This is a genomic window from Massiliimicrobium timonense (assembly GCF_002160865.1).
GTDB lineage: Bacteria > Bacillota_I > Bacilli_A > Erysipelotrichales > Coprobacillaceae > Allocoprobacillus.
Genome location: NZ_NFLJ01000023.1, coordinates 1 through 48,434 on the forward strand (window position 1 = coordinate 1; position 48,434 = coordinate 48,434).

General features: G+C 30.6%; 54 protein-coding genes and 1 pseudogene. 10 read left to right on the plus strand and 45 right to left on the minus strand.

The genetic code is table 11. The features are described from left to right. On the plus strand, window positions 1-392 hold a 392-nt coding region (locus B5E75_RS08515; protein WP_143746950.1), incomplete at its 5' end, for a DUF4351 domain-containing protein. Window positions 393-411: 19 nt separating this feature from the next. Here the strand turns inward: B5E75_RS08515 and B5E75_RS08520 are convergent. Beyond that, on the minus strand, window positions 412-1,212 hold the full coding sequence (locus tag B5E75_RS08520; RefSeq protein ID WP_087358370.1) for a MurR/RpiR family transcriptional regulator: 801 nt from the start codon (window positions 1,210-1,212) through the stop codon (window positions 412-414). A 123-nt stretch (window positions 1,213-1,335) separates the two neighbouring features. On the opposite strand from B5E75_RS08520, the gene B5E75_RS08525 reads away from it, so the two are divergent. Together B5E75_RS08525 and B5E75_RS08530 are read left to right on the plus strand one after the other, a co-directional pair. Then, on the plus strand, window positions 1,336-2,145 hold the full coding sequence (locus B5E75_RS08525) for a putative RNA methyltransferase (RefSeq protein ID WP_087358371.1): 810 nt from the start codon (window positions 1,336-1,338) through the stop codon (window positions 2,143-2,145). Then, a complete protein-coding gene (locus tag B5E75_RS08530) occupies window positions 2,142-3,050 on the plus strand; it encodes an RluA family pseudouridine synthase (protein WP_087358373.1) in 909 nt (302 codons plus the stop codon). The genes B5E75_RS08525 and B5E75_RS08530 overlap by 4 nt, the downstream gene beginning before the upstream one ends. Here the strand turns inward: B5E75_RS08530 and B5E75_RS08535 are convergent. After that, a complete protein-coding gene (locus tag B5E75_RS08535; RefSeq protein WP_087358375.1) occupies window positions 3,041-3,631 on the minus strand; it encodes a hypothetical protein in 591 nt (196 codons plus the stop codon). The genes B5E75_RS08530 and B5E75_RS08535 overlap by 10 nt on opposite strands. Before the next feature lie 81 nt (window positions 3,632-3,712). Here B5E75_RS08535 and B5E75_RS08540 point away from each other — a divergent pair, with 81 nt between their 5' ends. Further along, window positions 3,713-5,068 (plus strand): MATE family efflux transporter, encoded by a 1,356-nt coding sequence (locus B5E75_RS08540; protein WP_087358378.1) that lies wholly within the window; start codon window positions 3,713-3,715, stop codon window positions 5,066-5,068. 131 nt (window positions 5,069-5,199) lie between these two features. On the opposite strand, the gene B5E75_RS08545 is transcribed toward B5E75_RS08540, so the two are convergent. After that, a complete protein-coding gene (locus B5E75_RS08545) occupies window positions 5,200-5,931 on the minus strand; it encodes an acyl-[acyl-carrier-protein] thioesterase (protein ID WP_087358380.1) in 732 nt (243 codons plus the stop codon). 124 nt (window positions 5,932-6,055) lie between these two features. Here B5E75_RS08545 and B5E75_RS08550 point away from each other — a divergent pair, with 124 nt between their 5' ends. Next, window positions 6,056-6,544 carry a hypothetical protein gene (locus B5E75_RS08550; protein ID WP_087358382.1) on the plus strand — a complete coding sequence of 163 codons (489 nt, stop codon included), beginning with the start codon at window positions 6,056-6,058 and terminating at the stop codon, window positions 6,542-6,544. Window positions 6,545-6,567: 23 nt separating this feature from the next. Here B5E75_RS08550 and B5E75_RS08555 read toward each other — a convergent pair whose 3' ends face one another. Next, window positions 6,568-8,301: an ABC transporter ATP-binding protein gene (locus B5E75_RS08555; RefSeq protein WP_087358384.1), complete on the minus strand. Its 1,734-nt coding sequence runs from the start codon at window positions 8,299-8,301 to the stop codon at window positions 6,568-6,570. Further along, window positions 8,298-10,001, minus strand: a complete 1,704-nt coding sequence (locus B5E75_RS08560) for an ABC transporter ATP-binding protein (protein ID WP_087358385.1) — start codon at window positions 9,999-10,001, stop codon at window positions 8,298-8,300. The genes B5E75_RS08555 and B5E75_RS08560 overlap by 4 nt, the downstream gene beginning before the upstream one ends. A 97-nt stretch (window positions 10,002-10,098) precedes the next feature. On the opposite strand from B5E75_RS08560, the gene B5E75_RS08565 reads away from it, so the two are divergent. From B5E75_RS08565 to B5E75_RS08575, 3 genes are read left to right on the plus strand one after another with little or no spacing between them, the layout of a single operon-like run. Next, the gene (locus B5E75_RS08565; protein WP_087358387.1) at window positions 10,099-10,974 is read left to right on the plus strand and encodes a LysR family transcriptional regulator; all 876 of its coding nucleotides are present in this window, start codon (window positions 10,099-10,101) and stop codon (window positions 10,972-10,974) included. Continuing rightward, the gene (locus B5E75_RS08570) at window positions 10,953-11,258 is read left to right on the plus strand and encodes a hypothetical protein (RefSeq protein WP_087358390.1); all 306 of its coding nucleotides are present in this window, start codon (window positions 10,953-10,955) and stop codon (window positions 11,256-11,258) included. The genes B5E75_RS08565 and B5E75_RS08570 overlap by 22 nt, the downstream gene beginning before the upstream one ends. Next, entirely contained in the window at window positions 11,239-11,667 is a 429-nt protein-coding gene (locus tag B5E75_RS08575; protein ID WP_087358392.1) for a DUF6120 family protein, read from the plus strand. The genes B5E75_RS08570 and B5E75_RS08575 overlap by 20 nt, the downstream gene beginning before the upstream one ends. A 38-nt stretch (window positions 11,668-11,705) precedes the next feature. Here the strand turns inward: B5E75_RS08575 and B5E75_RS08580 are convergent, their stop codons facing one another. The 7 genes from B5E75_RS08580 to B5E75_RS08610 form a co-directional block, all read right to left on the minus strand. Then, window positions 11,706-12,266, minus strand: coding sequence for a GNAT family N-acetyltransferase (locus tag B5E75_RS08580; protein ID WP_087358394.1), 561 nt, complete (start codon window positions 12,264-12,266; stop codon window positions 11,706-11,708). 179 nt (window positions 12,267-12,445) lie between these two features. Then, on the minus strand, window positions 12,446-13,333 hold the full coding sequence (locus tag B5E75_RS08585) for a YitT family protein (RefSeq protein WP_087358396.1): 888 nt from the start codon (window positions 13,331-13,333) through the stop codon (window positions 12,446-12,448). After that, window positions 13,333-14,442, minus strand: a complete 1,110-nt coding sequence (gene prfB / locus B5E75_RS08590) for a peptide chain release factor 2 (RefSeq protein WP_087358398.1) — start codon at window positions 14,440-14,442, stop codon at window positions 13,333-13,335. The genes B5E75_RS08585 and prfB overlap by 1 nt, the downstream gene beginning before the upstream one ends. Beyond that, window positions 14,442-17,090, minus strand: coding sequence for a preprotein translocase subunit SecA (gene secA, locus B5E75_RS08595; RefSeq protein ID WP_087358400.1), 2,649 nt, complete (start codon window positions 17,088-17,090; stop codon window positions 14,442-14,444). The genes prfB and secA overlap by 1 nt, the downstream gene beginning before the upstream one ends. Window positions 17,091-17,219: 129 nt before the next feature. Further along, on the minus strand, window positions 17,220-17,417 hold the full coding sequence (locus B5E75_RS08600; protein ID WP_087244131.1) for a cold-shock protein: 198 nt from the start codon (window positions 17,415-17,417) through the stop codon (window positions 17,220-17,222). 169 nt (window positions 17,418-17,586) lie between these two features. Then, the gene (locus B5E75_RS08605; RefSeq protein WP_087358402.1) at window positions 17,587-18,228 is read right to left on the minus strand and encodes a ComF family protein; all 642 of its coding nucleotides are present in this window, start codon (window positions 18,226-18,228) and stop codon (window positions 17,587-17,589) included. Beyond that, window positions 18,186-19,313: a DEAD/DEAH box helicase family protein gene (locus tag B5E75_RS08610; protein ID WP_087358404.1), complete on the minus strand. Its 1,128-nt coding sequence runs from the start codon at window positions 19,311-19,313 to the stop codon at window positions 18,186-18,188. Before B5E75_RS08610 ends, B5E75_RS08605 begins: the two co-directional genes overlap by 43 nt. Before the next feature lie 114 nt (window positions 19,314-19,427). Between B5E75_RS08610 and asnB the strand changes: the two genes are divergently transcribed. Continuing rightward, complete coding sequence (gene asnB / locus B5E75_RS08615) at window positions 19,428-21,224, plus strand: asparagine synthase (glutamine-hydrolyzing) (protein ID WP_087358406.1); 1,797 nt, start codon at window positions 19,428-19,430, stop codon at window positions 21,222-21,224. A gap of 18 nt (window positions 21,225-21,242) precedes the next feature. Here the strand turns inward: asnB and B5E75_RS08620 are convergent, their stop codons facing one another. The 13 genes from B5E75_RS08620 to B5E75_RS08680 form a co-directional block, all read right to left on the minus strand. Further along, entirely contained in the window at window positions 21,243-23,081 is a 1,839-nt protein-coding gene (locus tag B5E75_RS08620; protein ID WP_241146649.1) for a glycerophosphodiester phosphodiesterase family protein, read from the minus strand. A 24-nt stretch (window positions 23,082-23,105) separates the two neighbouring features. Then, entirely contained in the window at window positions 23,106-23,519 is a 414-nt protein-coding gene (locus tag B5E75_RS08625; protein ID WP_087358410.1) for a hypothetical protein, read from the minus strand. Window positions 23,520-23,602: 83 nt separating this feature from the next. Further along, the gene (locus B5E75_RS08630; RefSeq protein ID WP_087244122.1) at window positions 23,603-24,247 is read right to left on the minus strand and encodes a V-type ATP synthase subunit D; all 645 of its coding nucleotides are present in this window, start codon (window positions 24,245-24,247) and stop codon (window positions 23,603-23,605) included. Continuing rightward, a complete protein-coding gene (locus B5E75_RS08635; protein WP_087358412.1) occupies window positions 24,240-25,688 on the minus strand; it encodes a V-type ATP synthase subunit B in 1,449 nt (482 codons plus the stop codon). Before B5E75_RS08635 ends, B5E75_RS08630 begins: the two co-directional genes overlap by 8 nt. A gap of 14 nt (window positions 25,689-25,702) precedes the next feature. Beyond that, window positions 25,703-27,454: a V-type ATP synthase subunit A gene (locus B5E75_RS08640; protein ID WP_087305219.1), complete on the minus strand. Its 1,752-nt coding sequence runs from the start codon at window positions 27,452-27,454 to the stop codon at window positions 25,703-25,705. A 17-nt stretch (window positions 27,455-27,471) separates the two neighbouring features. Beyond that, the gene (locus B5E75_RS08645; protein ID WP_087296816.1) at window positions 27,472-28,068 is read right to left on the minus strand and encodes a V-type ATP synthase subunit E; all 597 of its coding nucleotides are present in this window, start codon (window positions 28,066-28,068) and stop codon (window positions 27,472-27,474) included. A gap of 12 nt (window positions 28,069-28,080) precedes the next feature. Continuing rightward, window positions 28,081-28,389, minus strand: a complete 309-nt coding sequence (locus B5E75_RS08650; RefSeq protein ID WP_087358414.1) for a V-type ATP synthase subunit F — start codon at window positions 28,387-28,389, stop codon at window positions 28,081-28,083. Window positions 28,390-28,413: 24 nt separating this feature from the next. Beyond that, complete coding sequence (locus B5E75_RS08655) at window positions 28,414-28,839, minus strand: ATP synthase subunit C (protein ID WP_087358415.1); 426 nt, start codon at window positions 28,837-28,839, stop codon at window positions 28,414-28,416. A 26-nt stretch (window positions 28,840-28,865) separates the two neighbouring features. Further along, complete coding sequence (locus tag B5E75_RS08660; protein WP_087358417.1) at window positions 28,866-30,791, minus strand: V-type ATP synthase subunit I; 1,926 nt, start codon at window positions 30,789-30,791, stop codon at window positions 28,866-28,868. A 15-nt stretch (window positions 30,792-30,806) separates the two neighbouring features. After that, window positions 30,807-32,333: a V-type ATP synthase subunit I domain-containing protein gene (locus B5E75_RS08665; RefSeq protein ID WP_087358419.1), complete on the minus strand. Its 1,527-nt coding sequence runs from the start codon at window positions 32,331-32,333 to the stop codon at window positions 30,807-30,809. A gap of 11 nt (window positions 32,334-32,344) precedes the next feature. Further along, the gene (locus B5E75_RS08670; RefSeq protein ID WP_087358421.1) at window positions 32,345-33,382 is read right to left on the minus strand and encodes a V0D/AC39 family V-type ATPase subunit; all 1,038 of its coding nucleotides are present in this window, start codon (window positions 33,380-33,382) and stop codon (window positions 32,345-32,347) included. Window positions 33,383-33,396: 14 nt separating this feature from the next. Further along, window positions 33,397-33,708 carry a hypothetical protein gene (locus B5E75_RS08675; RefSeq protein ID WP_087358423.1) on the minus strand — a complete coding sequence of 104 codons (312 nt, stop codon included), beginning with the start codon at window positions 33,706-33,708 and terminating at the stop codon, window positions 33,397-33,399. 161 nt (window positions 33,709-33,869) lie between these two features. Beyond that, window positions 33,870-34,211, minus strand: a complete 342-nt coding sequence (locus B5E75_RS08680; protein WP_241146647.1) for a DUF2798 domain-containing protein — start codon at window positions 34,209-34,211, stop codon at window positions 33,870-33,872. Between the two features lie 253 nt (window positions 34,212-34,464). On the opposite strand from B5E75_RS08680, the gene B5E75_RS08685 reads away from it, so the two are divergent. Next, a complete protein-coding gene (locus tag B5E75_RS08685) occupies window positions 34,465-34,974 on the plus strand; it encodes a GNAT family N-acetyltransferase (protein ID WP_087358425.1) in 510 nt (169 codons plus the stop codon). On the opposite strand, the gene B5E75_RS08690 is transcribed toward B5E75_RS08685, so the two are convergent. The 20 genes and pseudogenes from B5E75_RS08690 to B5E75_RS08730 form a co-directional block, all read right to left on the minus strand. Next, entirely contained in the window at window positions 34,971-35,501 is a 531-nt protein-coding gene (locus B5E75_RS08690) for a hypothetical protein (protein WP_087358427.1), read from the minus strand. The genes B5E75_RS08685 and B5E75_RS08690 overlap by 4 nt on opposite strands. Continuing rightward, entirely contained in the window at window positions 35,498-37,642 is a 2,145-nt protein-coding gene (locus B5E75_RS08695; RefSeq protein ID WP_087358429.1) for a hypothetical protein, read from the minus strand. The genes B5E75_RS08690 and B5E75_RS08695 overlap by 4 nt, the downstream gene beginning before the upstream one ends. A gap of 137 nt (window positions 37,643-37,779) precedes the next feature. Then, entirely contained in the window at window positions 37,780-37,971 is a 192-nt protein-coding gene (locus B5E75_RS08700; protein ID WP_087358431.1) for a hypothetical protein, read from the minus strand. 14 nt (window positions 37,972-37,985) lie between these two features. Continuing rightward, window positions 37,986-38,129, minus strand: a complete 144-nt coding sequence (locus tag B5E75_RS14565) for a hypothetical protein (protein WP_162607657.1) — start codon at window positions 38,127-38,129, stop codon at window positions 37,986-37,988. 4 nt (window positions 38,130-38,133) lie between these two features. Beyond that, window positions 38,134-38,541, minus strand: a complete 408-nt coding sequence (locus tag B5E75_RS08705) for a hypothetical protein (protein ID WP_087358432.1) — start codon at window positions 38,539-38,541, stop codon at window positions 38,134-38,136. A 370-nt stretch (window positions 38,542-38,911) separates the two neighbouring features. Continuing rightward, the gene (locus B5E75_RS14570) at window positions 38,912-39,067 is read right to left on the minus strand and encodes a hypothetical protein (RefSeq protein WP_162607658.1); all 156 of its coding nucleotides are present in this window, start codon (window positions 39,065-39,067) and stop codon (window positions 38,912-38,914) included. 88 nt (window positions 39,068-39,155) lie between these two features. Next, window positions 39,156-39,311, minus strand: coding sequence for a hypothetical protein (locus tag B5E75_RS14575; protein ID WP_162607659.1), 156 nt, complete (start codon window positions 39,309-39,311; stop codon window positions 39,156-39,158). A 68-nt stretch (window positions 39,312-39,379) separates the two neighbouring features. Beyond that, the gene (locus tag B5E75_RS08710) at window positions 39,380-39,730 is read right to left on the minus strand and encodes a SpoVG family protein (RefSeq protein ID WP_087358434.1); all 351 of its coding nucleotides are present in this window, start codon (window positions 39,728-39,730) and stop codon (window positions 39,380-39,382) included. 12 nt (window positions 39,731-39,742) lie between these two features. Then, window positions 39,743-43,147 carry a CHAT domain-containing protein gene (locus tag B5E75_RS08715; RefSeq protein WP_087358436.1) on the minus strand — a complete coding sequence of 1,135 codons (3,405 nt, stop codon included), beginning with the start codon at window positions 43,145-43,147 and terminating at the stop codon, window positions 39,743-39,745. Between the two features lie 166 nt (window positions 43,148-43,313). Next, window positions 43,314-43,469 (minus strand): hypothetical protein, encoded by a 156-nt coding sequence (locus B5E75_RS14580; RefSeq protein WP_162607660.1) that lies wholly within the window; start codon window positions 43,467-43,469, stop codon window positions 43,314-43,316. Between the two features lie 53 nt (window positions 43,470-43,522). Continuing rightward, window positions 43,523-44,248, minus strand: a complete 726-nt coding sequence (locus B5E75_RS08720; RefSeq protein ID WP_087358438.1) for a hypothetical protein — start codon at window positions 44,246-44,248, stop codon at window positions 43,523-43,525. Window positions 44,249-44,458: 210 nt separating this feature from the next. Beyond that, complete coding sequence (locus B5E75_RS14585) at window positions 44,459-44,605, minus strand: hypothetical protein (protein ID WP_162607661.1); 147 nt, start codon at window positions 44,603-44,605, stop codon at window positions 44,459-44,461. Window positions 44,606-44,618: 13 nt separating this feature from the next. Then, a complete protein-coding gene (locus B5E75_RS14590; RefSeq protein ID WP_162607662.1) occupies window positions 44,619-44,771 on the minus strand; it encodes a hypothetical protein in 153 nt (50 codons plus the stop codon). Window positions 44,772-44,789: 18 nt separating this feature from the next. Beyond that, the gene (locus tag B5E75_RS14595; protein WP_162607663.1) at window positions 44,790-44,930 is read right to left on the minus strand and encodes a hypothetical protein; all 141 of its coding nucleotides are present in this window, start codon (window positions 44,928-44,930) and stop codon (window positions 44,790-44,792) included. 419 nt (window positions 44,931-45,349) lie between these two features. Further along, window positions 45,350-45,655 (minus strand): annotated as a pseudogene (locus tag B5E75_RS15005) (DUF4143 domain-containing protein); the annotation flags it as partial. Between the two features lie 33 nt (window positions 45,656-45,688). Beyond that, window positions 45,689-46,576: an AAA family ATPase gene (locus B5E75_RS08725; protein ID WP_338037068.1), complete on the minus strand. Its 888-nt coding sequence runs from the start codon at window positions 46,574-46,576 to the stop codon at window positions 45,689-45,691. A gap of 375 nt (window positions 46,577-46,951) precedes the next feature. Next, window positions 46,952-47,110, minus strand: coding sequence for a hypothetical protein (locus B5E75_RS14600; RefSeq protein WP_162607664.1), 159 nt, complete (start codon window positions 47,108-47,110; stop codon window positions 46,952-46,954). Between the two features lie 182 nt (window positions 47,111-47,292). Continuing rightward, entirely contained in the window at window positions 47,293-47,451 is a 159-nt protein-coding gene (locus B5E75_RS14605) for a hypothetical protein (RefSeq protein ID WP_162607665.1), read from the minus strand. Between the two features lie 131 nt (window positions 47,452-47,582). Further along, a complete protein-coding gene (locus B5E75_RS14610; RefSeq protein ID WP_162607666.1) occupies window positions 47,583-47,753 on the minus strand; it encodes a hypothetical protein in 171 nt (56 codons plus the stop codon). A 217-nt stretch (window positions 47,754-47,970) separates the two neighbouring features. After that, window positions 47,971-48,258 carry a hypothetical protein gene (locus B5E75_RS08730; RefSeq protein WP_087358440.1) on the minus strand — a complete coding sequence of 96 codons (288 nt, stop codon included), beginning with the start codon at window positions 48,256-48,258 and terminating at the stop codon, window positions 47,971-47,973. Between the last annotated feature and the right edge of the window lie 176 nt (window positions 48,259-48,434).

Consider the following 48,434-nt stretch of genomic DNA (forward strand, 5'->3'; position numbering starts at 1 on the left):
ATCTGATTACAGGACTGAAGGTTCTTTATGCAAAGAAGAAGGTACCAGAAAAGTTTATAGTCAGCCATGAAGTAGCATGTCTATTAGGGACATTGATTCATGATGAACGTATTTATCAGTTGATTGAAAAAAAGAAAGGGGCAACGAATATGAGTGACTATGTATTAGGAATTAGAAAAAAAGGACGAAATGAAGGAAAAAGAATTGGACGTAATGAAGGAATCATGACGACACTTATTAAACAATTGAATCAGAAGTTTGGAAATTTATCAAAAGATACTATTAAAGAAATCAAACGAAGCAACAAGAAACAACTTAATTCTTTAACATTACATATCTTTGATATAGAAAAAGAGGAAGATATTAAAGAAATTTTACATCAATCGTTTTAAAAGAAAATAGATATTGTGTCTATTTTCTTTTTTGATGTCTTTTATACAACAAAGAATAAAGTATACTCAAAACATATTGAAAAGATATTTGGGAGTAGAATGTCGCTATTTTTTCATTATTTTCTTTATGTGGTATCAATATATGATAACGGCTATATTGAAACAAGATATCATCAGCGTTAGATGTAATCGTAATGATGGGAACATGATTATATAATAATGTTCTTAATGAATCACGATAAACATCCTGTTTAGAATAAGTAATAAACAATGCCACATCTTGAGGAGTTGCTGCCATTGAAAAAGAAATTTCTTCTCTATTTTCAGTTGCAATATAAAAGAACTTCCCAATTTTAATCAGTTTATTTGTAAAACTCATAGCAGTAATTTTTGAATCACCAATCGCATAAATAAAAACTCTTTGCGCTTTGTCTAATAAATCAACAATCTGTTCTAACTCATCAATATGAAGCTCACTATTAATAAGATCAATACTTTCTTTATAGACATTAGCAATATTATTAATAATCTGCCATGTCGGTTCATCATTTTGAAATGGGAATGAAAAATCAATATCTTGTTTAACATACTTTAATGATTCTATATGTTTCATAAAATCTATCTTGAAATCTCTAAAACCATGATAACCTAACTTTCTACATGTTCTTATAATAGTAGCATTAGATGAGTATGTAGCCTGTGCCAGTTCACCAATTGTCATATGAATAATAGATTGTGGATTATTTTTAATATAGAGAATAATTTCTAATTCTGTTTTTGTATATAATGTTTCATTTTCTAATTGATCACTCAGTCCCATAGTATCCCTCCTATTCTATTATTATATCATCTCTTTTTCATTCATACATCCTCATATTCTCTTGTTGAAAGCTTTTTATTTCATCAAAAACATGTTATAATGCACAAAAAAAGGAGGAAGTCTATGCATTATCTTGCTTGTCCAAAATGTCATGAACCACTTACACTTGATGGGAAAAGTTATCGTTGTCACAATGGCCATTGTTATGACATAGCCAAACAAAAGTATATCAATCTTTTATTAAATCCAGATAAAGCAACGAATAATCCCGGTGATAATAAAGAAAGTCTACTTTGTCGTCAACAACATCTTAATAAGGGATATTATGATGGTATTTTAAACGAGGTGATTCGCTGCATTCAAAAATATACTCATTCCCCTCGTCAGCTTTTAGATTTAGGATGCGGTGAAGGATATTACACATATCGTATGAAAGAAATGCTTCATGATCATTCTACAATCTATGGTCTAGATATATCTAAAGTAGGAATACAAATGGCCACAAAATATACCAAAGATATCTATTGGATTGTTGGAAACTCAAAAAATATTCCTATCTTTGATCATTCATTAGATGTCATTACTGCATTATTTACGGTTGTCAACATTCAAGAATTAAAACGTTGTTTAAAAGAAAAGGGATATATTATTCATGTAACTGCCAATCCTTATCATTTAGTTGAATTTAAAAAACTTATTTATGATGAAATCAAAATCAAATCTGATCAATATATTCGATTACCCTTTTCAATTGTAGAAAGCTATGACTATCAACAAACAATTCATTTAAAAAATAGAGAAGATACTTTAAACCTTCTCCAAATGACCCCACATTACTATCATATCAAAAAAGAACGTCGTCATGTTTTAGAAACTTTAGGTGAATTTGATGCAACAATAGATATTCGTATTACAGTTTATCAAGTTTTATGAAATATCAAATTCGCCACTCTGATTTAACTCTGTTTATTGATTCACCTATATCTATTCTAGAATTATTTCAACAGTTCCATTTATCCAAAAAAACAATCCATCTAATGAAACAAAATAAATTATATCTTGTCAATAATCGCTATGTTGCCCCATCTACAGTTCTCATTAAAGGTGATCAGATAACTTTCTTAGAAGCTTTTTCAAAAGATGACGGCATGTATGCTCCCGTTTATCAAGATTTAGATATTATTTTTGAAGACGAATTTTTGTTGATTGTCAATAAACCTCCCTTTTTACAGGTTTTTCCTGCTCATCAAGAAGATATAAATTCTTTAGCACATCGTGTCAGTGGTTACTATCATCAACAAGGTTACAATCTTCCTGTCCGTTTCATTCATCGTCTTGATTATGAAACAAGTGGACTGATGATTTTTGTGAAATGTCATTTTATTCAGCCTTTATTAGATTATCAACTTTCAGTCAAGAAAATTAAACGTCATTATCTGGCAATCGTAGAAGGTCAATTTAAAGATTATCAATGGCATACGATTCATCAGGCCATTGGACGTGATCGTCATCATCAACAACGTATGATTGTTCATCCTCATGGTAAAGATGCTATAACTCATTATCGTGCTATAAGCTGTCAAAATCACCTTTCACTCGTTGAATGTGTTTTGGAAAGTGGAAGAAAGCATCAAATTAGAGTCCACATGGCTTCTATTGGGCATCCTATTTTAGGCGATCGACTCTATGGTCATCCTTCATCACTTATCAATCATCAGGCATTACATGCTTATCAAATAGAAATGATTCATCCTATAACACAAAAAAAACTTTTATTCACATGTCCTCCATGTTTGGATATCAAACAAATCATTCAAAAAATAGATCCTCAATTTTGAGGATCCTTTTTCATTGTAACCATTTTCAATACATTCACATCATTAATATCAAATAAAATATGAGCATCAATTTCACGTCTTTGACCACAATCAGAAAAAATAATCATTTCTTGATCATCATCTTCTTTATAACCTGTAATACAGACCCAATGCCAATTATCATCTTCTAATTCAGGAGCCTGATGAAATAAAATTAATAAACATACTGGATGATGATCATCAATACTCTTTTTTACAAAATTCATTGCCTGTTGATAGGATTGAGGTTTTTTTAAATATACAGGTTTTAAATCAATATGTTGCTTTTGCATCACTTGACAAAAAGTTCTCGCAAATTTATATAAAAATGGATATCCATGTCTTCCCGGTGTAAAATACAAATACATAGTATTCATGATTTTTAAAAATTCCTTTTTAGAAAGCCTATGCAAAGATAAGTAATAAGTATAAAGATGACTTGCTAAAACACTGGCACATCCTGCTTTTTGTGCCCATGAATCTTCAAACCATTCCTGATTGCCACCATATCCAATAAGCTGATTGTTTTCATAAATGTGAATCATTGAAAGTTCTTTTTCCATCATTTCTCCTCCCCATTCATTGTAACATAGCGATGAAATATTGTATAATAAAAATAGTTTTCAAAAGATGGGAGGAATTATATGTCAAAAAATTTTACTGAAGTCATAAAAAATCAAACAATTCTGACAAAGAAAGAAAAAATAAATATCATCATTCAATTAAGTATTCCTACCATTCTCTCACAAATATCATCTATTCTTATGCAATATATCGATGCTGCAATGGTCGGTCATCTGGGACCTAATGCTTCAGCTTCGATTGGCATTGTTTCCACAAGTAGCTGGTTGTTAAGTGGATTATGTTCTGCTATGGCAACAAGCTTTGCAGTGCAGGTTGCTCAACTCATTGGAGCTAATCAAAATCAAAAAGCACGCAGGACTTTTCGATTAGCAATTATAACGTCATTGATTTTTTCTTCTATTCTTTTAGGATTAGGAGTTCTAGTCAATCATAGCTTATTAAAATGGTTAGGATGTGATCCTATCATCTTTAATGATGCTTCAGCTTACTTTCTTGTTTTTACTTTAAGTCTGCCTATTCTCCAAATGAACAGTTTATGCTCATCCATGTTACAATGTAGTGGGAATATGAAAATACCAAGTTTTCTCAATGCTGCGATGTGTGGTTTAGATGTTATCTATAATTTGATTTTTATTCATTACTTCGGCGTCGTTGGAGCCGCTTTAGGAACAGCTTTTGCCCAACTCACCATTGCGATTATCAATTTCTGGTATACGACATCTCGCTCTCCTCTATTACAATTCAAGAAAAATGAACCTTTCTTTTTAGAAAAACACACCCTTCAAAATGCTTTTTCAATCGGCACACCTTTGGCTTTTGAACATATTGCTATTTGTGGAGCTATGATTATGTCTACAAAAATTATTGCCCCATTAGGAACAATTGCAATAGCTGCCCATTCATTCGCTGTCACTGCCGAAAGTCTTTGTTATATGCCCGGCTATGGTCTTGAGGCAGCCGCCACAACATTAGTTGGTCAATGCATGGGTGCGAAAAGAAAAGAACTCGCTAAATCCTTTTCTAATTTCACAATCGCATTTGGTGCCATCATTATGGGTATAATTGCGATTATTATGTTCTTTATTGCTCCTTTTGTTTTTCAAATCTTAACTCCTGATTTGCAGACCCAAACTTTAGCGACCAATGTCTTAAGAATTGAATTATTAGCTGAACCCCTTTATGGTGTATCCATTGTCGCTTCTGGAGCTTTACGTGGAGCTGGTGATACACTGATTCCAAGTTTACTCAATCTATTGAGTATCTGGGGCGTACGTTTAACCTTATCCGTTATTCTTGTGCAAACAATGGGGTTATATGGTGTCTGGTTAGCAATGTGTATTGAACTTTGTGTGAGAGGACTCTTATTACTTTATCGTCAACAACGTGGAAAATGGCTACATAAAGATTTATCGTAGAAAAAAAGTTGTCACAATGACAACTTTTCTTTTCTATTTGTATTCTTACGGGAAAACGAATACGATTATAGATATTTGGGACATGCTTATCATACCATAAATAAATGAAAAATGTTTTCATATTATGAAAATTATCTATCATAAAAATAAATTTCTATCGTAAAATAAACATCATCCTGTTCATTTCTACCTTCAATCAAATAACGATGATCATCTTCCCCCATAAAAAGTTTAACCATTTCACGAGGTCTAATTTCTTTACGATATTGGATATTGATATCACGGATATAACATTGGTGATGTTTATCAAAATCAATCAAATCCAATGCCCATTGAATATAACGTGTATTGTTCATATGTTGATTGATATCAACATCACTATATAAAACTTCACGATCTTTGATATATGTCATTTCCAGATTTTTTTGAATCATTGGTGGTAAATCTAATAATGGTTCTTTAGAAACTTCGGGAAAAATAATACCAATCTTTTGTGGTGATACCATTCTTCTTTTTTGAATGTCTAATAATGTCCAGACAGAAGAACATGTTCCTATCACTTTTTGATTCTTTTTTATATAATAATATCTTGGAAAAGATACAAATGATCCTTTTGAAATTGTTGTTGATAATTCAATTTCATCCTGATAGCGAATAGGTTCATCTAAATGTAAATATTGTTTGGCGACCACCCATCCATATTGGGACATCATCGCTTGATTCCAGACACCAATTTTCATTGCATTCACAGTCGCAATCTGAGAAAAAAGATTCAAAAGATGATGAAAAAAGTATTCTCCTATATCATCTACTTCATTGATTTCTATTGTTTTCTTTTCAGTACTTATTAAATTTTGATCCATAATTTCACTTCCTTAGTGTCTATTATAATAAAAATTCATAAAGATTTCACATATTTTCATTTTTTCCTAGTCGAAAAGCAAAATTATATGTATAATAGAGAGGTATGAAAGGAAGTTTGAATTTATGCTTGATGTTGTTTCATTAATCTTATCATTTATCTTAGGACTTGTTTTTTTATGGTTTACATATTCTATTGTTAATATTCTTGTTACATTTTTCCGTTGTCGTAAACAAGATCATTCTTTAGAACTTTGTTTAAATACGGGAGGATATATTTTTTATACTATTCTCACACTTGTTTATCTTATTGCAACTGTTGGTGGAATCATTTTAATCATTTATGGTTTAATAACTTCTAATATGAGTTTTTTCCATAATGGTATAAATATTATTGCATTCATCTCTGTTGTTTATGCTTACTTTGCTTCAACGATTGTCCTCGTTGGACGTAAAAACTTGATGGTTGGAAGAATGTTAATAGATTATCGTAAACTAAAAAAAGTCAATTATACCTACAACAACAAAGTAACTTTTGTCTATGCTCAAAAAGATTATAGTTTTCCTACAAGATTTGTAAATAAAACCAAATTAAGAAAAATGATTTCTCGATAATAAAAACACGATTTTTCGTGTTTTTATTTTTGTATATCAAATTGACTATAATATAAATGATGATAAAAACCATGTTGTTCTAATAATTCTTCATGTTTTCCTTGTTCAATAATTTGACCATGATTCATTACTAAAATCTGATCTGCTTTTTGAATCGTTGACAAACGATGAGCCACAATAAAAGTTGTTCTTCCTTTCATCATCAAATCAAATGCTTCTTGAATCTGTCTTTCTGTACGGGTATCAATAGAACTTGTGGCTTCATCTAAAATCAGCATAGGTGGTTTAACAAGCATAATACGGGCAATACAAAGAAGTTGTCTTTGACCCTGAGAAAGATTTCCTCCATCCTCACTAATGAGTGTATCATAACCATCTTTTAATTGAATGATGAATTTATGAGCATGTGCTTTTTTAGCAGCTGCAATAATTTCTTCATCACTGGCTTTTTGACCATAGGCAATATTCTCTTTAATCGTTCCTTGAAACAGCCATGAATCTTGTAAAACCATCCCATAAAGACTGCGTACATATTCACGACTCATATTTTGAATATTGATTCCATCAATCAGAATTTGACCTTGTTGGGGTTCATAAAAACGCATCAACAAATTAATCAATGTTGTTTTCCCACAACCTGTTGGCCCAACAATCGCAATCGTTTGACCAGGTTTAGCTTCAACATTTAAATTTTCAATCAATGGTTTGTTAGGATCATAGGAAAAAGCAAGATTTTGAATTTGGACATGACCTTCTCGATGAGCAAGAGTCTGTGTTTTTGACTGCTGAGGCTCTGATGGTGTATCAAGCAAATGAAAAACACGCGTGGCACAGGCAAGAGCTGTCTGAAGTTCAGTAAACACGTTAGAAATTTCATTAAATGGTTTGGTATACTGATTGGCATAACTTAAAAAACTTGATAAAGCTCCTACTGTCATATATCCTGCAATCACGTATAAAGAACCCGCTATACAAACACTAGCATAGACAATATTATTCACAACTCTAGTACTTGGATTGGCTAAGGCCCCTAAAAACTGTGATTTGACACCACTCACATAAACACGTTGATTGATTTCTTCAAAACGTTCCTGATTTTTTTGTTCATAACCAAAAGCTTTAATCACCTTGACTCCACCTATCATTTCCTCTACATAAGCACCCAGTTCTCCTCTTAAAGCTAGTTGTTCCTGAAAAAACTTATATGTTTTATTGGCAATAATTGTAGCAACAACAAGCGATAAAGGTGTTAATACAATAACAATCAAAGCAACTGTTGTTTGAATATATAACATAAAACAGATTGTCCCAATAATTGTCGCAATACCATTAAACAAATGAGTAAAGCCTTGTAATAAACCATCGCCAATTAAATCAATATCATTAATCATACGACTTAATAAATCTCCATGTGCATGTTGATCAATATATCGTAAAGGTAATGTTGAATACTTTTGAAATAACTGATCACGTAAATCTTTGGTGATAGAATAGGTCATACGATTTGATAATCTGACAACCATCCAGTCGAATATTTCAGCAATGATTACACTCATCAAAATCCATAACATCTTTTGAAAAAGCAAATCAAACTCAACAAGCCCCTTTCCAATAATATGATCAACAGCCTGACCAATAAATACAGGAATCAACAATGTAAAAATAATCTGTCCTGAAGAACAAATCAACGCAAAATATAAATATTTCATATAAGGTCGGCAAAACGATAGTAAACGACCTATGGTTTGACGATTCATGATGCCACCTCCTTTGATAACTGAGAATGAACGATTTGTTGATAAATTTCACAGTTTTCCAATAATTCATCATGTTTTCCTATTCCTACCAATTCTCCATGACTTAACACAAGAATCTTATCTGCATACATAATGGCACTGACACGCTGTGATACAATAATTGTTGTTTGTGGTAACGATGCAATGGCTTTTCTTAAAGCAGCATCTGTCGCAAAATCCAACGCACTGGCACTGTCATCAAGAATCAAGAGTTCAGGATTTCTCACTAATGCTCTCGCAATTGTTAAACGTTGCTTTTGCCCGCCAGATAAATTATGACCACCTTGTGTGATATGACTATAAATACCATCTTTCCACTCTTTTACAAATGATGCCTGTGCCAAGTTTAAGGCTTCAATGATTTCATCATCACTGGCATCTTCTTTTCCAAAGCATATATTATCTTTAATTGTTCCCGTAAAAAGCAATGCCTGTTGTGGTACAAAACCTATCATTTGTCGTAAAGATTGTAAAGAATAATTTTGAATAGGCCTATCCTTAATATAAATCTGCCCCTGTGAAGCTTCATAAAAACGGGGAATTAAATTCACCAATGTTGACTTTCCAGACCCTGTTCCCCCAATAATTCCAACAGTTTCCCCTTTTTCAATAGAAAATGATAAATCACTTAAAGCATGGCTTCCCTGATAAGAAAAACTGACATGATCAAAAGTCACCAATGCTCCTTCATGATGATCCATTTTCTGCAAACCATCTTGAATAACGGGTTGAATAGACAATACTTCTTTCACACGTTTATAACAAGCTGTCGCTTTGTTATAAATGACAATAACATTCGCAAAGGCAAACATAGATAATAAAATCTGATTCATATAATTGATTAATGCAATGACTTCTCCCTGTAAAAGTGTTCCACTATTGACCTTTAAACTTCCTACATACAAAATCATTAAAATCGCACAATTCACAATCACACTCGTACTAGGATTGAGTAGTGCTGATAATTTTCCTACACGCATCTGCATATCTTTTTGTTTTTGTGTAGCTTGATGAAAACGTTCTTTTTCTTGATTTTGTTTAGAAAATGCACGAATCACACGTATTCCTGCTAAATTTTCACGACAAATCAATGAAACATGATCTAATTGTTTTTGAATCTTTAAATACAAAGGTAAAGAACGTGACATCACAAGATAAATAGATAAAGCTAACAAAGGCGCTGCACAAATAAAAATCAATGACATTGATACATTAATACGAAAAGCCATGATTAATGAACCTATAATTAAAAATGGTGAACGTGAAGCTAGACGAATCGTCATCGCAACAGCTAATTGTAATTGATTCGTATCATTTGTAATACGTGTCATCAATGATGGAATTCCAATTTTATCTATATTTTCATAATCATAAGCATTAATTGCTTTAAACATATCATTTCTTAAATATGTCCCAAATCCTTGAGAAGTCTTTGAAGCAAAATATTGACATACCAAAGCACAACTATATCCTGAAATAGCCAAAATAAATAATAGAATCCCTTTATGTAAAATATATTGTTGATCTTTAGCCGCAATCCCATAATCAATAATATCGGCAACGACAATAGGAACAATCAATTCAAAAAAAGCCTCAATTAATTTAAATAAAAAACCAATAATTGCCTGTTTACGATAAGGTTTTAGATATTTCATCCACATCTTGATCATCCTTTCTTGATTTATTATAGCGAAAAATGTATTATATGTATAATATATATAAAATATAATTTTTATACTTTTAAAATATGGTGATAACATGGATATTAAACAAATGATTTATTTTAAAACAATTGTTGAGGAAGGTACCATTTCCAAAGCTGCCCAAACTTTACATATGGCACAACCACCTTTATCTATGCAGCTTAAACAATTAGAAGATGAATTAGGTGTGACCTTATTAAAAAGAGGACATCGTAAGGTTGAATTAACACAGGCAGGTAAGATTTTTTATAAAAGAAGCTTACAAATGATTTCTTTAAATGAAATGACCTTTCATGAAATTCAAGATATGCAAAATGAAGTCTTAAGAGTCGGTATTACTTCTTCCAACTCCAGCATTCTTCCTATATATCTTTCCCAGAATCCTTATCTTTTTCAACTTTCTTTTCGCATTTATGAAGGGAGTACCTATGAAATTATTGATTTATTATTATCACATCATATTGATTTAGGGATTGTACGTACGCCTTTTGACCAAAGTCAACTTGACTGTCAACCCTTTTTAAGAGAACCCATGATAGCCGTAGGGAAATCAACCTTGTTAAATCCAGAAATGACACATATGTCTGACTATCAAAATAAACCACTCATTATTCATCAGCGTTATCTTTCACTCATTACTGATTATTGTTTAAATTTGCATTTTCATCCTCATATTCAAGTCACCTGCGATGACTCCAGAACCTCCTTGCAATGGGCCAAAGCAGGTCTAGGCATTGCGATTGTTCCCCAAAGCATTTTATCATTTTTATATGATCCTCAACTCATCAATGTTATTATTGAAGATGACAATTTAAAAACAGATTTAACAATGATTACAAGACAGAATGAAATTCTAAACCCTTCTATTCAATCATTAATACAACTCATTCATCAAAAAGGAGAAAATATATGCATATCGCACAATTTATAAAATTAGAGATTATTATTTTACATCTTTTAAAACAGCAAGATTTATCTAGTGATCAGATCTATGATATTCTTAAAAAGCATTTTACAGTTATTGAAGGAGAACTTTTAACTTCATTGTACTTTCTCAGTCAAACACAGATGATTTCTATTCATAGCTATCATCAGCAGCTCATCTATCATATCGAAGAAGCGGGTTGTTCGCGTTATACAACATTAAAAAGAGAGTATCAGCATATTCATCAAGAAATGGAGGTTTTATTTCAAAATGAAAAAACAGAAATTTAAAAATCCTATCACCCAAAAATATTATCACCAACTTTATAAATCTTTCCCACTACATAATCTTCATGAAAAAGAATTTCTCAAATTAATAAAGATCAGACTTCACGAATATGAAAACTCTCATTTAGAAGCTACGTATCAAGATTATATTGAACGTTTTGGTCTTCCTGAAGATATTATTATTTTCTTTTATCAGCATTATGATGACCACTATGTGATTACACATATGAAATCAAGAAAGATTATTAAATACAGTTCTTTTATCATCGTTCCTCTTATCATTATAAGCCTTGTTTATGTATTATGGACAACATATCACTACTATCAAGATTATAAAAATATGATGGAAAGTTTTCCTGCTTATGAGGAAGAAATTATTTATGATTATGGAACAATCTCAATGGATGAATAAACATTGAGATTGTTTTTATATGAAGAATAAGAATTTTGTTATTTTCCTTGCTTTAATGCTTTCCACTCATCTTCTAAAATAGACATTATAATATCATCGGCATAACTATCACCATCCATAATAGCATCTCTTAAAACACCTTCTTGCTTAAATCCTGCCTTTAAGTATACTTTCTCTGCTCTAGAGTTAAATGAATACACATCTAATTCTAAACGATGTAATTTCAATTTTTCAAAAGCAAAATCTCGAGTGATTTCTGTTGCCCATGTACCAATGCCTTTTCCTCTTTCTGTCTGTTGATAAAGAGCAATTCGAAAATTAGCACACCTCAAATTCCAATCAATTTCATTGATTACACTTTCACCTATGATTGCTCCATTGGGTGCTATAATTAAAAAGAAATATCTATCATCTGCTTTGATTGATTTTAGAAAAAAAGATATGACTTCTTCTTTTGTAAATTCTTCTTTACACCCTGTCAATCGTGCTACTTCCTTATCTAATGGACAATAATTTTGTTCATAATAATTGATTGCATCATCCTCTTTAGCTAAACGTATAACAAAACCATCCTTTTTATCAATAATATCTGTATTCATATAAACCATTTCTCCTTTACAATGCTCACTATTAACTTCGTTTGAAATTATATTATCAAAATCATTCGCATTCATTTATTAAAAAATATTCATCAAAACTGATATAAGTCGTTATCTTATTTGTTATAGACCTATTAACTTTTACTTGATTTAAAAACAGCAATAAAAATATTGCTGTTTTATAAAATATGATCTCTTTTTTGTTTATCCAAATCAATATTAGGTAAAGTAAATCCTCTACCTTTGACACTATGAATTTCACTACCAATAATAAATGCTGTTGGATCAATAGTCATGACCAAATCATTAATCACAGGATATTCACGATTATTGACAACACAAAGAACAGCTTTTTGTTGGTCATGGAAATATCCTGTTGTCACATTGACAAAGGTGCATCCCCTATCAATTTCCTTAAAAATAGCTTCTGCAATTTCTTCATGATGTGCTGAAATCACCAATACCTGTAAATTCTTTTCACCAAAGATAGTGACCTTATCTAAGACAATAGCTGTAATAAAGACGGTAATAATTCCATATAAGATACCTTCAAAGCTTGTAAAGAAAGCTTGTCCTAATAATACAACAACATCAAACAAGTAAACACAGACACCTAACGAAATATGAAATTTCTTATTAATAATAATGGGTGGTATATCTGTTCCCCCAGTACTATAACCAATTCTAAAAACGATACCACATCCCAGTCCGGTAAATAATCCAGCATAAATTGTCGATAATAACATATCTGATGTCAAGTGCTGTAATTGTGGCATAGATTCAAACATCGCCAGAAAAAACGGAAATATAATCGAACTTAAAATCGTTCCTGCAGCAAATTTTTTACCTAAAACAATAAATCCAAGTAACAACATCGCCATATTGATGACAAAGACAACTGTAGCATAATTGACCGAAATAAATTCACAGACAATCAAAGCAATCCCAGTTGCTCCAGCAACAATTAAATCTGAAGGGACTGCAAAAACTGCAACACCAAAGGCAAGTATCAAATTTCCAATAATGACAATGATTGTATCACGTAAAAGATGCTTTGCCTGATGCATTAGTCATCCTCCTTTACTTGTGATTTTAAATAAGCATATATACAGTCATCTAAATCTCCATCTAAAATGGCTTTAGGATTATTTGACTCATATTGACTACGATTATCTTTTACCATCGAATAAGGATGTAAAACATAAGAACGAATTTGACTACCCCACTCAATCGCTTTTTGTTCTCCTTTAATCTCACTTAGCTCCTGTGCCTGTTTTTCTAACATTAACTGATATAATTTAGATTTCAACATAATCATCGCCTGTTCACGGTTTTGAATCTGTGAACGCTGTGATTGACATGTCACAACAATATGTGTAGGAAGATGAGTAATACGAATCGCTGAATCTGTTTTATTAATATGCTGTCCTCCAGCCCCAGAAGCACGATAAGTATCAATACGAATATCATGTGGATCAATTTCAATTTCGATATCGTTATCAAATTCTGGCATCACATCAACCGAAGCAAATGATGTATGACGGCGTTTGGATGCATCAAATGGTGAAATACGTACCAGACGATGAACACCTTTTTCAGCTTTAAGATGCCCATAAGCATTATAACCTATCATACGTAAACTTACTGATTTTAATCCTGCTTCTTCACCATCCAAATAATCTAAGACTTCTATTTTCCAACCTTTTTTATCTGCATATCTTTGATACATACGCATTAACATGGCAGCCCAATCCTGTGACTCTGTTCCCCCAGCACCAGGATGAATTTCTAACAAGGCGTTATGATGATCATATTGACCAGAAAATAACAATGTTTTTTCAAAATCATTCATTTCTTTTTCAAAAACACCATAATCTTCATCTAAAACAGCCTTAAAATCAGCATCATCATTTTCTTTGACATACTGGTAGGTTTCTTCTAACTCATCTAAAGTTTTTACCAAATACTCATATGTATCAACTTTCTTTTTCATTTCATTTAATTGATCATATATCTTTCTGGCATGATCTTGATCATTCCAGAAATTCTCATCCATTGTTTGTACTGTCAAACCTTCAATTTCTCTTTTCAAACCTTCAATATCAATAGAAACAAAAAGTTCCTTGAGTAAAGAACGGGCTTTTTCAAGCCCATCCTTCATTTCATATAATTCCATTAATCTGCTTTAAACTCCAATTCAATTTGCACTGATGGAATCTGTTTTTCCTGTTCACTACCAGGAGCAATACCCATATGAACAATGTTTCTTGTAATATCTTGAGAAATTGATTTTGTCATTTCTTCAAACATATAAAAGGCTTCTTCAGTATATTCTTGAAGTGGATCTCTTTGTGCATAAGCACGTAAGTAAATTCCATTTCTTAATTTTTGCATAGCATCAATATGATTGATCCATGTATGATCAATGACACCTAATAAAATTCTTCTTTCATAATCTAATTTAATTTCAGCTGGTAAATCTTTATTAAATCTATTTTGATACTGCAAATAAACAATTTCAGATAAACTATTTGTTAATTTTTTAGCATCTTGTTCTACAACATCTTTATTTTTAGCAACTAAAGTAGCTAATAACATATAGTTTTTAGAAATATAATTTAATGCACCATCAACATCAACATGTTCTTTTTTACCATCATGTTTTGTAAACTGACGAACAGTATTTTCCACCGCCTGTTCAAACATTCCTTTCACAATTGGACCTAAATCAGTCTGTGACATAATATCATCACGTTCTTTATACATGATTTCACGTTGTTGTCGCATCACATCATCATATTGTAATAATTGCTTACGAATATCAAAGTTCTGTCCTTCAACACGTTTTTGAGCATTTTCAATTGATTTTGTTACCATCTTACTTTCAATAGCTTCATCTTCTAAGAAAGAACCCATTCTTTCCTTCATCTTTTCATTCGCAAATCTTTGCATTAATTCATCTTCAAATGAAACAAAGAACAATGAACACCCAGGATCTCCTTGACGACCAGAACGACCTCTTAACTGATTATCAATACGTCTTGATTCATGTCTTTCACTACCAATAACCATCAATCCACCTAATTCCGGTACACCTTCACCTAATTTGATGTCCGTACCACGACCAGCCATGTTTGTCGCAATAGTGACTGCACCCATCACACCTGCTTTTTCAATAATCAAAGCTTCTTTCGCATGATTTTTTGCATTCAAGACATTATGCTTAATTCCTCGTTTATTTAACATCTTACTTAATAATTCAGAAGTTTCTACTGAAACAGTTCCTAATAACACAGGTTGACCATAGCTATGTCTTCTTTCTACCTCATCACAAATTGCTTTATATTTAGCAGATTGTTTTGCGAAAACCAAATCTGGTTTATCATCACGAATCACAGGTTTATTCGTTGGAATTTCTACAACACGCATATTATAGATTGTTCTAAATTCTTCTTCTTCTGTTTTGGCAGTTCCTGTCATCCCTGCTAATTTATTGAATAAACGGAAGAAGTTTTGATAAGTGATAGTTGCTAGAGTGACAGTTTCCTCTTTAATAGGAACACCTTCTTTAGCTTCAAGTGCCTGATGCAACCCATCACTATAAGCACGACCTGGCATCACACGACCTGTAAACTGATCAATAATCATAATACTGGCATTACGAATATCATGACTTCCATCTTCTGTCGCAATCATATATTCAACATTTAAACTCATTGTATAGTTAGCTTTCAATGCTTGATTGATATGATGAACTAAAGCTGTATGTTCAGGATCATATAAATTTTGAATTTTAAATGCCTTTTCTGCCTTATTAATTCCTTCGGCTGTTAAAGCGACTGTTTTACTTTCAATATCAACTTCATAATCTTTTTCTTCACGTAAAGATTTTACAAATTTATCAGCTTGAACATATAAAGCAGCTGTATTTTTCTTACCACCAGAAATAATCAATGGAGTTCTTGATTCATCAATCAAAATAGAGTCAACCTCATCGACCAACGCAAAATTCAATGGTCTTAAAACCTTATCTTCCAAACGTGTGACCATATTATCTCTTAAATAATCAAATCCAAGTTCAGCATTTGTTGTATACGTAATATCACACGCATGTTGAGCTCTTTTTTCATCTTTTGTCAGTTCACGTTTGTTAAGTCCTACTGTTAAACCTAAAAACTCATAAACTTTTCCATTATCTGTTTTATCACGTTCTGCCAGATAATCATTGACAGTCACCACGTGAACTCCTTCTCCAGTTAAAGCATTTAAATAAACCGGAAAAATAGATGTTAAAGTTTTACCTTCACCTGTTTTCATTTCCGCAATATCACCATTGTGTAAAGAAATGGCACCCATCAGCTGCACTTTAAAAGCTTTTAAACCTAAACGTCTATATGCTGCTTCACGTACTGTTGCAAAGGCTTCAACCAAGATATCATCCAATGTTTCTCCGTTTTTTAGGCGTTCTTTAAAAAGTTCTGTTTGATGAGCCAATTCTTCGTCACTCATCGCCTGATATTGAGGTTCCAGATCCATAATCTGTAAAGCCTGTTTTTCAAGTTTCTTTAATATTTTATTATCCTGTGAAAAAGCCTTTTTGATAGAACCAAATAATCCTTTTTTCTCTTTTTGTGGTGTTGTTTTAAATTCAATAGGCTGTTGTGGTTTTTTCACAACATCATCAAATGTTTCAACAACAACATCTTCACCTAAATCATCATTTAAATCCACAATTTCAGCATTCGGATTTAATCCAAGTTCTTCCAATTCTTTGGCTTCTTTCTTTTTTATTTGTTTTCTAATTTCTTGTTTTTTACTTGCCATGAATAAATCTCCTTTCATGCATACTGAAACATTTCACATTATAGCATATAATCTACAGAAAACAAAGTAAATATCACGTAAAATTATTCTAACGAAAAAAAGGATATGCCAATGCATATCACCCTTTCATCAAATCTTTACGACATGTCTAGCTTGTAAGCCACGCTCTGTCGAATAGAGTTCAAACTCTACGAGTTCACCTTCATTTAAAGATTTATATCCATCTTGTATAATTTGACTATAATGAACGAAAACATCTTTTCCTTCACCACGATCAATGAATCCAAATCCTTTTTCAGCATTAAACCATTTGACTTTACCCTGCATAATCACAACTCCTTTACTTCATGGTTGTATCCATTATAGATGATGCTAATTAAGAAAGAACGCATTTTCTGTCGAGCCAATTTCTTTTTTTGTTTTATTTCCTAGGAAATATATCTTTTTTTGACGAATCAATATAAAAAAATGCACACTTCATAAGCGAAATGTACATTTATAATGTCATAAAACTCTTAGTTGATAAAACAAGCAGTTCTATCTTTTGGGGATGACACTTTTCAATAAGTGATAAACAAGTGGTTAAGGTTGATGATGAAGTTATCACATCATCAAAAATCAATACCTTTTTTCCTTTAAGAACTGTTTCATTTTGAATACCAATTTTGTCTTTAACCCTTTTTCTTTCAGCAAATGACAAGTCACTTTGTTTATACATTTCTTTCTTATAAAGTCCTGTAAAAACATGTGATGAAAATGAATAAGCAATACTTTCCATAGGTGCAAAGCCACGTTTTTCATTTTCTTGGAACGAACTGGGAGCTACTGCAATGATATAATCTTGATATTGTATATGAAAACAGGACTGATAAGAACATAAAAATGCATCTTTTAAAGCATAGTCATAAAGTCCCTTATATTGATAAAGAAGTGATTTAAAGAAATCATCATATTCATATAAAATTCTTAAAGGATGGTGATGAAAAGTTGTTTGAATATCTATAATATGAAACTGAGATAAACATTTCTGACATAGTGGCAGAGTATAGAGAAGATGGGCTAAGGATATTTGTTGCAGAAGCGGTGTGTGACAAATTAAGCATTCATTTTGTTGAGGTCTTTGATGGTATGAATACATTGCTTGATAGATGCGGTATGTTCATTGGATAAAATATAAACATGCCCTTGAGGATGAGAGATTTTACGTCCTACACGCCCTGCTATTTGAATTAATGTTCTACGATCAAACAAATCATTTTCACCATGATAGATAATCACCTGAACATCTTCTACAGTAATTCCACGTTCCAGTAAAGTTGTGGAAACAATCACATCAATGTCGCCTTTTTTCAATGCCTCCAGTTTTTCTTGATTATGTTCATGTATAGAAGAAACACCTTGAACTTTAAGACCATGTAATTTTTGGACAAGTTTATCAACATCTTTTACATAGGGAACAAAAATAATCACTTTCTTCTTCCATTTCCAAAGGAGTAAACGAATGAGCCATATCTGTAACCAATGAGGACAAATGATTAATTGAGGTACTGGAAGATCATAGCCATGGTATCTGCGATTCATAATTAGTAATTCTTCTCCATGTATATCCTCTTTGACGAATGTTGCGCTCAACTTGACGTAATGACCTCTACAACAATTCATAAAAATTTCCTGTAAAACTTTGTTCCCATAAAATGGAAAGGCATCTACTTCATCCCCGATAATTAAATCAAAACCACTTTGTTCAAAGCGATATAATTGATGCATCGTACAAATAACCATCTGTGCATCCATATTTTCGTTATGTCCACCATAAACCAAACCAATATCCAGATGATCAAATGCTTCTTGAATCCTTTGATATAATTCTTTCACTAATTCTTTTCGAGGAATGCAAAAACAAACACGATGACCAATCTGTAAAGCATACTGAATTAACTCAAATACGATTTCTGTTTTTCCAGAACCGCAGACTGCCAAGACGGCGGAATGTTTATGACTTTGATAATTTTTAACAAGCTGTCTGGATATTTCCTTTTGAGTTGGAGATAGTTCAAAATCAAGATGATATTGAACTTGACATACAGGATATTGATGATTTTCCTGTTGACATGTTTCATCAATCCAGACACGATGGAATTGGATGCACTCACGACAATAATATCTTCCATTTAACTCATATAAGCGCTCTACATTTCGATTATGACATCTTGAACATTCCACTTTTCATCACCCATAGCTATCATACCACAAATCAACACCTCTAAAATCTCAACTTTGTCTTATCTTTTTCTCATATTTCAAAAAACATTTCATACATTGTATGGGGTGAAATCTATGTGTGGAATTATCACAATTTGTAATTATTCAAAACATTTACTTGATTATGATGAAAAAATCATGACAATGACAAAGCTCTTACAAAAGCGTGGGCCTGATCATATGGGTTATTTTATGACACCACATTGTCTTATGGGACATACACGTTTAGCTATTATTGATTTAAAGAATGGGCAACAACCTCTTTTATATACGCATCATGAGCGTACTTATCGCATGACATATAACGGTGAGATTTATAATATGACTGAAATCAAAAATCATTTGATTGAGTTAGGTTACACATTTCAAACAATGAGTGATAGCGAAGTTGTTTTGGCTGCTTATATAGAATATCAGGAACATTGTCTTGATTTATTTGAAGGTATTTTTGCATTTGTAATTGATGATGGTGAAAAATTATTCGCTGCAAGAGATCCTCTTGGTGTCAAACCATTATATTATACATTACATGAAGGAACATTGGTTATTGCCAGTGAAATCAAAAGTCTTTTAAGCTATCTTGGTCAGGCTATTGTCGATGAAAAAGGTGTCAAAGAACTCTTAGGACTGGGTCCAAGTTTAACACCCGGTCAAACAGTCTATAAAAACATTTATTCCTTAAGACCAGGCTATTATTTATACTTTCAAAAAGAGTTACACATTCAATGTTATTGGAAGCTACATGATCAATCTCATGACGAAAATCTGCCAGAAACGATTCAGCATGTGCGTCATCTTGTTATAGAGAGTGTTCAACATCAATTGTTAAGCGATGTTCCTTTATCAACAATGTTGTCAGGTGGTTTAGATTCCAGCATTATTACAGCCATTACTTCACAATATGTCCGTCCACTTTCTACCTATAGCGTCACTTATGAAGATCAAGAGCAATACTTTCATGCCTATGATTACCAGACAACAATGGATGATGACTATATTCATCAGATGGTCACACGTTACACACCACATCATCACAATATTATTTTAAAGCAAACAGATTTAATAGATGCTTTAAAAGAAGCCTTAATTGCCAGAGATATGCCAGGTATGGCAGATATTGATGCAAGTTTTCTTTTATTTTCTAAAGAAATCGCTAAAGAGCATAAAGTCACATTATCAGGTGAATGTGCTGATGAAATCTTTGGTGGTTATCCTTGGTTTTATAAAGAAGAACTCTATAACCAGCCTTATTTCCCTTGGATACGTGATTTAGATCAGAGATTAAGTATGTTTAATGAAAAAGTTCAAAAATTAAACCTTAAAGACTATATTATTCAACGCTATCAAGAAAGCTTACAAGAAATTCATACTGACAATCGTAAAAAACAGCTTATCTATCTCAATACACAATGGTTTATGCAAACACTTTTAACACGTGCTGACAGTCAAACCATGCGTGCTTCATTAGAAGTCCGTGTCCCTTTTGCTTCTACAAAAATACTTCAATATCTTTATAATATGCCCGAGGACTATATGTTTTTTCAAGGTGAAGAAAAAGGTATTCTTCGTCAGGCTTTTCACGATTTTTTACCAGAAGATATTTTACATCGTAAAAAGAATCCTTATCCTAAGACCTATTCTCCACTTTATGCTCAACTTATCGAAAACAAATTAAAAGAATCCTTAAAGGATCCTTCTAATCTTTTATTTCAATTTTTTGATTATCAAAAGCTTAATGGTTTTATACAATCTCATGGTCAAAGTCTAACTGCTCCATGGTTTGGACAACTTATGATGGGACCCCAACTCATGGCTTATTTCTATCAAATTTATTTATGGGGAAAAATTTATCACATTCAACTTGAATTTTAAGCAGGTCACCCTGCTTTTTTATATTTGATCTTCATAATATGAATGAGGATGTTTTTGTAGATAAGCATCAATAGCCTGTCTTCCTAAATCAGGATCATTAGTAATAATTCCACTTACTCCCATATCTAAATACTGTTTCATTTTCTTTTCATTATCTACTGTCCATATGTAAATAGGAATCATTTGTGAAATAGCTTTTTGAATTAAAGAAGTACTTGCTCGATTTTCTTCAATAGCTAAAAAGTCAATATCCATATTCCATATACTTGCATCAATATCTCCAATACTTCCATAAATACAGTATCCAATCCACCATTCAGGATAAAGATGATGTAAATAAGATACAGTCGGATAATGCAGGGACATAAACATTGTTTGTGAACCCATATGATATTGATTGACAATTTTCACCACCTGATTGACCATTTCACGGTAATTTTCAGGATCAGCTTTGAATTCTATTAATAATTTGATATTGAAATGATGATCTTGCATCTTTTGAATCAAATGTTCTAATGTCGTAGGTTGAGCTGTATAATTTTCATATTGTAATGTTGTATCTTCAAATTGTTGGGCAGTCATTTGTGAAACGGATGTAGATACATGGGATAGACGTGACATTGTTGTATCATGATATACAATTGGAATACCATCTTTAGATAACTGAATATCAATTTCTGCAAAATCACTACCATAATCATTAGCTTTTTCTACAGCTTCAAAAGTATTTTCAATAGCGTACCCTGAACCACGATGCCCTATTACATAAGGCTTATGCAATCTTAAATCTTGATGAAAATAAACAATCCCTACAATAAAAATACAAATGATACAAATAATACGTAAATATTTTTGATAAGTACGTATCCATTGTATTTGTGAAAAATATTGTTTTAATTGACATAAGGCGTATCCTGTTGTTTTTTGGCAATGACTGATCAATCGTTGCAAACGAATGGTATCTAAATTCTGTTGTTGAATGGTCATGATTTCTTTTTCATACTGACAAAATAATGACACAAGATAATTCAAAAAGAGAGTCATTGCGATAATCTGTAAAAGATAAATGATGATATATTGAATAACACTATAACGAAAAGATGCAAAATGCATGAGATATTTTACAAAATAAATATTAAAATCTCGATTATGTAAAAGAGGGTATGGTAAGATATGTATGATACTATTTTCTACGATCACCCACGCTATGATACTCATCAACAATCTTATTTTTTGTGAAAAAGTGATTGTTTTTAGTAAATGGCATCCTTTTTTTATAGCTTGTATCAAAGACATTTGTTTTAAAAATAAATAAAGTGGAACAAAAATCATCATAATATATAAACCATAATAAAATAAATAAATAAGACCAATCAAAATTTGGCCTTGAAGGGTTAATTGAAGTTCATTTAAAATGAAAGATGGAATATCCCATCTAGGGACATAATTATTAATATACCCTACATGAACTAAAGGTAACAATAACAACATATAAAGACCACTTAATACAAAAGTTGGTTTATGAATTGTTTTTAAATTGATGATACTTTTTAAAACAATCTCTTTCAATTGATAAGATTGTTTTTGATGTTCTAAGGTGATGATTTGTATAATCACATACAGATTGTAATAAATCAAAAGCATCATCGTCAGTACTAAAATCAAAAATATAATGATTCCCGGTAATGATAAAAAAACTTCTATCATATTTTGATTAAAAGCAATACTGACTGATGCCTTCTTTAAATATTCCTTTAAGATAAGTCTGAGTATCGGACTTAAACAAAAAAGAATGATCAGCTTATAAATAATTGTAAACTGTAAAACATTCTTAATGAAAGAACCATATTTTTTCATCACACTGACCATCCCCTTTAGCTACTATGATACATAATCCTGCCACTTTGTCAAATCTCTTTTCCAAAAATAATATTTGTAAATGAGAAAAGTTGCGATAGTACTCATAAGGGCAATATAAAATTGAGGATAACAAAGTTCTAAACTTAAACGTAAACTGAATACCCCAGAAAATGGGAAAATATGCCATGTCAAAAACTCATAAATCTCCATTGCAATAATCCCTATTAGTCCAATACAGCATAGTATATAACTTGTATATCCCCAATGCATCCAAATGCTAAATATCGTAATCATCATGCATGTAACAGCAATGGGATTATTCATTAAAATAAACCCTGATACATCCTGCACTCCCTTATATCCACCAAACCAGGTCATAAACATCGTTGATAAACTGAATATAAAAATGATTGTCATAAAGATTTTTCTTTTCATATTGATCACCCACTTACAGTATAGTGGATTATACGCAAAACTTTCTTAATAAATTCTTAATATTCTATAAAAGAAAAACAAGATCATTCAAGACCTTGTTCTTTCTTTAATCTTTCTTGTTTATTTTTTTGCGTTTTGATGACTTTTTGACGAGAGAATTCTTCTCTATCTTTTTCATCTAAAGATTCACTAATGAATTTCACTGTTCTTTCAAATTCAGGAATAGAAATGTTTTGCAAAGCATTAGCACGTTTTTGTGTTTTACGAATAGCATTGGCTAAACGATAAACAGCATTTTCTATTTCTGCTAATTTCACAGTTAATTCTTTAACATGATAGAAACATCTATAAGCATAATCAACTTTAGAATTTGCTCTTTCAAAACCATATCCTAGACGAAGAGGTGTTTTTTCATAGCTTACTTTTGGAATTTCGACTCCCATAACGCTTCGATAAGTCACACTCAATCCTTCATCAATAGGAACAGCTTCAACAATATCACTGATAATACCAAGTGACATGTTCGCTTCCTGAAGAGCATAATAAGCTTTTTGATAAGAATCTGTAATATCATCTCTGATCAATTTGACATCATCTAATAAATTCATCATTTCCTTGATGAGAACATTTCTTTTTTTATCCATCAAGTCATAACCCAAATATGCGAGTTCTAATGACTTTTTGGTAGCAATCAAATTCCCTTTTGTTGGAAAGACCTGATTAGCCATTATCTACAGCCTGCTGTAGCTCTTTAATCATTGTATCTTCTTGAAGATTAAATTGAGCTACTGCCTTTTCATGATCATAGAATTGTTCTAATACGGCATTATCAATACGATCTAATTCATTCTTAGGAAGAACAGATAATAAAGTCCATCCTAAATCTAATGTTTCTTCAATAGATCTGTTTGTATTGAAACCTTGGTTAAGGAAATGTTGTTCAAATAAACGTCCAAATTCCATATATTTTCTATCAACAGGTGTTAATTCATCTTCACCAATAACTGATGTTAATGATTTAACATCCTGCACATGTGCATAGGCAGCAAATAGCTGGTTAGATACATCTGAATGATCTTTTCTTGTATATCCTTCACCAATACCGTCTTTCATCAAACGTGAAAGTGATGGAAGCACACTTACTGGTGGATAAATACCCATTGAATTCAATTCAGAATCAAGTGTAATCTGTCCTTCAGTAATATATCCAGTTAAGTCAGGTACTGGGTGAGTAATATCATTGTTAGGCATTGTTAAAATTGGAATTTGTGTCACTGATCCTTTTGCTGATTTAGAAATACCAGCTCTTTCATATAATGAAGCTAAGTCAGAATATAAGTATCCTGGATATCCTTTACGTCCAGGAATTTCTCCCTTACTTGAAGAGAATTCACGTAAAGCTTCACAATAAGAAGTGACATCAGTATAAATAACCAAAACATGCATATCATGTTCATAAGCTAAATATTCAGCTGCTGTTAAAGCACAACGTGGTGTTAATGTACGTTCAATGATTGGGTCATTAGACAAGTTCAAGAACATAACAACTCTTTGCATAACCCCAGCTTCTTCAAAAGAACGTCTGAAGTATTCAGCAACGTCATTTGTAACACCCATTGCCGCAAAGACAACTGCAAATCCACTACCATCATCATCTTTAACTTTGGCCTGTTTAACGATTTGTACAGCTAATTGATTGTGTGGCAAACCTGAACCTGAGAAGATTGGTAATTTCTGTCCACGAATCAAAGTTGTTAAACAGTCAATAGATGAAATACCAGTGTTAATATAGTTTCTTGGATAAACACGAGCAACTGGATTTAATGGTTGACCGTTAATATCCATAGATTTTTCAGCATAGATTTCTCCAAGACCATCAATTGGTTTTCCTGCTCCAGAGAACACACGTCCTAAGATTTCCTTAGATACAGGAAGTTCCATTGGATGACCTAATAATCTTGTTTTTGTATTGGCAAGAGATAAAGAGTTTGTTCCTTCAAAAACCTGTACAACAACTCTTTCTCCTTCAATTTGAACGATACGTCCTAAACGAGTTGAACCATCTTTTAATTGTAATTCGACCATTTCGTCATATGAAGCATCTTTAACATGATCTAATACGACTAATGAACCATTAATTTCGTTCAACCCTACATATTGTAGACTCATAACATTTTCCTCCTTTAGTCAATAGATGCAACTGCTTCATCAATTTCTTTATAATAATCATCAAATAAAGCTAAATTATTGTTAGGGACATCATATTTCATTTTGACAACTCTATCAAAAATACCTGTTTCCAAAATCAAACGAATTGGTTTTCCAGCACTGACAACTTCTTTACCACGTTTATATAAGTATAAGATGACTTCCATCATCTTTAACTGTTTTTCAAGTGGTACATAAGTATCATCTGGATGGAATGCATTTTGTTGTAAGTAACCAACACGTACTAATTTAGCAACTTCAATCACTAATTTCTGATCATCTGGTAAAACATCAGAACCCATTAATTTGACAATTTCCATTAATTTTGTTTCTTCAGCTAAAATACTTGATAATTCCTGACGATCTCTTAAGAATTTTGGATCAACATTTTTATTGAACCATCTTTCAAGATCAGGAATATATTCACTATAACTTTGATTCCAGTTAATCGCAAAATAGTGACGTGCATAAGCTAAAGCTTTATCCAATGCCCAGAAAGTACGTACGAAACGTTTTGTATTTTGAGTGACTGGTTCAGAGAAGTCAGAACCTTGTGGTGATACGGCACCAATGATTGTGACTGAACCTTTTGTTCCATTTAAGTTATTCATATATCCAGCACGTTCATAGAATTGTGATAAACGTGATGGCAAGTATGCTGGGAATCCTTCTTCAGCTGGCATTTCTTCCAAACGTCCAGAAATTTCACGTAACGCTTCTGCCCAACGAGAAGTTGAATCTGCCATGATGGCAACATGATATCCCATATCACGATAATATTCAGCAAGTGTTACCCCTGTATAAATAGAAGCTTCACGAGCCGCAACTGGCATGTTAGAAGTATTAGCAATCAATACTGTTCTGTCTGTTAAAGGTTTGTTAGATTTAGGGTCAATCAATTCTCTAAATTCTTCAAGAACCTGAGTCATTTCGTTACCACGTTCTCCACAACCTACATAAACGATAATATCGGCATCACACCATTTTGCTAATTGGTGCTGAGTCATTGTTTTTCCAGTACCGAATCCTCCTGGAATAGCAGCTGTTCCACCTTTAGCAATTGGGAACAATGTATCAATAACACGTTGTCCTGTCACTAATGGCATTGAAATTGGTAAACGTTTTGTAACTGGTCTTGCCTGTTTGATAGGCCATTTTTGTGTTAATGTACATTCCACAATTTCACCATCTGCCGTTTCAATTTTCATGACAACATCATCAATTTTGTATTGTCCAGATGGAGCCACTTCAATAACTTTTCCTTTTGTATATGGTGATACCATACATTTATGCGTGATTAAGTCAGTTTCAGGAATTGTAGCATAAATATCTCCACCTTTGACTTCATCACCGACTTTTGCAACCATTGTGACATCCCATAATTTATTTTTATCCAATGGATCAACATGGCTACCAGTTGGAATGAAAGCACCAGATTCTTTTGCAATTTCTTCTAGTGGTCTTTCAATCCCATCAAAAATATTTCTTAAGATACCAGGACCTAAAGTAACAGAAATAGGTTGTCCAGTTCCATACACAGGTTCTCCTGGTTTTAATCCTGTTGTTGTTTCATAAACCTGAATTGTTGTTAATTCTTTTTTGATAGAGATAACTTCTCCAATCAATCTCGCATTACCAACATAAACCATTTCTAACATAGAAAAGGCATCTGTATCTTTGACTGTAACAACGGGACCATTGATTGAATAAATTACATTTTCATTCACACTCATACCTCCCGTTTCTATCTAATAATTAATCCAGAATTTTTATTAAACCAATCTTTTTGATTATTTAAAGCAAAATCTAAAGTTTCATCAACAACTAAAGAAGATGCTTTATTTTCAAGAATAAATCCACCAATTTGAATATCATCACTTGCTTGAACTTCAATATCAGTTCCAAAAGCTTTCACAAACGCATCTTTGTTTTTGAAATCATCATGAGATACATACATGATAGACTTAGAATCTTTAAAATCAGCAGCAACTTTCTTTATTTTTGCTTCTACAAAAGGTAAATATTCATCACTTTTGACAAAAGCTTTTAATTCATCACGTGCCTGATCAAAGATGTTTTTCACATATTCATCTCTTTTTTCAATTAATTTTTTTGTTCTTTCAATATGACTTTCAGAAATTTCTGCAGAAGCGTTAGAACTCATTTCTTCTTCTTCCTGTTTCAATTTTAAATCAGCATCTCTTTTCGCTTCTGCTTTCATAGATTCATAAGCTTCATCTTCAAGAGCTTTCACTTCATTTAAAATTGCCTGTTCTTCGCTTTTTGCCTGTCTTTCAATTTCATCTTTCATATAGAGAAATACTTGATCAATATTTTGCATAATCTATCTCTCCTATAATTTCACTCCAATAGCTTCAGATACATAACCGTCGATTGTTTCACCAATCTTAGAATTTCCATGACGGTCAGGTATTTCTGTAATGAGTGGTTTTTGTTGTTTTAATTTAATCTCTGATATAATATCTGGACACATATCAACTAATTTTGTAGTCACTAAGATAATCGCAATAGATGAATCTTTCATCTTTGACTGTAAAACTTCAAGAAAATCTTTTCTTGTATGCACAACCACACCTTCAATACCTACAAGTCTTAGTCCCATTAATGTATCAATATTATCGCTGATTAAGAAAAATTTCATATAATCAGACCTTTCTTGTAAAAATTATAAAGCGTTGATAATTAAGATTGAAATTAATAACCCGTAAATGGCAACCCCTTCACCTAAGGCAACGAAAATTAATGCTTTACCGAAGTTGTTATCATTTTCAGAGAAAGCTCCAATAGCAGCAGGAGCAGCAGCAGCAACGGCAATACCTGCACCTAATGCAGAACATCCAGTTGCTAATGCAGCAGCTAAGAATCCCATACCTTGAGCAACTGTACCAACAATAGAAGCACCTTCAGCGGCAAATGCTGAACCCATTGATAAACATAAAGTTAAAGCAACAGCTCCAAAGAATCCTCCAACATGAGTTAATAAACGCCATTTTGCACTTTCTTTGCTTACTTTAGAAGTAAACATTTTTACTAATGGTAAAGATAATAAAACAACAGCAATAGCAGGTAAAATAAACATCATTAAATTCATAATTTTTTTCCTCCAAATATTTCTTTTTATTTTTCTTGAATTGAATGGAAAGGTTTTCCTTTTCCTTCATAATAACGTGAGAACATTTCATAGAACTCTAAACGTAAAACCTGAATACCAACAATCATACCTTCCAAACACATAACGAAGATATTACCAATAATAGCTACTAAAATATATCCAAAGTTAATGATACCTGGACCTCCAGCAACCATTTCAGCTAATGTGTAAACAACCATCATCATTCCGGCATGTGATAAAACGAATCCACCTACACGTAAGAATGACATCGTATTAGCAATGAATGTCAGCATAACTTCAAATAATTCAAAGAACGCTTCTGTAAAGAAAGCCCCAAAACCATGTGGGAACATCTTTTCCCCTTCAAGTTTATGACATAACGGTTCTTTTAAGAAAATCATCACGACTGGCATTGCAATCAATAAAACAATATAGACTGGTCCACCAAGAGGTAAATTCATTCCCACAAGCATATTGGCAACTAATAATAGAACTGATACATAGAATACAAGTCCAGCGACACCATTTTGTGAGAATAACATTTCTCCCCAGTGTTTCTTCTTAATATTTAAGAAGATATTAAATGCGATAGAAATGATAATCAAGATAACACCCGTTGCAATGGCTGCCATCAATAATGTCATGGTATTTTCAGATTTCATTGGCAAGAACATTGGCTCCATAAAGTGTTCAAATAATGCTTCACTACCAAAGATAGAACCAAAGACAAATCCAAAGATTGTACTTGAAATACCTAAACGCATTCCAACTGCACCTAATTGCATACCTTTCCATTTATAGAAAAAGTATCCAACCAGCGATAAAACAATCCCTTGTCCAACATCACCAAACATCATACCAAATAAGAAAGTATATGTAATGGCTACTAAATTGGTTGGATCAAAGTCAGTGTATGATGGAACACCATACATTTCTACGAACATTCTAAATGGTCTTGAAAACCAGTTGTTTTTAAGTTTTGTTGGTGGTGTCAAACGTGAATCACTCATTGGTGAACTGATTTCTACTTTGACATCATCTAACTTTTCAAATTCTTCTTTAATATTCTTTGCATCCTTATCTTCCGCAAAACCATATACAGCGGCATTTTTGCCAAAGACAACGACATATTTTTGAGCATCATATGTTTCATTCAATTTTTTAGAAACTGAATAAATATGATTCATTTCTTCCATATTTTCACTAAACAGTTTTTCAATTCTTTGATCAAGCACTTGAATATATTGTTTAGCTGTGTCGTCTTCTTCTTTTAAAACTTCTAATGCTTCGCTAGGTTTACCATGTACGAATTCAGGAATATGAATACGTTCAAAATACAATGAAGAAAAGATGTTATCAATTTCAGGAGCATTATCTGCAGTTGCAATATAACTACAATATGTTTCCTTTGTTCCTTTATGTAAAACTTTAAATAAGAATTTCTGTTCTCCATAATATTTTAATTTATCTAAATTCATTGTTGGTAAACGCCCAAAACGAATCTGTAAATATTTACAAGAGAATAATCTATCAAAATCAATATTTGCATCAATCATATGCTCTAATTGAGCAATCGTTGCTTCATTCTCTTGAATCATCGTTAATAAATCTTCTTTGACTTTTTCAATCTGTGCAGCTTTTTCTAATACATTACAGAAGAATGTATCAGCTTGAATAATATTCATACGAACATTATCAACATCTGTGCTTTTTAATTGAAGACGATATTTATCCCTCGCTTCTTCCATTCTTGCGATTAAATCAGCATAAGGATTTTCACGATTTAATACTGATAATCCCTGTACTGAATCAGCAAATTTAGAAGCAGGTTCAGGATGAAAATTGTCAAGATTAATCAGCTTCAATAATACAGCATCATATTGCTGTGCTGGAAATTCAATTTCCAGAAGCTTTAATTTTGCTATTGCCATATATTTCTCCCTTCCTTATACTGCTTTCTTCTTTAAAATTGATTTTGCTAAAACAAACACAAGGCAAGCAACAATCACAATAGCAAATGGCATAATTGGTAAATTGATATGTGCTTCATATACACAACCAAAATACACTAAAATTGCATAAACAATAATCAAACCACAAACTCCCTTCATGGAAAGGACTTTTTCCATTGTTGAATTTTCCAAATACATTTTCTTAAATGCACCAATTGTATAAGTTCCAACAATGAGAAGAAGTATTCCATCAACAAGTTTATAAACTGTTGATAATGGTAATGCTATTGCTGGATAGAGGCTAATTGTATAGAAAACATCTCCATAAATAAGTCCTCCAAGCAGTGTCGCTACACCAAGTGATAGAAGTAAACTTCCCATTTTTTTCTTTCTCATAAGAAGTCCAAGCAGTGCTAATACAGCTCCAACTCCTAAGTCCCCCAAGAAGATAATGAAAATAATATAATAAAGTGCTGCCACAGCAATCGTTGTATCAATGATATCTGTTTGTTTCACCTTACTTAGTATTTCAAACGGTCTGACAATTTTCGCATTATGCACAACTGTTGGTGCAATGATTTCCTGATGATCTAAAATATCTGCAGGTAATTCTTGGTATTCCATACCGTTGATATGTTTTAACATATCTTTGAATTCCTCAATCATACGTTTTGGAATAAATCCATAAATCGCACATTTGCTTTGGAAATCCACTACAAAAGTCTTAAATGATTCAATTCTTTGTAAGAACAAAGCAGTTGAATATAACTTCAACAAATCAACTTTGTGTGTTTCTCTTAAAATTGTCATCTTTTGATCCATACGTAAGATATATTCTTCCATCGCATGAACTTCTTCTTCTAATTCCTTTTTTGCATCATCAACTTTACCATGTACAAATGAAGGAATAACAATTTCTTCAAACCCTAACGCTTTAAATATATTGTCAACTTCCAGTAATAAACTGTTTGTCACAATATAACAACAATATACATACTGACGATCTTCCCCTAACTTATTAAAAATAAATGGGCGACCTTCATAATATTTAATTTTATCAAGATGTTGTCTGTGAAAACGTCCAAATCTGGCTTTCACATATTGACAATCTAATAAATGATCGAGATTGACTTCACTTAAAGTCATTCTCTTTAAGATTTCCAATGTTTTTTCATTTTCATCTTTTTCCGTTATTAATTGATCTTGAACATCTTTAATCTTTTTTATTTCAGCTTCCAGTTCACTTAAATATTGATTTGTTTTATCAAAATTTAATGCTTTATCAGGAGCTAAATCTTTATTCAAATCCAACTTCATATCAGATGCAACCTGAATCAAACGATCCAATAATTTTGTATAAGCACTATCTTCAAATAATGCGTGAACACCTTTCACATTATTGACAATCTTTGAAGCAGGTTGAGGATAAAAGTACTTGGAATCTTTGAGTGTAAATAAGACCTGATCTAAATCACGACGATCAAAAGTCATATTTAACAATATCATTTCTTCTATAGCCATATCTTGTCCCCCTAATAGATGAGCATCGCTTCAATTTGACTCGGTGCCTCTCCATATCTTAAACCTTCAATAATATGTTTAAGATTATCAATTTCAACTTGATATACAATTTTATATGTCATATAAACCAATGCACTATCTGTTGAAAATCTCATGAAACGTCTTGCTAAATTATATCTGATCTTTTCTGTATAATATTCAATATATACAAATTCCTGATCATCAACATATAATTTATAAGGTGATTCAGATAATTTCTTTAAAAATTCACTGGCATCCTTTGTTTCAATGAGTTCAAACATAACACTCTTTGGAATACGGCTATATTCCATAAACAGTGTTTCTCTAATTTGATCTGGTGTCGCATTGAAATATTTCTTTAGACGATATATCTTTGTAATATTCTGTAACTCTATAGATGTATTGATCATTGTTAATAAATCTTTACGTTTCTTTCCTTTATACAGCTTATTAACGACATCAACATACTCGGCATAATAAATATGCTTTAATTCTAATTCCAATAAGTTTGAATCAAATCTTTCATCTTCTTCTGGTTTATATTTAAGTAATGCATCATAATACTTTGTACCTTTCAACAAAAACAACAAACTATCATAATCATTAATTGCCAATAAACCATAAAGATCAAAACTCGCATATTTATTCAAATAATCAGGAATTTCAATTTCATAACCCGTATAGTAATCTGAAACAATTAATCTTGCTTTTGTTAAAATTAATTGAATTTCCAGTTCCATTACACCTAAGCGATAAAATTCTAATTCCTTTTTAGAAGCAAAACGCATCAAACGATCAAGTCTTAAGAAGATTTCTTTATTTAATAAAGCTTCCAATTGACCACGATGAACATTCACTTCTTTTAAATCAGCTAATATATCACTATAAGCTGTTTCACTTTTCAAATAAGCAACTAAATCATTAATGCTTCTTCTTTTCAAAAGCTCCTCATAATTTTGTTCAGTTAATCTATGTGAATACATAGAACGTGCTTTTGCTAGAATTGCATTGGATGAAAAAGAACTCATACGCTCACCTCTCTCTATATTTCTTTACAACGATTAACAATGGTAGAAACCCATTCATCTTTATTCTTTTCGTAAAGACTAGAGAGCTGATTTAGTGATTCTTTGTACTCTTGTTCATTTTTGACTCTAGTTTCTTGAATCTTTGCTTCTAATTCTTTTTTATGAGCATCAATTTTGACTTGATATTCTTTCACAAAAGAATCATAGATTTCTTTCTTTTTTGCATTCATATTGGCTTGAACATCTTGCTTTTTCTTTTTTGCTTCTTCAACCCTTTTTGAACACTCCAAATCTATTGAAACAATATCATCAATAATTTTGTCCAAAATAATCCCTCCTCACTTTAATCATTTATTCTCACATAGTTTACTCCTATTTTTTTAACATTTCAAGAAAAATAGCACTTTATGAAAAAGAACCAAAAATACTTTGATTAAAAAAAGAAAAAATAGAAAATATCTCTATTTCTATCTTTTCATTTTTATAATCAAAAAGATTGATAAATACATATCTTTTCTAATTTACGTACTGCTGTTCCTCCAAAAAACAATTGCCATCCTAAAGTCATAGGAAAATTAACAAACATTGCCTGTAACCATAAAGCAATCACTTGATTTCCAGCATTTTGAAATAAAAGAGTTGCAATAAAACTCATAATGGGACACATCAAACAGACAATCATTGTACAAATCGTCATTTGAAAGATTTGTGGTGATGTTTCTTGTGGATTGAATCTTTTCATTGTTAAAGCGACAGCCCATTTTTCTACAAAACATAATTCAATAATCACTGCAATAGGCCACATAATCCATAATTCATGAAACGCCATGACAAAAGCCATAGCTATAGTAAATAAAAAGTGATGTCATTTTGATTTCATTCATTTTGTCCTCCTTCTTTTCGCACAAAAAAACATATGTGTTGTTCATAATCATGATCATTGCACATGTACCATTTCCAATACCACCACTGTTTCTATATGCAATTTTTAACGGGACTTAATTTAACATATTAAAAAAAAGATGTAAGTCTTTTTTTAAAATTTATATTTTATGTTAGAATAACATCAGGAGGTACTCATCATGTCATATCAATTACAAAAAGCCCATCCACAAGATGTTCCTGTTATCTTTGAAATGATATTAGAAAGAGATCAGTGGATGAAAGAAAAAGGCATTACTCAATGGCAAGATACACATTATCTTGATATCTTCCCACTTTCCTACTATCAACAGGAACAAGAAAAGGGAAACTTATTTGTTCTTACCGATAACAAACACAACATTATTGCCAGTGCGGTTGTCCATGACTATGACAGTAATTGGCATGATCATCAACCTGCTCTTTATATTCATCGTTTAGTCAGTCGTCCTCATTTACAGGGTGGTTCTTATTTTTTGAAACGTATTGAAGATTATGCCAGACAACTTGGTAAACATTATATAAGGTTAGATTCTATGACAAGTAATCAACCATTAACACAATACTATCAAAAACATGGGTTTATTGCTGTGGGGGAATGTGAAGAAGGATTATATCAAGGAACATTAAGACAAAAAGCAATATCACCACAAAAGAGAGTGTCAGCTTAGGCACTCTCTTTAATAATAATTTCAAATTCATCATCTTCATCAATATGATCAAATATAATATATCCCTCTCCACCTTCTTCAATGATTTCATCAGGTAAAATTTCCTGTCCGTCTTTCATAAGTATAAAAGAATAATTTTTCAATAATTCTGGATGAACATATAAATCTAATTCATGATCTTGATAGCCTATACCAATCTGATTCATATCCACATCTTCTCCTCTTGCAAATGACATTCTATAAGTAGAAACAGAGAATGTTTTTTCTATTTGACCCTGCACTTTTACTTTTAGCTCCTGCAAAGTATTTTCTATAATTTCTTGAATAGAAATAGTCTGCTTTTGCAAAAAAGTAGTTGGTATATTGGCGATAGCTAATTTTCTTTGAATCAAAACTTGATATTGAGGATTTTTTTCAATTGCAGACTGATATTCCTGAATCATTTTTCTTTGTGTGGGTGTTGGTAAAAAAGCTGTCAAAGCCTGAACATAATCATCGATGTCTTCAAGTGTAAGTGTCTGTTTCATTCTGCCACCTCCCTCTCTATATTTTGAATGAGTTCAATCCATTGATTGCTCATCAGCATATCTTTATAAACATTTTCTGGATGATATGTATGATATAAGAAATATTTGATATTATTAGGAGCATTAGAATGTCCAAATGCGACTTTATAAATTGCTTTATGTTTTGAAAATTCAGCCCAATAATATTCTAATAAGTTGACATAATCTTTAATTTGTGATTTTTGTTGTTCATCAAAAACATAATCTAAATAAGGACTTTCAAGTGCCGGTATATAATAATATTTCAATAAATGAAAAGTATCTGTAAGAATTTTTCTAATCATCTCATCTTTATTTAATTTTTTGTTTTGACATATATAATTTTCAAAACCTTTTTTAAATATTTGTCCTTCACTTTCATTTTGATTCATTTTCTGACTTGTTTCACCAATCATGACAATATCAATACGATAGAAAAGATAACCCATATGCCATAACTGACCTTTTAAAATACGAATAATTTCTTTTTCCTTTTGTTTTTGATCTTGAACATGAAGATATTCATGATGAAAATCATTGAGTTCTTCATAAAAATCTCGCATTAATGTAAAAACATAGAAATCTAAAAATGATATCAAAGCCTGTGCATATTTAACGTTTTGTATTTTTAAAATTGACATATTCATATAACTGAATGTTCTTAAATAATGATTTTCAAAGTTCTGCATCATTTTTTCTGTCAACTCCATTTGATCCAAATGACGATAATCTTCCAATGAAGAATGTTTTTTTCTAAAAGATGTCCACTCACGTGTCAAAACAATTGCATAATCCGAACAAATCCCCTTAAGATTACAAAATTCTTCTACATCATCATGTATTCCTTGTGATAAAGTATAATTGGTATCATTATTATATGTCTTTTCATTATGGAACTGAATATCTGTATCTATCTGAGTCATTGATAATTCCTCTTGCGTATGTTCATGAGGTTTTTTATTGGCTGATCTATAAATACCATCTTCATCCTTTTGAAAACCATCGTTCTCTTGACAATCATGACTCTCTTTTGTTGATGAAAAATTGACTCTATTAACAATAGATGCATAAATATATCCACTTAAAGAATGATTGAACTTTTCTACAATCTTTTTGCTTTCATTCTTCCAATGTCTTGAAGCATAGATTAAATATAAATCATATCCAAAACCAGTTGCCATCTCCTCCACCATATTTTCAGGTAAATCAATGCTTTGAAATGCTTGTTTATATCGCAACTGTAAATCTATTTTCACATAGAGAAGCATAAAAATCCAACGATAAATCTGATAAAAATATTGGTAAACTTGTTTCGCACTTAAATGACCATAGGGTTGAAAGACAAGATATTTTGCTGAGCGATCTGTTGCACGTTTAGAAGTATAATCAGGACAATTGGTAATATAAGGCTTTACTGCATCAAAAAATTCTAAATCTTTTTTAAAGATATGGTTGCCTGATGATCCACCAGCATCTTTGACTTTTGTTAGAGAATAATACTTCATTTCCAGATGAGGTTTATATGTAACCATTTCATCAAACATTTCCTGTAAATGAGCAATAGATTTTAATCCTATCTTGTCTAAATAGTCTTGAAAGGTCATCTTTCCTTCCATTTTCATATCATGTGGAAAATGAGCAAAAACGATTGCTTTTAAAAGATGGAATAATTGTTTCTCATCTTCTTTTAGAATTCTATTAAGTTCCACTTGTTTTTTGATAAAAATATCATGTTCATCATCTAAATCATGATTAAAATGATGATCTTCTAAAAACTTCTTAAAAGCTTCTGAAGTTGTACAAAAACATTGTCCTTGTTTAAATAGTTCTTTATATTCCTTATCGTTAAGACATACAAGATAAGGTGAAAGTTCATTTCTTAAATAAAATAAACGTATGATATTTTCAAAAAATTCCTTCATATGAGATGGATCATCATAATAATTGATATTTTGATTTTCTAAAGCCTCATTCATATAATTGATTGTTTTTTGAATATCTTCTTCAATATGTTGAGGATGAACAACGATTTCATCGACATCAATATTCAATTTCAATAAAGGTTCTATATCAAATAAATCAATAGCTTGTCGTAAAGATGTTTGATTATCTACATTTTCCATAATTCATGACATTTATACATATATAAATGCCTGTCACCTCCTTATATACTATATAAATATTCTAGCATATAAGCTAAAAAGTGACATCATTTTCCTACCTATTGTGTAAAAATAATGTCACTCTATAATATCAAAATCTATGACAATAATTTCCAAATAACAATAAGTAAGAATCCTATCATTTCAATCAATATCAATATGACTTGTATTAACTGTTTTCCTATGAAATCATCAATATTTTCTAATAAATATTGAATAAAGATATTTTGTTCTAATGTCTCATTTTTTATAACCATACGTTTGATGTCTTCATATCTTTCTTCATTCATCGTTAAAATCTCCTTTAATAAAAAATGGCATATACGCAAATGAGCATTAAGAAGACTGCATTAAAAACAACATATCTTAAATAAATAGATTGTTCTTTTGCTAATTCATCAACTAATTCTTGAATAAGTTCTTGTTCATTTATGATCACTTGTTCCATAGAGTTAATCCTCCTCGTCTTTGCGTTTAAGCAAGAATTTGAATTCTTGTTCAGATTTTTCTTGTTGTTTTATTGTTTTTTCGAAATATGTATTGTAACGATTCTCTAAAAATCTCAAATCACATCCATCAAGGCTGTAATAAAAACACAAATGTCGTCTTATGTCATTAAAACAACTTAATATCATTTGACATAAAGAATAAGCCTCTCTATTGATTCTTAAAGCTTTTTCATAATCAAGTTTTTTATCATAAGGATCTCCATTTAAAAGAAAATCCAATCCTCTTTTATCTCCTTTTTCATATTCTTGTTTTGCAAAATCAAAACATTGTTGAAGTATTTCTAAAGCATTTTCATAATTTTTTTCAGCATAATATTTTCTTGCTTGTTTCATTGCGTTGTATAAATCCATTGCATTAACCTCCATTTGTTCAAAATTGTATTTTGTCAGGTATTCCTAAGTCTTTATAAAAAGACTTAGGAATAAAATGCTTTTTGCCATTCATGAAATAATCATGCATGACTTTTCATGTTAATCAATTGGTATAAAACGATAACAATAATCATTTGGGGGCTTAATTTTATCATCAATATCACAACGATGAGCATCTCTAAAATATGCATAATGTCGACAATATTGACAAACTTTATCACTATCTCATAATGAACAGTCTTGACATTTTACTTTACACATAACTTTTTCCCTCCTTTCACTTATTAAGATAAATACATGTAAGAATTCCCATTTTTACTATAAGTTTACATGTTTTATGTTCATTCTTTTAACCTTTAAAGTATTTACAATAATGATTTGGACTCACTCTTTTATCATCAATATCACAACGATGAGCATCTCCAAAGTATGCATAATGTTGACAATATTGACAAACTTTATCACTATCCCATAATGAACAGTCTTGACATTTTACTTTACACATAGCTTTTTCCCTCCTTTCACTTATTAAGATAAATACATGTAGGAATTCCCATTTTTACTATAAGTTTACATGTTTTATGCTCGTTCTTTTAACCTTTAAAGTATTTACAATAACCATACGGACTCACTCTTTTGTCATCAATGCGACAACGATAAGCATCTCCAAAATATGCATAACGTTGACAATATTGACAAACTTTATCACTTGCCCATAATGAACAGTCTTGACATTTTACTTTACACATAACTTTTTCCCTCCTTTCACTTATTAAGGTAATAACAAATAAAAAATCCCATTTTTATTTGGGATTCTTTATTTCACTTCATTTACAATTTCAAAATCATCTGGTAACTGTTCCAGTAAAGGAACATTTTCATATTTTGATACAAAATCAGCAATATCAAGATGAGATTCATCTGTCATCTTTGCACATGACAAAATGATATTTTCTAATACTGCTCGACATTCTTGACAAATAGGATGACAAATATCAGCCCATTGATCATCTTTTATTTTTTTAGAAGGCATAGCTATAAATGCTTTTTCTTCATCTTCTATCACCTTGATATCATGTACTGCAAAAACATGATCAAAGACAATACTCGCAATAAATTTTAATCTTGTTTCATTATTCAATTTTTTAATACGTACGTTTGTAATCATTTTTTCCACTCCTTATCTTATTTTTCCTTGAATAATAAATCCATTCCAGTCTTCTTTATCATTTTCATTTCTTAAAAGATAACCTTGACTTTGACATAAATGTAAATAATTTTCTAAATGTCGTTTGATAAAACGATATGACTTTGGATAAACTTTTGATACATATTCTGGAAATTCATTGGCATAAATCTGTAATTCTTTTAAAGCCTGTCGATCATCTCTTAAATATTTTTTTGTTTCTAAAAAGGATTGATAAACATTTTTATTTTCACAATATTTTCGATAAAATGTTTTCATAAAAATAGCAGCATTATGATCCTGAATAGCTTCAACTGTTAAGATCATAGTTTTCACCCCTGCTAATTCAAATGCTCTCCTTAATCCATAAATACCTTCTCCAGGCAATACATCTCCTTTTGCGGTTAGACATGCTGATAAAACTAAAAGATTTGTATTTTTTAAATCCATTTCTTTTTGAATATCATTAGCAGAAACATAACCTTTTTGATATTCTTCCTTATGATTTGTCTGATTATATCCAGCTAAACATAATCTTCCTCTCTCCATTATGTTTTGTTCATCTTGCAAATATTCTCCATGCGTTGATACATGTAATATGGAAGGACTATGAACAGCTAAAAATTCTGTTACATTGGCCTTCTTTCCACTGTAAATCTTAGCTTCAGGAAAAACACTTTGAATATAATGCCCTTCGACAAGACTTCCCGGAAGTGATGATTTCTTCCCTGCACCTCTTGTTTCGTCAAAATCATCGTCAGCTAATGTATCATCAAAATCTGGTGATACAAATGATACAATATCATCATGATTATGAATATTCCCTTCATAAAACAATCCTTTGGGTAAAGAAAGATAACTGATATCTTTATCAATGAATCGTTCAAAAGATACATGATACAAATCACCATCTGGACATATATAAATATGTTGAATATGGCTTAGATGCTTTTGAATCTTATCTATTCCATAATCATCAACAATATAACTTTCAAATAAATCTTTGCCTATGACAACCAAACCATATTGATGCTGATTTAACTGATAATAATCCAATAACAAATCATTGTCCTGTAAATGACTGACTATCATGGAATCATTCATATTCAACATCAGTTGATCTTGATATTGCTTCATCATTTGTTTTAATTCTTCATGTATCTTTTCTTTTTGTTGTTGAAGCTGAAGAATAGTGTGTGTATCTTCAGTTTGATGTATCTGTTTTTCAATATGATTCATATGATTGATTTTTTGAGCATATTGAGGATTTTGTTTTAAACGACTGCGTAAGATCTCAATATCTTGAATGATATTTTTATAAGATACAAGATATTGATAATCTGTTAAATGTCTATAGTGATGAAAGTAATATGATTGATATATCTGTATAACACCAATCAGGCACAGTAGAAAATTTTTATGTGAAGCTTCGCTTAATAAATAATATTGATAAATCTGCTGTTTCATATCTTCTAAAAAACGTTTCGCATACATTTCAAAAAGATTATCGATATGAAGTTTATGATAAGATAAAACCAATTCACCTAAACAAAGTAGTGTATTCATATGTTTTGGTCCTAAAACTTTATGATATAATTCATAGGCATCTCGATATAATTGATTGGCTTTTATTAAATCTAAAGAATTATAAGCTTGAGCTATAATATGTAAAACAGTTATTGTTTCAGGATGTGATGATCCTTTGATCTGTTTTAATTGTTGATAATACTGTTCCAACAAACCAATGATTTGAGGTAATTGTTTATGATTTTGTAATATTGAAGATATAATTGGCAATATCATCTGTGAAACTTGTGTAAACTGGCTTGTATTCATATTCTTTAAATGTTCTTCAATCTTGGCATAAAGTATGGAAGATTGATGATTGTTTTCCTGTGTTGTTATGAGGTGGTCTATTAAACTATCAACAACATACATATTGATTAAAGACTCTAGAACCTCGATACTATTTTCACCAAAGACTTCTTTTTGTAAATTGTAACATCTTTCATATTTTTTAAATGCCTCTTTATAGTTAGCTAATCGAAAATATATCAGTGCTAATTGACTTAAAGTATTGATAAAAGTTTTATCTTTTTCACCAAATAACTTTTCTTCTATTTCATAAACTTTTAAACAATAGGATAATGCCTGTTCATATTGATCCAAATCAACATAAATGTCTATAAGTTGATTTAAACTATTTAATGTATCTCTATGCGTTTCACCTAAGACTTCTTTTTGTAAAGCATAACACTTTTCTTCTAATTCAATAGCTTTTAAATTTTTTCCCATAGCATAATATAAATAACTTAAATCATGAAGTGATTGTAGTGTTTTCGGATCATTATATCCGTACTTCTCTTTTTTGAGAAGATACAACTTATCTTGAAACTCTATGGCTTTTTCTATGTCATTATTTTTTTGAAGACAGCGAATATAATTTTGTAACATATCTAAACAATGATTATATTTTTCTCCATAAGTTTCCTTCATTGTTATATAAGCCTTTTGGGCTAATTCTAAGCTTTTTTGATATTCACCAATCTGATAATAAACAGTACTTAAATCACTCAAAGTGATGAGAGTATAAACATGTGTTTGCCCTAATCGTTCTTTACGTATTTGATAAACATTTGATAACACTTCTTGAGCTTTTGCATATTCTTTCAAATTCAAATAAAGTTTACCTAAACAAGAATAAACTGATATTGTTTCGTTATGATCTTTTCCATAATATTTTTTGAACATATCATAACAATTTTCTAAAATCTTGACAGCTTCTTGATGATATCCTAATTGATTAACTATTACCCCTAATTCTTTCATACTTTTAAGTGTATCAATATCTGTTTCACCTAAAATACTTTTTTGCATATGATAAGCTTCATGAATCATATCATAAGCTTTTTGATAATCTCCAACATCATTATAAGCCATACCAAGACTATATAAATACAATAATGTATCTCTATTTTTTAAACCATAATATGTTTGTGATAAATCATAACACTGCTTATACATTTCCAATGCTTTTTGATAATCAGAAACATCATGATAGGACAAAGCAAGATTATAACAAATCACAATAAATTCTTGACTTCTATGACTCAAAATATCTTGTATATGATGATAAACTTCTAAAGCTGCATCTAATGCATGAAAATAATCACCTGTATCTGCATAAGTTCTTCCTAAATTATTCAAACAAATAAGAGTTTCTATAGCATATCTCCCATATAAATCACATGCCATTTCATAACACTTTTTGTGCAGCTTCAATGCTTCAAAATATTTCATTTCCTGTTTATAAAGATTTGCCTGTCGATCATAATCAACAATTTGATCTTCATAAAACTGTTTTCTTAACTTCATTTGACTTTTTTTCAAAAAATTCATTCCTATCACATCCCAGCTTTCCTATTCAAATACAAGACACTATCTGACTTATCTTTATTATAAATATTTATAAATCAGTATGAAATAAAAATTTCAACTATACAATAAAATAATTCATGAAAATCGAAAGATTATTGAAAAAACTTCAATAACCTTTCGTTCAATTTTAACCTTTAAAACGATAACAATAATTATATGGACTGACTCTTTTATCATCAATATCACAACGATAAGCATCTCTAAAATAAGCATAATGATCGCAATATTGACAAACTTTATCACTTGCCCATAATGCACAGTCTTGACATTTAACTTTACACATAACTCTTACCTCCTTTCACTTTATAAGATAATAACAAGTCATAAATCCCATTTTTAATTAAGTTGTTGATGATGACGAAAAGCAATATAACATTTTCCTTCAAAATAACTGAGATGATTATTGAAAACATCTTCAAAAAAGGATATATCATTTTCAAAATAAGCTTGAATAACATCTTCTTGATTGAAATATTTTTTTTCAAGTTGTCTATTGATATAATCATCAAAAGATAGTTCAAAAAAACATCTTTGATCTGATGATATTTGTTTACCTGTTATTTGAAGATTCAAAATATTCGCAATATAATCTGTTAATAATTCATTGGTTATATTGTAAATGACATGATATTTTTTATATTGATCTTGATCATTGACATAAATATACGAATTGATTCCTACTTTTCTTATTAATAAATCACCATATATATGATAGTGACAACTTGACAACAAATGAACAAGTTCATGAATAATCACATGAGATATCTGTGGAGAATCCATATTTGATAAAAAGATAATAGATTTCAGTTCTTCATATTTGTCATTTATCTTTTCTGGTGGAAAATGACAATAATGTGTTCTCAATATTGGATTGACCTCTCTTATTTGATGCGTTGTGACACTCTCAGTTATATAGGATTGATGTAAATTGTTATGAATTTGATAAAACAAAACATTTTCTTTTAAATATTGGAATCTTTTGATGGTATCTTCATGGCATATAGAAGCTAATAGGCAAATAAGCATATCTAATAACCCTCTTGCATAACTGATTTCATTCATATCTATTCTTCTTTCAAAGAACAAGTACGCTGATAAAAGATATAATCAAAATAACATCGATGATGAAATCTTCTATGAATCTCAATCTATCAATATAAAGAATATCTATGACTTTTTCTAAAATTTCTGGGTCATATAGAAACTCTTGATTTGCACATATTAATTTTAAAATATTATAACTAGAAATCATTGTTTTCACCCTTTCCTTGACTATAAAAATTTTTCAATAATCATCATAATAATCATCGAACTATTCACTATAAAAACCAAATGACGTAAAGCTCGTGCATGATGATAAGATTCTCTTACATGTACATCATAGCTGACTATAAATTTCTTCAACGTTTTTTCATCCATATAAATTCTCCTCTCAAAGGATATTAATTACTATCACAAGTAAACTGAGTCCTATAATTGTTATTAATTTTTGAACTATCATTTTTATATATAGTTTTTTCATATCCATAAGTAATTGTTGAATTTCTTCATCTTTATCAATAACCGTTATTTCAATAATATCCATAATACAATCTCCTTTTTGTTAATGAAATTTTAAATAATATACAGTACATAATATAATCAATAAAACAATGTTTAGAAATTGAATCACTCTGTACCATTTCAAGCTTTCAGATTGTTGATCTTTTAAAATATCAATCATTGCTTGTTTGTATTCATCCATCATCTTCATCTCCTTTCCTACTTTCATCAAAACTTTTTAATTTTAAATATTCCCCCTTTCACCCATTAAGATAAATACATTAAAAAGTCCCCATTTTCTTAGACTGAAAGTCTAAAATCCATCAATCTTCACTTGTTTCCATCAATAACAATAATATTCTTTTCTTTTTTCTTTAAAATCTGTTTCAGAAATACTCAATAAACAATCTTCATCTATGAGAATTCTTTTCATGTTCAATTCCTCCCTTCACCTATTAAGACAAATACATTGAATAATTCCCATTTTCTATCATTAAAAACTTTCCTTACATAAAAATGGGATATAACTTTTAAAGCTATATCCCTTATAACAACTTTTTAAATTTTGATAAAAAATAAAGAACAGGAAAAAGTTACTTACACCTTGTCTATTATAAATGATTATAAAAATGGAGCTAAATACATAGGCATAAATTGTATACCCTTTTCCTGTTTATAGTCTTTTTGCGAAAAAACATAACAATTTTTTATATGTTTAGAATATTTTTTTGCAAATTCACATAGAGAATCATGTTTACCTAATCCTGAGGATTTAACCTCAATAGCTGAAATTTTACTTCCTTCAGAAATTAAAAAATCTATCTCATAATAATGAGTGCTATTTTCTCTTTCCCATGTATGATAATATAATTCTCTATCCTTTGAAGCTAATAACTGTGCCATTAAGTTTTCATACAAATAACCTAAATGAGCTGGTAATTTATCAGAAAGTAATTTAGCTTATATTTCATTTTCTATAATAGGTCGATCTATAAACATAAGTGTTACGAATAATCCTGTATCAGATAAATAGAGTTTATAACTATTGATATCTTTTGATGAAGATAAACTCACTTTAGAATCAGTTGAATTATAGCATGGTAATACAGTCTTAGAATCAAATAAATCAAATAATAATAATTCTTCTTTCTCTCTTTTTAAGTACAGAGGACATACGATATTTTTTTGACCTTTTGCTAACTGAGCGGGAATTGAATGATAAAGTGCAGATATTTTTCCAGAAGGATCTATTTTTTTGAAATCTTCTTCATAAAGATAAATAATCTGACGTTTTACATTATCTATAGTAGAAAAATTATTTCCATTTACATACGCTTCAACGGCTTGAGGCATACCCCCGACTGCCATATAAATTCTCATATCTCTCATAAGTTTTCTATTCACTTCTTGACCAACAGCTTTTTTCATATCAAACAATTGCTTGATTAAATGATAATTATTTCCTGTTGCATTGCAGAATTCTTCATAATCCATAGAATAAACTGTTATTTTCATTTCTTCAGAAGGAATGAGGATATCTTTCACGTTCTTTTTAATAGATATTAAAGAACCGGTTTCAATGTAATGATATCGTCCGTCTTTTACCAAATGTTTAATGGCCTGTCTAGCCCTAGGGAATAACTGTACTTCATCAAAACAAGATAATATATCAGTTGAAGCAATTGAAAAATCTATTAAAATATATGATTTGTATTCATTTTCAGCAAATAATTTAGCAATTGTTGATTTCCCTACACGCCTCGCACCTTCTAACAAAACAGCATAACTATCAGCATAATTTAATTTCCACTCTATTAATTTATCATAAGCTTTTCTTTTAAAATACATGATCATAACTTTTTACATTTCTTCAATATTATTTTTCTATAAATCATACATTTCTTCAAAATTATAAAATTTGATATATAAAATCTATATTTTATATTATGATTGACGTGATGATGATTATTCATTGATATTTTATTTTTTGATTTATCATCATATAGCTGCTTTAGTCAGCAACATTTTTATGATTCAAAAATTCATACAACAACAATATCAATGATTATGATAGTATGACAAAAAAAGAGAAGCAGATTGAGTAATCTACATTCTCCTTTTTATGACATCAATCATTGTTCATATTTTGAATATATAACTGATATTAAACAAAATTCATTTTACAATAGAGGAGCTGATATATATTTTTAATGTTTAATATTATTATAATGCTTTAAATGATGAACAATATCCATTAAGATTAATTTTTTTACTGTCTTTTATACAAATATGATTGTAATCTTTATATCTGTAATTTTGACAGTATTGGCAGACTTTATCACTATCAGATAATAAACACTCTTGACACTTTGCTTGACACATTATTTTCACCACCTTTCCTTTTAAAATTTTATTGTTGATTTGACGAAAATAATCAAACCTGCGGTAATCTATAGATTACCGGTTTTCATTATTTTTCATAAACGTTGCCTCCTTCCTTCATGGATGTTGATAAAAACATTGTCCTCCTTTCTTAAAAAAACTATCAACATCACTTTTTTTGTTTATTTCATCAAATGTTTATAAACTTCTCTAGCTGTAAAAATAATCAAACTGATAATTATTACATTCTTTATAACATTCATTGACATTTCCTCACTTTTCATCAATTTATTAATTCTTCCATTGAAGATACACCCTATAATAAACCATGCAATATTCATGAGAGTTTCTTCCTAAGGCTTTTAAATCAAAGATTATTACTTTTAAATCATCTAAAATTTCTATGTTTGTTGATTAAGCTGTAAACATTTAAAATTGAATTTTCATGCTTTTTCACATAATCTGGTTTTTTTTAACAACGAATTGTATGAAGATGAAGCAAACCATAAGCTTCAAGACTTATGCGATAAGATTGCAGATTAAACTTTAATGCCTGATGAAAATCTGATATTTGAGTATAAGTGATAACCAGCAAATTATCGAACTTGCTTATTTCTTTATGCTGACCATAAATTTGATACAATGATTGATATCATTCTTAACTTTTGATAACTTGTTACACGACAAATATGTTTCTACTGCTGCTTTAATTTCATTATTTAAATCTATTTTTCATCACCTCATATCATTTTCAATATCAAAAATTGTTTCATTTTCGTTAACCTCCCTTCGCCTATTAAGACATTAACATTAAAAAAATCCCATAAAAAAACCACAAACAATTTTTCCATTGTTTATGGTTAATTGAATATATTATTTTTACGAATCGTTTCTACATTTTGATAAATGATATTGGGTGTTTCATTAGTTGATTGATCAATAACTGTAATCTTAAAATCATGTATTTCATGATTAATATCTAAAGATAATCGAATGACATTTTTCTCTAATATCAATCCATCTTCTTTTCTATATATTCCCTGTTTTCCACTTGCTAATGTCACTTGTCCGATACCATGTTCATCAACAATAAACAAAGTGGATGAACTCCCATCATTTTCAGCAATATCCACATAAAATAGATGCATTTTCCACAGTTGCTTTTTGAATATCCTGCAATTCCATAGCAAAAAAAGCTATAACAACTGATATGATAACCTCCTAGTAGACAGTGTAAATAATTAAACACTGATACGGGAGGTTTTTATATTGGGAAGAAAAAGCAAATATTCTAAAGAACTAAAAATAGAAATATGTAAACGTT

What these genes read in the sequence shown, in the direction of transcription:
- B5E75_RS08680 (WP_241146647.1), bottom strand. Translation starts at nt 34,211, where the DNA reads ATGGCGTTTCATGAATTATGGATTATGTGGCCTATTGCAGTGATTATT.
- B5E75_RS08585 (WP_087358396.1), bottom strand. Translation starts at nt 13,333, where the DNA reads ATGCATCAGGCAAAGCATCTTTTACGTGATACAATCATTGTCATTATT.
- B5E75_RS08560 (WP_087358385.1), bottom strand. Translation starts at nt 10,001, where the DNA reads ATGTGGATGAAATATCTAAAACCTTATCGTAAACAGGCAATTATTGGT.
- B5E75_RS08660 (WP_087358417.1), bottom strand. Translation starts at nt 30,791, where the DNA reads ATGGCAATAGCAAAATTAAAGCTTCTGGAAATTGAATTTCCAGCACAG.
- prfB (WP_087358398.1), bottom strand. Translation starts at nt 14,442, where the DNA reads ATGGAATTATATGAAATGAAGGATGGGCTTGAAAAAGCCCGTTCTTTA.
- B5E75_RS08540 (WP_087358378.1), top strand. Translation starts at nt 3,713, where the DNA reads ATGTCAAAAAATTTTACTGAAGTCATAAAAAATCAAACAATTCTGACA.
- B5E75_RS08545 (WP_087358380.1), bottom strand. Translation starts at nt 5,931, where the DNA reads ATGGATCAAAATTTAATAAGTACTGAAAAGAAAACAATAGAAATCAAT.
- secA (WP_087358400.1), bottom strand. Translation starts at nt 17,090, where the DNA reads ATGGCAAGTAAAAAACAAGAAATTAGAAAACAAATAAAAAAGAAAGAA.
- B5E75_RS08695 (WP_087358429.1), bottom strand. Translation starts at nt 37,642, where the DNA reads ATGGAAAATGTAGATAATCAAACATCTTTACGACAAGCTATTGATTTA.
- B5E75_RS08520 (WP_087358370.1), bottom strand. Translation starts at nt 1,212, where the DNA reads ATGGGACTGAGTGATCAATTAGAAAATGAAACATTATATACAAAAACA.
- B5E75_RS08625 (WP_087358410.1), bottom strand. Translation starts at nt 23,519, where the DNA reads ATGAAAAGAAAAATCTTTATGACAATCATTTTTATATTCAGTTTATCA.
- B5E75_RS08550 (WP_087358382.1), top strand. Translation starts at nt 6,056, where the DNA reads ATGCTTGATGTTGTTTCATTAATCTTATCATTTATCTTAGGACTTGTT.
- B5E75_RS08720 (WP_087358438.1), bottom strand. Translation starts at nt 44,248, where the DNA reads ATGAATGAAATCAGTTATGCAAGAGGGTTATTAGATATGCTTATTTGC.
- B5E75_RS08555 (WP_087358384.1), bottom strand. Translation starts at nt 8,301, where the DNA reads ATGAATCGTCAAACCATAGGTCGTTTACTATCGTTTTGCCGACCTTAT.
- B5E75_RS14605 (WP_162607665.1), bottom strand. Translation starts at nt 47,451, where the DNA reads ATGAATATTGCATGGTTTATTATAGGGTGTATCTTCAATGGAAGAATT.
- B5E75_RS08565 (WP_087358387.1), top strand. Translation starts at nt 10,099, where the DNA reads ATGGATATTAAACAAATGATTTATTTTAAAACAATTGTTGAGGAAGGT.
- B5E75_RS08705 (WP_087358432.1), bottom strand. Translation starts at nt 38,541, where the DNA reads ATGGATTTATACAACGCAATGAAACAAGCAAGAAAATATTATGCTGAA.
- B5E75_RS08685 (WP_087358425.1), top strand. Translation starts at nt 34,465, where the DNA reads ATGTCATATCAATTACAAAAAGCCCATCCACAAGATGTTCCTGTTATC.
- B5E75_RS14600 (WP_162607664.1), bottom strand. Translation starts at nt 47,110, where the DNA reads ATGTGTCAAGCAAAGTGTCAAGAGTGTTTATTATCTGATAGTGATAAA.
- B5E75_RS08530 (WP_087358373.1), top strand. Translation starts at nt 2,142, where the DNA reads ATGAAATATCAAATTCGCCACTCTGATTTAACTCTGTTTATTGATTCA.
- B5E75_RS08635 (WP_087358412.1), bottom strand. Translation starts at nt 25,688, where the DNA reads ATGAGTCTACAATATGTAGGGTTGAACGAAATTAATGGTTCATTAGTC.
- B5E75_RS08730 (WP_087358440.1), bottom strand. Translation starts at nt 48,258, where the DNA reads ATGCATCTATTTTATGTGGATATTGCTGAAAATGATGGGAGTTCATCC.
- B5E75_RS14590 (WP_162607662.1), bottom strand. Translation starts at nt 44,771, where the DNA reads ATGGATATTATTGAAATAACGGTTATTGATAAAGATGAAGAAATTCAA.
- B5E75_RS08700 (WP_087358431.1), bottom strand. Translation starts at nt 37,971, where the DNA reads ATGAATGAAGAAAGATATGAAGACATCAAACGTATGGTTATAAAAAAT.
- B5E75_RS08690 (WP_087358427.1), bottom strand. Translation starts at nt 35,501, where the DNA reads ATGAAACAGACACTTACACTTGAAGACATCGATGATTATGTTCAGGCT.
- B5E75_RS08645 (WP_087296816.1), bottom strand. Translation starts at nt 28,068, where the DNA reads ATGCAAAATATTGATCAAGTATTTCTCTATATGAAAGATGAAATTGAA.
- B5E75_RS14595 (WP_162607663.1), bottom strand. Translation starts at nt 44,930, where the DNA reads ATGGATGAATACAAACAAGCAATGATTGATATTTTAAAAGATCAACAA.
- B5E75_RS14580 (WP_162607660.1), bottom strand. Translation starts at nt 43,469, where the DNA reads ATGTGTAAAGTTAAATGTCAAGACTGTGCATTATGGGCAAGTGATAAA.
- B5E75_RS08570 (WP_087358390.1), top strand. Translation starts at nt 10,953, where the DNA reads ATGCATATCGCACAATTTATAAAATTAGAGATTATTATTTTACATCTT.
- B5E75_RS08525 (WP_087358371.1), top strand. Translation starts at nt 1,336, where the DNA reads ATGCATTATCTTGCTTGTCCAAAATGTCATGAACCACTTACACTTGAT.
- asnB (WP_087358406.1), top strand. Translation starts at nt 19,428, where the DNA reads ATGTGTGGAATTATCACAATTTGTAATTATTCAAAACATTTACTTGAT.
- B5E75_RS14575 (WP_162607659.1), bottom strand. Translation starts at nt 39,311, where the DNA reads ATGTGTAAAGTAAAATGTCAAGACTGTTCATTATGGGCAAGTGATAAA.
- B5E75_RS08535 (WP_087358375.1), bottom strand. Translation starts at nt 3,631, where the DNA reads ATGGAAAAAGAACTTTCAATGATTCACATTTATGAAAACAATCAGCTT.
- B5E75_RS14565 (WP_162607657.1), bottom strand. Translation starts at nt 38,129, where the DNA reads ATGGAACAAGTGATCATAAATGAACAAGAACTTATTCAAGAATTAGTT.
- B5E75_RS08630 (WP_087244122.1), bottom strand. Translation starts at nt 24,247, where the DNA reads ATGGCTAATCAGGTCTTTCCAACAAAAGGGAATTTGATTGCTACCAAA.
- B5E75_RS08655 (WP_087358415.1), bottom strand. Translation starts at nt 28,839, where the DNA reads ATGAATTTAATGATGTTTATTTTACCTGCTATTGCTGTTGTTTTATTA.
- B5E75_RS08725 (WP_338037068.1), bottom strand. Translation starts at nt 46,576, where the DNA reads ATGTATTTTAAAAGAAAAGCTTATGATAAATTAATAGAGTGGAAATTA.
- B5E75_RS08715 (WP_087358436.1), bottom strand. Translation starts at nt 43,147, where the DNA reads ATGAATTTTTTGAAAAAAAGTCAAATGAAGTTAAGAAAACAGTTTTAT.
- B5E75_RS08620 (WP_241146649.1), bottom strand. Translation starts at nt 23,081, where the DNA reads ATGAAAAAATATGGTTCTTTCATTAAGAATGTTTTACAGTTTACAATT.
- B5E75_RS08600 (WP_087244131.1), bottom strand. Translation starts at nt 17,417, where the DNA reads ATGCAGGGTAAAGTCAAATGGTTTAATGCTGAAAAAGGATTTGGATTC.
- B5E75_RS08710 (WP_087358434.1), bottom strand. Translation starts at nt 39,730, where the DNA reads ATGATTACAAACGTACGTATTAAAAAATTGAATAATGAAACAAGATTA.
- B5E75_RS08670 (WP_087358421.1), bottom strand. Translation starts at nt 33,382, where the DNA reads ATGAGTTCTTTTTCATCCAATGCAATTCTAGCAAAAGCACGTTCTATG.
- B5E75_RS08665 (WP_087358419.1), bottom strand. Translation starts at nt 32,333, where the DNA reads ATGGCTATAGAAGAAATGATATTGTTAAATATGACTTTTGATCGTCGT.
- B5E75_RS14585 (WP_162607661.1), bottom strand. Translation starts at nt 44,605, where the DNA reads ATGGATGAAAAAACGTTGAAGAAATTTATAGTCAGCTATGATGTACAT.
- B5E75_RS08605 (WP_087358402.1), bottom strand. Translation starts at nt 18,228, where the DNA reads ATGTATTCATACCATCAAAGACCTCAACAAAATGAATGCTTAATTTGT.
- B5E75_RS08580 (WP_087358394.1), bottom strand. Translation starts at nt 12,266, where the DNA reads ATGAATACAGATATTATTGATAAAAAGGATGGTTTTGTTATACGTTTA.
- B5E75_RS14570 (WP_162607658.1), bottom strand. Translation starts at nt 39,067, where the DNA reads ATGTGTAAAGTAAAATGTCAAGACTGTTCATTATGGGATAGTGATAAA.
- B5E75_RS08575 (WP_087358392.1), top strand. Translation starts at nt 11,239, where the DNA reads ATGAAAAAACAGAAATTTAAAAATCCTATCACCCAAAAATATTATCAC.
- B5E75_RS08650 (WP_087358414.1), bottom strand. Translation starts at nt 28,389, where the DNA reads ATGAAATTTTTCTTAATCAGCGATAATATTGATACATTAATGGGACTA.